Below are 57079 nucleotides of genomic sequence, written 5' to 3' on the forward strand. Positions count from 1 at the left end.
AGGTGTGGACGTCGGCCGCCAGTTCATCGAGCTCAAGGCCGGAAACGAAGCAGCCGAGATTATAAGCGTGCGTGCCGATGTCGCCGGTGGAGCCGCCCGCTCCCGACTGCTTCGGGTCGGTGCGCCAGGCGGCCTGCTTCTGGCCGGTCTGCTCGATCGGTTCGGCGAGCCAATCCTGCGGATACTCCATCTGCACGATGCGGATTTCGCCGAGTTCGCCGTTGAGCGCGAGTTCCCGCGCGTGGCGAACCATCGGATAGCCGGTGTAGTTGTGCGTGAGGATGAAGAGCGCCCTGCTCTTGTCCGCCACCGCCTTCAGCTTCCTGGCGTCCTCCAGATTGGAGGTGAGCGGCTTGTCGCAGATGACATGGATGCCCCGCTCGAGGAAAGCCTTGGCGGCCGGATAGTGCACATGGTTCGGCGTGACGATCGACACCGCCTCGATGCCGTCCGGCCTTGCCGCCTCCTTCTCCGCCATCTCTTCGAAGGAACCGTAGCAGCGCGCCGGGTCGAGGCCGAGTTCGCGGCCCGATGCCAGCGACTTCTCCGGCGTCGAGGAGAGCGCGCCTGCCACGAGATCGAAATGATCGTCGATGCGCGCGGCCATCCGGTGCACGCCGCCGATGAAGGCGCCCTGCCCGCCGCCGACCATGCCGAGCCTGATCTTCGCCGTCCGCTCGCCCGTCTTACCCGCTTCGATCGCCATCGTATTAGCTCCTTCTGGAAGTTGGTCTGGAATCCGGATTCCAGATTGGTTAGAATGGCATCCTGAAGAGAAGGATGCCCTGACAGTGAACAACTGAGATCCGCCTCCCGCGAGGCGAAGCACCAGAGCCGATGCCGACACTCGACGTGCATCGAAGCCCCGCTTTATCAAGGATCTTGGTCATGCCTTTTCTCGACAGCCAACTGGCTCATCCCATCACGCTCGCCGACGGCTCCCCCTACGAGGAAACCGTCTACCTCAACGTCGTCATCGACCATCCCCGTATGGAGATCGGCGACTTCAGTTACTTCACCCATTCAGGCCCCGTCACCGAAACAGCCACGATTCTGGCACCCTATCTCTATCCTTTCAGCCGGGAGAAACTGACAATCGGCAAGTTCGTGCAAATCGCACGTGGCAGCCGCTTCATCACCAGTTCCGCCAACCACCCAATGACGGGCATCAGCACCTATCCGTTCCGGGTCTTCGATCCGCAGACAATCGGCGGCTATCAGGAGCTTCCCTTCAAGAACACTGCCGTCGGCAACGACGTCTGGATCGGCGACAGCGCAACCATCATGCCGGGCGTCACCATCGGGTCCGGCGCCATCATCGCGGCGTCTTCCGTGGTGACACGCGACGTACCCCCCTACACGATCGTCGGCGGGAACCCGGCCAAAACGATCCGCCAGCGATTCCCGCCCGAGGATGTCGCCAACCTCCTCGCCCTTGCCTGGTGGGATTGGCCGCTGGACCGGATCGAGGCCGCCTTGCCTGCGCTCGAAAAGGGTGACATTCCAGCCCTCCTGCTGGCTTGACGACTCATAACCCCAGCATCCGGCGGTTGGCCGCCTCGTCGGTGCCGCCGGAAGCGAAGTCGTCGAAGGCCTTTTCCGTCACGCGGATGACATGATGCTTGACGAACTCGGCGCCTTCACGCGCGCCGTCCTCCGGGTGCTTCAGCGCGCACTCCCATTCGACGACGGCCCAGCCGTCGAAATCGTTGGCCGCCATCTTCGAGAAGATCGCACCGAAATCGACCTGGCCGTCGCCGAGCGAGCGGAAGCGTCCGGCGCGCTCGACCCAGCCCTGGTATCCGCCATAGACGCCCTGCCGGCCGGTCGGATTGAACTCCGCATCCTTGACGTGGAACATCTTGATCCGGTCCTTGTAGATGTCGATGTTGTCCAGATAATCGAGGCATTGCAGCACGTAGTGCGACGGGTCGTAGAGCATGTTGGCGCGCTTGTGGTTCTTCACCCGCTCGAGGAACATCTCGAAGGTGACGCCGTCATGCAAGTCCTCGCCGGGATGGATCTCGTAGCAGACATCAACGCCCTGTTCCTCGGCATAGTCGAGGATCGGCAGCCAGCGTTTCGCCAGCTCGTCGAAGGCGGTTTCGACGAGGCCTGCCGGACGCTGCGGCCAGGGATAGAAGAAGGGCCAGGCGAGCGCGCCGGAAAAGGTCGCGTGGGCCTTGATGCCGAGATTGCGGGACGCCTTCAGCGCGTATTTGACCTGCTGCACGGCCCATTCCTGGCGGGCCTTCGGATTGCCACGCACCTCCGGCGCCGCAAAGCCGTCGAAGGCCTCGTCATAGGCCGGATGGACGGCGACCAGCTGGCCCTGCAGATGGGTGGAAAGCTCGGTCACCTCGACACCGTTCTGCCGCGCGACACCGGCAAACTCGTCGCAATAGTCCTTCGATTCGGCAGCCTTTTTCAGATCGATCAACTGCCCGGCCCAGGTCGGAACCTGCACGCCGACATAGCCCTTCTCGGCGGCCCATTTGGTGATTCCGTCCCAGGAATTGAAAGGCGCCGCATCGCCGGCGAACTGCCCGAGAAAGATGCCGGGCCCCTTGATCGTCTTCATGAATGCTCCTCCACATCTGCAACGTTGCCGTTAACAATTACAGCATTATACACCGGAGACAACCGGCTAGATTTCATGACCGGGTAGAGGCTTGCAAGCACGGGTCCGACCGTGAACTGCGCCATCGACGCGACGTCGAGCTCAGTGATCAACGTGGTGAACGGGCCTGCGAGAAGGTGACGGGGGCAGGCGGGCGTGGGAGATAGCGGTCGCTCAACGCAGCCGGTGATTTGATGCAGGTCATTCCAGGCTGGCGCAGATAGGCTAGTGAAAATAAAGACCAAGCCTATTGTCGGAGAGACCAAGCGGGAATGCCGTGTCCAGTTGAAGCGCTGGATGATTTCGCCTTCATTCGCGAAATGCGTCCGGAGACGCGCAAGCGTCTCAGTTCCAAGGTTACGCTGACGGCCTTGCCACCGGCGGCCAGCGTTCTGCGACTTGGCGACGTCGTGGACGGGGTTTATCTCATCCGCTCCGGCGGTATTCGTGTTTACTATCTCGACGCCGATGGTCGCGAAGGAACGCTCTATTGGATCGAAGCCGGACAGAGCTGCATTTTGGCTTTGAACAGCCTGTTCACGGAGATCCCCTACCCGGCGTGGGCAGAGGCCGAGGCAGACGGCGTCGAGATCCTTACGGTTCCGGGGCCACTCTTTCGTGAACTGTTCGCCGGCGAGCCGGCCGCACAGCGTTTCCTGTTCGAGCAGCTGTCGGAACGGGTCTTCGAGCTGCAAAAACTGTTGGAGCGGACCATGCGCCTGCCGCAGGAACAGAGGCTCATCCTTCTGCTTCTGGCGCACGCCGATGCGGATGGAACAGTCCGTCTCTCTCAGGAGAAGCTGGCACGGCATCTGGGAACTATACGTGAAGTGGTGGCCCGCCTTCTGCGCCATCTCGCAAGTCAGGGGCTCGTCGCAACCGCGCCGCGCCGGATACTTCTGCTGGACAGGCGGAGGCTCATGAAAATCGCTGCGGCCGAAGACGAGACTGCCTTTCCTCTGTGGCCCGCGGGACCTCGATGCAGTACGGCGCCCGGACAGGTCCGAGCGCCGCTGAACGACTGATCCCGAATTATCTGCGCAGCGCGTCCACCGCGTCCTTGGTGGTAAGGACGCCGTTGGCGATCATGCCGTAGTTGACGAGCGCGGCGTTGTAGGCATCGGCGCCGGGAGCCGCGACGGCATCCTTGACGACATAGACCTTGAAGCCGTTCTCCATCAGCGCGCGCATGTGGGAGTCCACGCAAAGGTTGGCGACCATGCCGCCGAGGATGACGGTGTCGATGTCGCGGGCACGAAGCTGGTAGATCAGGTCATTGCTTTCCGGCCCGTACATCTTGTGCGGAGCAACCACGATGGTCTTGCCGTCGTAGATATAGGTCTTGTACGGCTCGTAGAAGTCAGCGCCGGATCCTTCGAAGCCCTCCGGATCGTTGAGCGACACGCGCTGCAACGCCTTCATGTCGAGAAGCTGGCGCTGCAAGGCCCCCGCCCGCGACCAGTCCACGTCGAGCGCGTTGTAGACCAGCGGATCGACGGCGAGCGCAACGCCGCTCGACTTGGCCGTCGCCATCAGCGTCTCGATGTTCTTGATCGTGCCGAGTTCCTTGAGATTATCGGCGAGAAGGCCGTAGAGCTTTCCGTTTTCGGCCAGGAAGTCGTTCTGGGGATCGGTGATGACGATGGCGGTGTGCGCCTTGTCGAAATGCGGGAGAGCCGGCTCGGCGGCCGAAGCAACAGCCGCCGAAAATGCGAGCGGAAGCCCGACTGCGAGCGAGAGGAGAAGATTTTTCATTGTCCTTGTCCTTGATAAGCGGATGATATCGGTCATCGTTCGTCCGCGGACGCTGCCGATGACGCCGAACGGTTACGCCTCTCGCCAAATCGCCGATGTAACAATTGTTGCGTCCCGAAAGCCGGTCGCTTATCCCGCGATTTGCCCGCGCAGGCCCGCCTGTCGTATAGAGGGTCTTCAGCCACGCTGGGCGCATCCGCCTCGGGCGCGGCGTTGTCCCCGCGAAAAACGGAACGGAGATCGAGTTTGAGTGTCGCTTTCGTCAAGGAAGAGAGTGCCGAGGCGGCCTCCGAAACCCTTTTGCCCGACCGGCCGATATCGCCGCATCCGAACCTCGTGACGGAGGCGGGCCTGAAGGCTCTGGAGGAGCAGTTGCGGCAGGCCCGCGAAGCCTATGAGACGGCAAACATAATCGAAGACGTGAACGAGCGGCGCCGGCAGTCGGCGAGCCCCTTGCGGGACCTTCGCTATTTTTCCGAGCGGGTGCGCACCGCCCAGCTCGTCCCGCCCCCGGCCTCGACGGAGACGGTCGCCTTCGGAAGCCTAGTCACCTTCGAGCGCGACGACGGGCGCGTCCAGACCTACCGGATCGTCGGCGAGGATGAGGCCGACCCGAAGGCCGGATCGATTTCCTATGTCTCTCCGGTGGCGGCGCTGCTTCTCGGCAAGGCGGTCGGCGACGTCGTCAGCGTCAACGGCCAGGAGCTGGAGATCACGGCGATCTCCTAAAGATTGCCGTCATGCCGGCCCGCGAGCCGGCATCCAGCGCGATCAAGTCCTTGATCGCCGAAAGACTCTTTCACGGCGCAGACGCGCCGTGGCTGGATGCCGGATCACGTCCGGCATGACGGAGGAGTGGAGCCGCACCGGCGGCAGCAATCTCTGTCAGATGTTCGGGGCCGGAGCGCATACACGCCCCGGCCCTTCGTTCGCTCTGGCCTTCCACATCAGACGTAGCGGTTGACCACGTTTTCCAGATATTCCTGACGGCCGGACTTCGGCTCGGGATTGGTGTTTTCCCGCTCCACCATGCCGGCGATCTCGTCGAGGGAATATTCGCCGCGCAGCATCTTCTGCGCTTCCGGGCTTTCCCACTTGGCGTAGCGCTCCTCGAGCGGCTTCGACAGCGCCCGGTCCTCGATCATCTTCGCCGCCGCCTTGACACCGCGGGCGCAGCAATCCATGCCGCCGATATGGCCGATCAGCAGGTCCTGCGGATCGAGCGACTGGCGCCGCAGCTTGGCATCGAAGTTCGTGCCGCCGGTCTTGAAACCGCCACCCGCAAGGATGTGGTAGTAGGCGAGCGCCATTTCCGGCACGTTGTTCGGGAACTGGTCGGTATCCCAGCCGGACTGGTAGTCGTTGCGGTTCATGTCGATCGAACCGAAGATGCCGAAGGCGTTTGCCATGGCGATTTCATGCTCGAAGGAATGGCCGGCGAGGATCGCGTGGCCCTGCTCGATATTGACCTTGACCTCGTTTTCCAGCCCGTTCTTCTGCAGGAAGGCGTAAACGGTGGCGACGTCGTAGTCGTACTGGTGCTTGGTCGGCTCCTGCGGCTTCGGCTCGATCAGGATCGTGCCCTTGAAGCCGATCTTGTACTTGTACTCGACGACGAGGTTGAGGAAGCGGCCGAGCTGGTGCAGCTCGCGCTTCAGGTCGGTGTTGAGCAGCGTCTCGTAGCCTTCGCGGCCGCCCCAGAGCACGTAGTTCTCGCCGCCGAGCCGCTGGGTCGCATCCATGCAGGTCTTCACGGTCGCTGCGGAGAAGGCGAAGACGTCCGGGTCGGGATTGGTGGCAGCACCCGACATGAAGCGGCGGTTGGAGAAGAGGTTCGCCGTGCCCCAGAGCAGCTTGACGCCGGTTTCGGCCTGCTTCTTCTCGAAATAGTCGACGATCTCGCCGAGGTTGCGGGTGTTCTCCGCAAAGTTCGTACCTTCCGGCCGGACGTCCGCGTCATGGAAGCAATAGTAAGGCACGCCGAGAAGCTGGAAGAACTCGAAGGCGACGTCCGCCTTGAGCTTTGCGGCCTCCATGGTGTCGGAGAACCACGGGCGCTGGAAGGTCTGGCCGCCGAAGGGATCGCCGCCCGGCCAGGTGAAGGTGTGCCAGTAGGCGATCGCAAAGCGCAGATGGTCTTCCATCCGCTTGCCGGCGACGATCTCGTCGGGATTGTAGTGGCGGAAGGCAAGCGGATTGATGCTCTCCGAACCTTCGTATTTCACTTTGGCGATATCGCCGAAAAAGCCTGTGCTCATGGGTAGTCCTCCTTTGGAAATGTTCACCCTCCCCTCGAGGGGGAGGGTCGGACCGCAGGTCCGGGGTGGGGTGACCGCGGTTTTTCACCCCCACCCGCCGCTTCGCGGCGACCTCCCCCCTCAAGGGGGAGGTGGAAAGATCAGATCGCCCGGATCGCCGGATAGAGCGCCCGGTAGCGCCCGTAGGCCTCCTCATAGGCACCGCGCAGCGCCGTGACCGGCTCGATCGTTTCTGCCGTCTTCGGCGCCGTGCAGACGGAAAGCGAAGCTGCCCCCGTCGCCGCGATCAGGCCGAGGCGGGCGGCGCCGAAGGCCGCGCCGAAATCTCCGTCGGCAGGAACGTCGACCGGAATCCCGAGCGCCGTCGCAATCGAGGCCAGCCAGTAGCGCGAGCGCGAGCCGCCGCCGATCGCCGTCACCCGTGCGATCGTAGTACCGGCCGATTTCAGCGCCTCGAGATTGTCGCGGATGGCAAAAGTAACGCCTTCGAGCACCGCCTGGGTCAGCACCGCACGCGCGCTCTCGTGGCCGAGGCCGATGAAGGCGCCGCGGATCTTCGCATCGTTGTGCGGTGTGCGCTCGCCGGAAAGGTAAGGCAGGAAAGTGACGCTGCCCGGCGCTTTCAGCGTGTCGCCGAGTTCGGCCGTCAGCTCGCCCGCCGACTTGCCGGTGACGCCCGAGTGCCAGTTCAGCGCATCGGTTGCGGAAAGAATGACACCCATCTGGTGCCAGGTTGCAGGCAGCGCGTGGCAGAAGGCGTGCACGGCGCTCTCGGGTTTCGGCAGGTAGCTGCCGTTGGCCGCAAAGAGCACGCCGGACGTGCCGAGCGAGACGAAAGCCTGGCCTTCCGCGACCGTACCCATGCCGCAGGCAGACGCCGCATTGTCGCCGGCCCCGCCGGCAACGACGACGCCCGCCGCCATGCCCCATTCGCCGGCAAGCTCGGCGCGCAGCCGCCCCGCCTCCTCGATTCCTTCGACCAGTCCCGGCATCTGGCTTTCCGAGAGGCCGGTAGCCGAGAGCAGCTCCGTCGACCACCGGCGCGCGCCGGTGTCGAGCCAGGACGTGCCGGCGGAGTCCGACATGTCGGAGAGGTATTCGCCGGTGAGCCAGAGCCGCAGATAATCCTTCGGCAGCAGCACCTTCGCCACCTTGGCGAAGACCTCCGGTTCGTTCTTCGCGACCCAGGCGAGCTTCGGCGCGGTGAAGCCGGGGAAGACAATGTTGCCGGTGATCGCGCGGAAGCGTGGATCGGCGTCGAGCGCCGCGGCCTCGGCATGGCTACGGGTATCGTTCCACAGGATGCACGGCCGCAGCACGCGGTCCGCGGCATCGATCAGCGTCGCTCCGTGCATGTGGCCGGAAAGCCCGATGCCCTTCACGGCCGAAAGTTCGTTCGGATGCTTCGCCTTGAGGCCGGCAACCGCTTCCCTGGTCGCCCGGATCCAATCGGCCGGATCCTGTTCCGACCAGCCGGGATGCGGCCGCGACACGTCGAGCGCGCCGTTCGCCGAGCCGATGACGCGCTGCTCGCCGTCGATCAGCATCGCCTTGACGCCCGAGGTTCCCAAATCCAGGCCGAGATACATGTGTCACTCCATTCTTTGGCCGTTACGGCAGATTGTCCCGCAGAAATATGTCGAGACGGATGCGCTCCTGCGCCTCGACGACCGATTGCCCGTCGGCACTGGCCTTCAGCACGCGGATCGCGCTTCTGACCTCGTGCCCGGCATCCTGGTTGAGCACAGCGTCGATCAGCCCGTCTGTCAGCGCGGCCCGCGTCGTCCCGGTGAGCTCGTGGGCGATGACCGCCGGCCGGCGATCGCGGCGCACCTCCTTCAGGAGACGCACGAGACCGCGGTTGCCGGCACCGAGGCTGTAGATGCCGGCGATGTCGGCGTGGGCGGCGAGCGCCTCACGCAGCACCCGCTCGGCGGTTGCCGGGTCGTCTCGACCTTCGAGAACCGGCAGCAGATGCAGATGGCCGAATTCCGCCGCCATCACGGCGCGGAATCCCTCGAACCGCTCCCGATGGTCACGCACCACCAGCGAACCCGCCAGAACCGCGACACTGCCCGGTTCCCGCCCGAGAAACCGCCCCATGAGGCTCGCCGCCGTGCGTCCGGCCGCGATGTTGTCGATCCCCGCATAGTGCTGCCGTTTCGACCCCGGCAAGTCGGAGACCAGCGTCACGACCGGGATGCCCGCCTCGACGAGCTCGTCGACGACCGCGCGCACCTCCGGCGCATCGACCGCCACCAGCGCGATGCCGGCGGGTTTCTCCCTCCCCGCTTCCCTCAACGCGGCGACGAGCGCCTGCGGATCGAAGGCGGGGACCTCGATGATGCGGATCGCCAGCCGTTCAACCGCGGCCCGGGCGATCGCGTCGCCGACGGCGGCCGCGAGCCCCCGCATGAAGGAGTTGTCGTTGGAAGGCAGGATGAAGGTGAGCGGATAGACGCGCCCCTTCGCGAGATTGGCCGCGGCCATGTCCCGCACGAAGCCCAGCGCCGCGACAGCGGCATCGACCTTCGCGCGCGTCTCGTGCCGCACGCCGGGCCGGTTGTTCAGCACCCGGTCGACGGTCGCGAGGCTCACGCCCGCATGGACGGCGATATCATGGACGGTCGGCTTCATGTTTCCTCCGGCGCGACTCTCTACCGGAGTTTTTGAGGTACGTAAATCACATTCTGAGATACGTACCTCATAGTCTCCGGAATGCCGTCCCGAAAAAGAAGGACCGTCGCTTTGTGGGCGACGGTCCAAGGCGCTGCGGTGGATCTGGGAGGTGGGAGGATCAGTGCCCGCTGCCGGCAGGTGCCGCGGCGGCCGGCCGCTTGATCAGCAGGGTCAGGAAGATCAGCGAGAAGAACAGGAGCGTGAGCCCCATGAAGACGTCGATGAAGGAGAGAAGCCACGATTGCTGGGTCACGAGGCCCGAGAGCTTCTTTACCGCCGCCGAGGCGCCGTCAAGGCCGTAGCTGTCGTAGTTACCGCCAACGCTGTTCAGCCAGTTGAGTGCCGCCGGATTGCTCCAGGTGATGTGCTCGGACAGGCGGGCATAGTGCTCGTCCGAACGCTGGGTCAGCATGGTGTTGATGATCGCCAGCCCGACCGCCCCGCCGAGGTTGCGCGTCAGGTTGAAGAGGCCCGAGGCGTTCTTGATGCGCTCCGGCGGAAGCGTTCCGAGCGCGATGTTGTTGATCGGCACCATGCAGAGCATCAGCGAGCAGCCGCGCAGGATCTGCGGCAGCAGAAGTTCGTAGAAGTCCCAGTCCGCGGTCATGCCGGTCATGAGCAGCGTGCCGGCGGAAAAGCCGCCAAAGCCGATCATCATCATCACGCGCGGATCGAGGCGGCTAGACAAGGCGCCCGCAACGGGTGCGGTCAGGAACATCGCCGCACCGGAGACGAACATGGTCTCGCCGATCATCAGCGAATCGTAGCCGCGGATACGCCCGAGATAGAGCGGGTAAAGGTAGGTGAGACCGTAAAGCCCGACGCCCATAACGAAGGAGAAGAGCGAGCCGAACGCGAAGTTGCGGTTGGCGAAGGCTTTCAAATCAACGACGGGGAAGTCCACCCTGAACACCCGGTAGAAGAACACGGCCGCGCCGATGAGCATCGCGATCGTGCCGAGGAGGATGTGTTCGTCATTGAACCAGTCCTTGGCATTGCCTTCTTCCAGCACGTATTCGAGCGTGCCGAGGAAGAGCGCCATGGACGCGAGTCCCCACCAGTCGAATTTCTTGAACAGGCTGAGCTCGGGCTCGTCGAAGTCGATGAGGCTCCAGGTTACGGCGGTGACCAGGATGCCCGGAATGACGTTGATCAGGAACAGCCAGTGCCAGGACATCGCATGGCTGATATAGCCGCCGATGGTCGGGCCGATCGTCGGCGCGAGCGTCGCGACGAGGCCGATGATGGGCGAGACGACATTGCGCTTGGAAGGCGGGAAGATCGTGAACGCCGCGGCGAACACCGACGGGATCATGCCGCCGCCGATGAAACCCTGGATCGCCCGGTAGACGATCATCTGCTCGATATTGGTGGCGGTCGCCGCGAGCGCACTGGCCATCGTGAAGCCGGCGGCCGACAGCGCGAACAGAACCCGCGTCGAGAGGATGCGCGCGAGCACACCCGAGAGCGGGATCATGATGACTTCGGCGATCAGGTAGGACGTCTGCACCCAGGCGATTTCGTCGGCACCTGCGCCGAGACCCGCCTGGATTTCAGCGAGCGACGCCGAGACGATCTGGATGTCCAGGATGGACATGAACATCCCGAACACCATCGCGAAGAACGCGACGACGCGCTTCGGGTCCATCGGCTGGTCCGCGGCGGGCAGTGCCGCGCCCGCATTCCTCATTGTTGCCGTCGCCGCCATGCTGTCACCTCGACATCCGTCACTTGGCCGCGAGTGCGTGTTCCGCCGGGGCGGTGCGCGTGTCGACGTCAACGACGACACTCAGGCCAGCCCTGAGCTTGCCGGTATCGAGAGCCTCCTTGGGAAGGGAGATACGTACCGGCACGCGCTGGACGACCTTGGTGAAGTTGCCGGTCGCGTTCTCGGCCGGCAGCATCGAGAAGACGGCACCGGAGGCCGGCGCGATCGAGGTGACTGTGCCGACGAGCGGTTCCGTGTCGAAGGCGTCGATGTGGATGTTGACCTTCGATCCGGGCGCGAGATGCGCGATCTGCGTCTCCTTGAAGTTCGCATCGATATAGAGGTCACTCACCGGAACCAGTGCTGCAAGTCGCTTGCCGGCCGAGACGAGGTCGCCCGTCTGGACGGCGAGATTGCCGACCACGCCGTCATAGGGAGCCTTGAGGATCGTGAAGCCCAGGTCGCGCCTGGCCTTTTCGAGCGCCAGTTCGGCGGAGCGGATCGCCGCCTCGGCCTCTGCACGCTGCGCCTTCAGGACGGCGATCTGCGCCTCGGCTGCGGCGATGTTCGCGTCGGCGGCGCTCACGTTAGCCTGCGCCTGCTCGAGCTGCATCTTCGCACTGTCGAGGTCCGCGATCGAGACGACCTTCTGCGCCTGCAGGCCGCTCGCCCGGTTGTAGGAGAGCTGCGCCAGGTCGAGGCTGGCGACGGTCGCCTGCTTCTGGGCTTTCGCCTGCAGCAGGCTCGCTTCAGCGCCCTTGATCTGTGCGTCGACCCGGTCGAGTGTGAGATGCTGGCTCTTCAACTGTGCCTCGGCCTGTTCGGCGGCGATGCGATAGTCACCGTTATCGAGGGTCACGAGCGGATCGCCCGCCTTGACGATCTGGTTGTTGGTGACGTTGACCTTCTCGACGTAGCCGCCGACCTTCGGCGAGATGATGGCGATATCGCCACCGATATAGGCGTCGTCGGTGGACACCATGAAGCGTCCCTCGGTCCACCAGTCGTAACCATACCAGGCGGCACCGGCGAGAAGCGCAAGCGCCACGACCGGCAGAATCGGGCTGCGGCGCTTCTTCGCCTTCGCGGGTGCCTGCACCTGCGACGGAGCGGCACTCTCGTCCTGACGGCCTTCGACGGTTTCCGGGGTTGTCGTCTCGAGGACCACCGGATCGCGCCCGGTGTCGACGGAACGGATTGCGTTGCTTCTCTGGGAGCCGGACATTGTCGTTTCCATCCAAACTGGCAGGTTTCGTTTCGGGTCAGCTATAGAAATTCGCATGCGGATTGAACTGAACCGTTCGGTTCGCTTGACTTAGAGCGTTTCATCGCACATATCAAGAGCGATCGAACCATCGAGTTCGATTTCGTTAATTTTGAGTACCCCGAAGAGACGTGTGAGCAAGAAAATGTCCGAAACGCCGAGTCCAACCCCGGATAACAGCCTCTGTTCCGTAGGGCGCTTCGCAGCAGGCGAAGACCCGGTGAAGCGCGAGCAGATCCTCGACGGCGCCCGCTCCGTCTTCATGCGGATGGGGTTCGATGCGGCGAGCATGAACGACGTAACGCGTGAGGCCGGCGTTTCCAAGGGAACGATCTATGTCTATTTCGACAGCAAGGAAGAGCTGTTCGGGGCGCTGATCGAACGGGAGAAGGGCCGCTTCACGGAGTTCCTGCGCGACATCCTGGCAGACAGCGACGACGTCCGCGACGGCCTGCGTCGCTTCGGCATCGCCTTCGCCCGGCACATCATCAAGTCCGACATGATCCCCGCGATGCGCATCCTGCTCGGCGTTGTCGACCGCATGCCGGGTCTCTGCAAGCGTTTCTTTGCCTCCGCTCCGGCCAACGCCCGCACCGTGTTGCGCGCCTACATCGAGCAGCAGGTCGAAGCTGGCGCGCTGAAGGTCGATGACACCGATCTCGCCGCCCGCCAGTACATCGAGCTTGCGACCGGCCAGTTTTTCCGCCAGCGTCTCTTCGGCGAAATGACCGTGCCGCCGGAAGAGACTGAGATCGAGTATGTCGTGGACAGCGGCCTCAAGGTCTTCATGGCAGCCTACGGTCCCGAGGCACGGGTAGACGGCTAAGCGCCGAAACTGTCGTAATTTTCCGGAATGGGCCCACGTCGGGGCCTTGTCGTTTGGCGGCACTTGGGCCATTTGTGCTTGCACCAGCCACCAACCGGAAGAAGTTCATGCAGGATCTCGCCCTTCTCGTTCAGAACCCCGCTGCCTGGGTCGCCCTGATCACGCTGATCGTCATGGAAGTCGTCCTCGGGATCGACAACCTGGTGTTCATTTCGATCCTCACCAACAAGCTTCCAGCCGTACAGCGTGTGCCGGCCCGCCGCATCGGCATCGGCCTTGCCCTCATCATGCGGCTGGTGCTGCTCGGCACAGTGGCCTGGATCGTCCAGCTCACAACCCCGGTCTTCGAACTGTTCAGCCACGGCTTCTCCTGGAAGGACCTGATCCTGGTCGCCGGTGGCCTGTTCCTCGTCTGGAAGGCCACCAAGGAAATCCACCACAACGTCGACCCGATCGATCAGGAGGAGGATTTCATCGCCTCGTCCGCGACGGGCACGCTCGCCGCCGCCATCGGCCAGATCCTCTTGCTCGACCTCGTCTTCTCCGTTGACAGCATCATCACCGCCGTCGGCATGACCGACCACCTGCCGGTGATGATCGTCGCGGTCATCGTCGCCGTCTCGATCATGCTGATTGCCTCGACCCCGCTCGCGAACTTCATCGAGAAGAACCCGACCATCGTGATGCTGGCGCTCGGCTTCCTGCTGATGATCGGCATGACGCTGATCGCCGACGGCATGGGCTTCCATGTCCCGAAAGGCTACGTCTACGCCGCGATGGCCTTCTCGGCTCTGGTCGAAGGTCTCAACATGCTCGCCCGGCGCAAACGACGCGCCGAGACCGGACAGAAGACGCTGCACTGACGAGCGAAACCGCTTCCTGCGGTCGGCGCGGATCGTTGCGCGGGCCGTTTTCACCGGCAGATTTGCCAATTGCGATCCAGCGGCGAGGGTTCGTAGCGGTCCGCTCTTGATGTGTTGCCCATGACGTCGCCCCCTGCCCTGCCGCAGTGTGTCTTGACGCCCGCGGCCGAATGTGGCCTAAGGCCACGGAATGAAAAATCGCGGGATTTCCCGCCTCCGGCGGTCTTCGGCGCGGTTTTTCGCTTTTCGACACCTCGTCCGTGACCACGCGGTTTTCCGCCCGGTCACTCGCACGTCACCAGAGCAAGAATCCGATGACCACTTCCGGCGTTCGCGTCCGTATTGCACCTTCCCCGACAGGCGAGCCCCATGTCGGCACCGCCTACATCGCGCTGTTCAACTATCTCTTCGCCAAGAAGAACGGCGGCGAGTTCATCCTCCGCATCGAGGACACCGACGCGACGCGCTCGACGGCGGAATTCGAGGAGAAGGTTCTCGACGCGCTGAAATGGACCGGCCTCAAGTGGTCGGAAGGCCCCGACGTCGGCGGCCCCTACGGCCCGTACCGCCAGTCGGAGCGCAAGGACATCTATCGCCCCTTCGTCGAGCAGCTCGTTCGCGACGGCCACGCCTTCCGCTGCTTCTGCACGCCGGAACGGCTCGAAATGATGCGCGACGCGCAGCGGGCCAAGAGCATGGCGCCGAAATATGACGGCCTCTGCCTCCACCTGACCGCCGAGGAAGTGACCGAGCGCATGGAGGCGGGCGAACCCTCCGTCGTCCGCATGAAGATCCCGACCGAAGGTTCGTGCAAGTTCCACGACGGCGTCTACGGCGACGTCGAGATCCCGTGGGACAGCGTCGACATGCAGGTGCTGCTGAAGGCCGACGGCATGCCGACCTACCACATGGCGAACGTCGTCGACGACCACCTGATGAAGATCACCCACGTCGCCCGCGGCGAGGAGTGGCTGGCATCGGTGCCGAAGCACATCCTGCTCTATCAATATCTCGGCCTCGAACCGCCGAAATTCATGCACCTGTCGCTGATGCGCAATGCCGACAAGTCGAAGCTGTCGAAGCGCAAGAACCCGACCTCGATCTCCTATTACTCGGCACTCGGCTACCTGCCGGAAGCGCTGATGAACTTCCTCGGCCTGTTCTTCGTCCAGATCGCCGAAGGCGAGGAACTGCTGACGATGGACGAGCTCGCCGAGAAGTTCGATCCGGAGAACCTGTCGAAGGCCGGCGCGATCTTCGACGTGCAGAAGCTCGACTGGCTGAACGGCCGCTGGATCCGCGAGAAGCTGACGCCGGAGGATTTCCTCTCCCGCATCTTCGACTGGGCGTCGGAAAACGATCGCCTGACGGAGGGCCTGAAGCTCGCCCAGAGCCGCATCTCGAAGCTCGGCGAACTGCCGCCGCTCGCCGGCTTCCTTCTGGCGAACGACGTCGGCCTCACGCCTGCCTCCTTCGCAGGTCTGAAGACCTCGCCCGCCGAAACGCTGGAGATCGTCAACACGGTCCAGTTCGATCTCGAAAAGATCGTCGAATGGAACGTCGCGACGATCGAAGAGGAACTCAGGGCGATCTCCGACCGCCTCGGCAAGAAGCTGCGCGTCGTCACGCCGCCGCTCTTCGTCGCCGTCTCGGGAAGCCAGCGCTCGCTGCCGCTCTTCGATTCCATGGCGCTGCTCGGCCGCTCGGTCGTGCGCCAGCGGCTGAAGGTGGCAAGCCAGGTGCTGGCCTCGATGGTGGGTAGCGGAAGCTGAAATTGAAGTAGGCCCCTCATCCGCCTGCCGGCACCTTCTCTCCCCGCAAGCAGGGAGAAGGGAGCAAGAGGCGCCGCAGCCAGTCCCCTCGCCCCGCTTGCGGGGAGAGGGTTAGGGTGAGGGGCAATTTACACGGCGCAAGGCCAAGAGCCGCCACAGGAATTGAACGATGAACGAACAGAAGACCGAAACCGCCCTTTCCTCCGACGCGACGGAAGTCCGTCGCCAGAAACTCGGGCTGCTGCGCGAGAAGGTGGGCGACGTCTATCCCGCACATTTCCACCGCACGATGACCAATGAGGAACTGGCGGAGAAATATGCCCACCTCGAGCCGGACACCGAGTCCGGCGACGTGGTGACGGTCGCCGGTCGTGTCTACTCCTCGCGCAATTCGGGCATGTTCATGGACATCCATGACGCCTCGGGCAAGATCCAGATCTTCTCGCACAAGGACACGACCCCGGAAGAGGCCCGCAGCCTCCTGCCTCTGATCGACCTTGGCGACATCATCGGCGTGACCGGCGCGGTACGCCGCACCAAGCGCGGCGAACTGACGATCAACGCGCAAGAGATCACCATGCTGACCAAGACTCTTCTTCCGATGCCGGAGAAGTATCACGGTCTCGCCGACATCGAGACGCGCTACCGCAAGCGCTATCTCGACATCATGGTGAACGAGGAATCCAAGCTCCGCTTCCAGCAGCGCAGCAAGATCCTCTCGGCGCTGCGCCGCTTCCTCGAGGACGACGGCTTCATGGAAGTCGAAACCCCGATGCTGCAGGCGATCTATGGCGGTGCAGCGGCCGAGCCCTTCAAGACGCACCACAACACGCTGAAGCTCGACATGTACCTGCGCATCGCGCCGGAGCTCTATCTGAAGCGCGTTCTCGTGTCGGGCCTCACCGACAAGGTCTTCGAGGTCAACCGCAACTTCCGCAACGAAGGCGTATCGACAAGGCACAATCCCGAATTCACCATGATGGAGTGCTACTGGGCCTATGCCGATTACGAGGACATGATGAGCCTCGTCGAGCGGCTGTTCGAGAGCCTGGCGCTCGCCGTCCACGGCAAGACCGAATTCGCCTTCACGGACAAGGAGCTCTCGTTCAAGGGTCCGTTCCGCCGCGTTTCCATGCCCGAAGCGGTCAAGGAAGCGACCGGGATCGACTTCCTGTCGATCAAGACCGACAAGGAGGCACGCGCTGCCGCTTATGGCGCAGGTTTCGAAGTCGAGAAGGACGCGACCTGGGGTGAATGCCTCGCCTATGTCTTCGAGGAGAAGGTCGAGGCGACGCTGATCCAGCCGACCCACGTCATCAACTTCCCGAAGGATATTTCGCCCTTTGCCAAGGAAGTACCGGGCGAACCGCGCCTGGTCGAGCGTTTCGAGAGCTATTGCAACGGCTGGGAGATCGGCAATGCGTTCTCCGAGCTCAACGACCCGGTCGAACAGCGCAACCGCATGGTGGAGCAGCTGAAGCAGGCGCATGAGCGCGGCGAGACCGAAAAGGAACTGGATGAGGACTTCCTCGAAGCGATGGACCAGGGCATGCCGCCGGCGGGCGGCCTCGGCATCGGCGTCGACCGCCTCATCATGCTTCTGACGGACTCGCCGTCGATCCGTGACATCATCCTCTTCCCGGCCCGCCGCCACAAGGGCGACTGAGCCGTTCGACCTGCCAACAAACGAAGCCCCGGGATAGCCCTATCCCGGGGCTTTCGTTTTCCGATGATGTCATGTGGCGTCAGCCGTGACCGCCGCCCTCCGCCGGCGCGGCATGCGCATCGCCGCCGTGGGCAGCTGCGGTTGTCTCGACAGCACCTTCCGGTTTCGAACAGTCGAACTTGTCGTCGATCGACGCGGCGATGCGTTCGGCGTCCTCGCTCGGCACCACGATCTTTTCGCCGTAGAAGAGGCCGGTCTCGTTGGCCGGGCGATCGATGTAGTGCGCGCTGAACACGGCCGCACCCTCGACCTCGGGCACGCGCGATGGATCGGGAATGTAGACGACATCCGCGCCGATCGCATGACCACGCATGTTCGCACGATCCTTGGGCCCGTTCACGTCGAGCACCACCACCTGAACGAGATCCGGTCTCTCCGCCTCGAACGTCTTCTCGGCGACACGCAGCGCCGTCTTCATGCGGGAAAGACCGTCTCCGCCATTGGTCGAGACGTATTTGCGGATCCACTGGCGATCCATCTTCTTGATCAGGACCGTCTTCACTTCGGTGCACTTCTGGCCGTTCGCTCCCCGAAAGGTCGGCCCGAGCAGCTTCTCGGCGCCGATGTAGACGGCGGCGGCACCCGTCGCACCGCAGAAAACCAGGACCCCGCCGAGAACGAGTGCCAGCTTTCGGGACGGGCGGAATATATTCAACAGCCCCTTCAAGCCCACGACACCACCATCTGACCACTCCCGGTTACGCAATACCAACGACCTTTGCTAGCACGCCGATCTTGAGGAAGTTTTAATCGCACGGCACGGATCACGCCAATATTGCGAATGATTTGCAAAAAGACTCGTCTGCGTGAGACGGAAGATCATCGACCTGCTTGCCGCCATCATATTCGTCGGCCTGCCCGCCGTGGCGGTCGCAGCGGAGAAGCCGAAAGTCATCACGACCTTCACCGTCATCGCCGACATCGCGCGCAATATCGCGGGCGACGCCGCCGAGGTCGACAGCGCCCCGGCCCCGACGATCGTGCTGCTGATGAGCAGCATATTCGTTCTGGCCTTCGTCCGAACGGTCTGGCAGGCGCATCGCAGGTCGGTTACGCGAGAATCCGTCTTGAGATAGATCGCCCTCCAGACTTGCTGGAGATCAAGCCCCGGATCGTCCATACTTGGTACTAAAGTACTATCGAGTCCCCTCTCCGGAAGGCGTTCATGTCCCCGTTCAGCGCACTGAAAGACCCGACCCGTTTCCTCTTCTTCACCGGCAAGGGCGGGGTCGGAAAGACTTCCCTGAGTTGTGCGAGCGCCATAGCGCTCGCCGATCGTGGTCTTCGTATCCTCCTCGTCAGTACCGACCCGGCCTCCAACCTCGACGAGATGCTCGGCGCCAACCTCTCGGACACCCCGACGCCCATCCCCGGGGTTCCGGGCCTGTCGGCCATGAACATCGACCCGGAGCAGGCCGCCGAGGACTACCGCACGCGCGTCATCGAACAGCTCGGACCGGAGGCCGACAGCAAGGAGGTGTCGACCGTGCGGGAGCAGCTTTCCGGCGCCTGCACAACCGAGATTGCGGCCTTCGACGAGTTCGTCGGCCTGCTCGCCGACGACGCCCCCGAATTCGACCACATCATCTTCGACACGGCGCCGACCGGCCACACGCTACGTCTCCTCAGCCTGCCGAAGGCGTGGACCGGCTTCCTGGAGACCAACGAGCGCGGTGCCTCGTGCCTCGGCCCGCATTCCGGGCTGAAGATGCAGGAGGACCGCTTCCGCAGCGCACTCCGTTGCCTCGGAGACCCGGCGCGCACCACGATCATCCTCGTGACGCGCCTGGACAAAGGTGCGATCCGCGAGGCCGCACGCACGTCGGACGAACTCGCCGAACTCGGGTTGTCGAACCAACTGCTCGCAATCAACGGCCGCTTCAGGCCGAGCGACCCCACCGACCCGGTGGCGCTCGCCCTCGTGCGGGAGCAGGACGAAGCGATTGCCGGCATGCCCGCGTCGCTCGCGGCCCGCCCACGCGACGAATTTCCGCTGCTCGGCTTCGACATGGTCGGCATTCCGGCCTTGCGAGCGCTGCTGTCTCCGCCTTCCGCAGCGCCGGCGCAGGTGGAGGACGTGCCGAATGCGGCGGGCGACTTGCCGGGGATCGGCAGGCTGGTCGATGAGATCGCCGCCGGCGAAAAGGGTCTGGTGATGGTGATGGGCAAGGGCGGCGTCGGCAAGACGACGGTCGCCGCGGCGATTGCTGTCGGGCTGGCGAAACGCGGCCATGCGGTGCACCTTACGACCACCGATCCGGCGGCGCATCTCTCCTTCGTCGTCGCAGGCGAGATGCCGGGGCTCACGGTCGACCGCATCGATCCCGTCGTCGAGACGGAGCGATACATCGAAAAGATCATGGCGACGCGCGGGCGTGATCTCGACGACGAGGGCAAGGCTCTCCTGCGCGAGGACCTCGCCTCTCCCTGCACCGAGGAAGTGGCCGTCTTTCACGCTTTCTCGCGCGTGGTTGCCGAAGCGCGAAGCGCCTTCGTCGTCATCGATACGGCGCCGACCGGGCACACGCTGCTGCTCCTTGACGCCACCGGCGCCTATCACAGGCAGATGACCCGCCATCTCGACCCCGACGCGCCCGGGCGAGTCGTCACGCCGCTGATGCGCCTGCAGGACGAGGGCTACACGCGGGTGGTCCTGGTGACGCTTCCGGAGACGACACCGGTGTCCGAAGCGGCGGCCTTGCAGGGCGACCTGAAGCGCGCCGGCATCGAACCGTATGGCTGGGTGATCAACAAGAGCATGGCCGCGAGCGGAACCCGCGACCCCCTGCTGCGCTCGCGCCTGAAGGGCGAGCACGAGCAGGTCGACCGCGTGCGGGAGAAGTATGCGAAGCGCATCTATGCCCTGGAATTCCGCCCGGAAACGCCGGTCGGACTGGACGAACTCCGCAGCCTGACTTGAGCCGCGCGGGGTTTCGAGGCCTCAAGCCGCCGGCGCATCCTGCGCGGCCTGTGCGGCCCTGCGGGCGAGCACATTCTCGCGCCAGACGGTGAAGAGGCCGGCGCCGACGACGATCAGCGACCCTATGATCATGTTCGGCCTCAGCGTCTCGCCGAAGACGCTGACCGCCAGGATCGAGCCGAGCACGAGCTGCAGATAGGAGATCGGCTGCACGGCGACGGCGGTGAGATTGTCGTAGGCCCTGATGAGCAGGAGATGCGCGGTGATGCCGGTGAGGCAGAGAAGCAGCATCCATTTCCAGTCGCTGGCGGAGATTTCCGTCCAGAAGAAGGGGCCGGCGATCGTCAGCGCCACCGCGCCGACGGCACCAATATAGAAGAAGCTCGTCGTCGGCCCGTCCACCCGGCTGACGAGCCGCGTGCAGAGCCCGTAGAGCGCCCCGATCAGGGCGACGAGGAGCGGCAGGACAACCAGCGCGTTGAAGCCCGACGCGCTGGGTCCGAGGATCAGGAGGACACCGCAAAGCCCGACGACGATCGCCGTCCAGCGCCGCCAGCCGACCTTTTCGCCGAGGATCGGCACCGAGAGCATTGCGACAATCAGCGGGCCTGAGGCGAAGATCGCCTGCGACTGAGCAAGACCGACCCGCGTGAAGGCGGTGATCGCGATCGGGATCTGCACGGCCAGCAGAAGGCCGCGCAGGATCTGCAGCCATGGCCGCTGCGTCCGGATCGCCGCTGAAAGTCCGCCGCGGCCGCGCATGGCGAGAAGCACGGCAAAGAGCGCGAAGGCCCAGTAGCGGATCATCGCGACGAGAACCGGCGGATAGGCGCTGCCGAGATGCTTGGAAACCCCGTCCTGCAGCGAGAAGATGGCAAAGGCGAGCAGCGCGAAGAGGTAGCCGAGAGGTGTGGATTTCATGAAGCGACTGACGGGACAGGCCCGCCGCGCGGTGCGAGGGCATAGAGAAATGGAAGCATCGATAGTATACGTCTCTTGACGTTTGCAAAGAGCATCTCTGCGCAGGCCTGCCGTGCAGGCCGCGCGGGTCACCGCCCCGCGGAGGCGCGCCGCGCTTGCTCTCCAGCCCGCTGTCGTGCTCTAAACGGCCATGGCCTTCACCCTCCGCCAGTTGCAGTATTTCGTCGCCGTCGCCGAGCAGGGCTCGGTGACGCGGGCGGCGCAGAACCTCTCGATTTCGCAATCCTCGGTAACCGAAGCGATCAAGGAACTGGAAGGCGACCTCGGCGTGGAGCTCTTCGATCGCCATCCGCGCGGACTTTCGATCACCCATAACGGCCACCAGTTCCTGCGCCACGCGACAAAGATTCTCGCGACCGTCTCGGACGCACGCAACGCCTTTTCCGAGACCAAGGAAAACAGCGGTGGCACACTCAACATCGGCGTCACCTCGCTGGTCGCCGGCTACGTGCTCTCCGACCTCCTGGCGCGCTACCGCCGCGCCTGCCCCAATGTCGAGGTGAGTGCGATCGAGGACAACGGCTCTTATCTTGAGCATCTGCTGGTCGGCGGCGAGCTCGACGTCGCCGTCATGGTCATCTCGAACCTGCGCGACCGCATGGCGCTGCAGGCGGAAATCCTCGAAACCTCGCCCTATCGCCTCTGGCTTCCGATGGGCCACCCGCTGGTTTCCGCCGATATCATCTCGGCCGCGGACATCGCCCGCGAACCCCTGATCATGCTGACGGTGGACGAAATCGAGGAGAATACCGGCAAGCTGCTTTCTGCCCTCGGCGCCCGGCCTCAGGTCGCCTTCCGCACCCGCTCGGTCGAGGCGGTGCGAAGCCTGGTCGCGACCGGCGCCGGCGTGGCGCTGCTGCCCGATCTCGTCTACCGGCCATGGTCGCTCGAAGGCGACCGCATCGAGAGCCGCGACGTCTCGGGTGCCCTGCCGGTCGTGCAGGTCGGCATGGTCTGGCGCAAGGGCTCCAGCCTGCCGCAATCGGCCCGCGATTTCGTCGGCATCGCCGAGACGCTCCGCAGCGGGCGCGGACGTTAATTCGGGATAAGCCCCTCATCCGCCTGCCGGCACCTTCTCCCCGTTCTGACGGGGAGAAGGGACAAACGGCGCCGCCGTGGCCATCCCCTCTCCCCGCGAGCGGGGAGAGGGTCAGGGTGAGGGGCAATTCTTGACTTACCATTCGGAAAAACCGATATCATCTTTCTGATAAATGAATTTGCGAATGCGGCCCTTTCGCGGCACGTTCTCAGGCGGGAACAAAGGCCGTGCGAAGCGGCCGCGAACCGGGAGAAATCAGATGAAGCAAGTCCTGAAGTCCTGCACTGCCATCACCGCCATTTTCAGTTTCGCCACCGCCACCCTCGCCCAGGAGCCGCTGAAGGAACTCGGCAAGGGCGAAGGCGCGCTTTCGATCGTCGCCTGGGCCGGCTACATCGAGCGTGGCGAGACTGACAAGAATTACGACTGGGTCACCAAGTTCGAGCAGGAGACGGGCTGCAAGGTCACGGTGAAGACCGCAGCTACCTCGGACGAAATGGTCGCGCTGATGAACGAGGGCGGCTTCGACCTCGTCACCGCCTCGGGCGACGCCTCGCTCCGCCTCGTCGCGGGAAAACGGGTACAGCCGATCAACACCGACCTCATCCCAAGCTGGAAGACTCTCGACGAGCGCCTGCAGAACGCACCCTGGCACACGGTCGGCGGCACCCATTACGGCACGCCCTATGTGTGGGGCCCGAACGTGCTGATGTACAACACGGAAGCCTTCAAGGACCAGCCGCCGAAGAGCTGGAACGTGGTCTTCGAGGAAATGACGCTTCCCGACGGCAAGTCCAACAAGGGCCGCGTCCAGGCCTATGACGGCCCGATCTACATCGCCGACGCCGCCCTTTACCTGATGGCTCACAAGCCGGAACTCGGCATCAAGGACCCCTATGAGCTGAACGAGGACCAGTACAAGGCTGCCCTCGACCTGCTTCGCGGACAGCGCCAGCTCGTCGGCCGCTACTGGCATGACGCAATGATCCAGATCGACGACTTCAAGAATGAAGGTGTCGTCGCGTCCGGTTCCTGGCCGTTCCAGGTGAACCTGATGAAGGCCGAGGGCGCCAAGATCGACTCGACCTTCCCCGAGGAAGGCACGACCGGCTGGGCCGATACCACCATGCTGCATGTCGACAGCGAGCATCCGAACTGTGCCTACATGTGGATGGAGCATTCGCTTTCCGCCAAGGTCCAGGGTGACGTCGCCGCCTGGTTCGGTGCCGTGCCCTCGGTTCCCGCCGCCTGCAAGGGCAACGAACTGCTGACCGACGAAGGCTGCGCCACCAACGGCTTCGACAACTTCGAAAAGATCAGCTTCTGGCGGACCCCGGTCAGCAAATGCGAGAGCCAGGGCGAATGCGTCCCCTATCACCGCTGGGTGTCCGACTATATCGGCGTCATCGGCGGTCGGTGACGATCCCACCTCCCCCTTGAGGGGGGAGGTCGTGCGGAACGCGCGGGTGGGGGTGGCTTAGCAGAAACGTACCCGGTTCCCTTGGTCACCCCACCCCGGACCTTCGGTCCGACCCTCCCCCCTCAAGGGGAGGGTAGGCCCCCGCCGGCTTTCGACCGGCAGATCTGAAATCTCTGGAGCCATTGATGACCGCAGCCGTTTCCTTCTCGCAGGTGTCGCGCCATTTCGGCCCGGTGAAAGCCGTCGACGCGGTCGACCTGAAGATCGCGCCGGGCGAGTTCTTCGCCATGCTCGGACCGTCGGGATCCGGCAAGACCACCTGCCTCAGGCTGATCGCCGGTTTCGAGCAGCCGACCTCCGGCCACATCGAGATCTTCGGCGAGACGGCCGAAGGCGTTCCGCCCTATCGCCGCCAGGTCAACACGGTCTTTCAGGACTATGCGCTCTTTCCGCATCTCAGCATTCTCGACAACGTGGCTTACGGCCTGATGGTCAAGGGCGTCGGCAAGGCGGAGCGCCTCCGCCTCGCCGAGCAGGCGCTGGAACTCGTGAAACTCCCCGGTTACGGCGCCCGCAAGCCCGGCCAGCTTTCCGGCGGCCAGCGCCAGCGCGTGGCCCTCGCCCGCGCGCTGGTCAACAAGCCGAAGGTGCTCCTGCTCGACGAGCCGCTCGGCGCGCTCGACCTGAAACTCCGGGAGCAGATGCAGGAGGAACTGAAGAGCCTGCAGCGCTCGCTCGGCATCACCTTCGTCTTCGTAACACACGATCAGGGCGAGGCCCTGTCAATGGCCGACCGCGTCGCCGTCTTCAACAATGGCGGCATCGTCCAGGCCGGAACGCCGCAGGAGATCTACAACCGTCCGCGGACCCGTTTCGTCGCCGATTTCGTCGGCTCCTCCAACGTCATCGCGCCGGCCGACATGCAACGCCTCGGCGGCGAGGCGCGCTGGGCGAGCCTGAGGCCCGAGGCGATCCGCCTCGTTTCCGAAGGCGGTATCGCCGCCGCCGTGATATCCGAGAGCTTCCTCGGCAGCGCCACCCGCCTCCATCTGCGCGTCGGAGAGATCGCCCTCAACGTCATGGTGCCGGCCGGCCAGGCGACGCCGAAACCGGGCGAAGAGGCGAAAATCTCGTGGCTCGCCTCCGATCTCCACTACATGGACGGCGAGGCATGAGCGACGTATCGACCGCCTCCATCCTGCCCGGCAGGTCCGGCGCCTTCGGCCGCCTCTCCGACGTCTTCTGGCGCCGCCCGGCGCTGCTGCTCGCCGTGATGCTCATCCCGCCGCTCCTCTGGCTCGGCATCATCTATGTCGGATCGCTGCTGGCGCTGCTCTTACAGAGCTTCTTTTCGATCGACGACTTCTCCGGCCTCATCAACTACGAACTGACGCTTTCCACCTATCGGCAACTGCTCATCCCGACCAATTTCGACATCATCCTGCGGACGGTCGTGATGGCCGCGGCGGTAACGCTCGCATCGGCTGTGCTCGCCTTTCCGATCGCCTACTACGCGGCGCGCTATGCGACCGGCCGGTGGAAGGCCTTCTTCTATCTCGGCGTCATGCTGCCCCTCTGGTCGAGCTACCTCGTCAAGGTCTATGCGTGGAAGCTGATCCTCGCCAAGGAGGGCATCCTCACCTGGGCCTTTGAGCGTCTCGACCTTTCCTGGCTTCTCGACGGCATCCTTTCCCTGCCGGTGATAGGCGGCAATTCGCTGTCGATCAGCTATATCGGGACCTTCCTGGTCTTCGTCTATGTGTGGCTGCCCTTCATGATCCTGCCGGTTCAGGCCGCACTCGAGCGTGTTCCCGGCAACCTCATCGAGGCCTCTTCCGACCTCGGCGCGCATCCCGGCCAGACCTTCCGCAACGTGCTGCTTCCGCTTGCCATGCCCGGCATCGTCGCAGGCTCGATCTTCACCTTCTCGCTCACGCTCGGCGACTACATCATTCCGCAGATCGTCGGCTCCTCGCGGCTTTTCATCGGCCAGGCCGTCTACGCCCAGCAGGGAACGGCCGGCAACGTGCCGCTCGCCGCGGCCTTCTCCGTCGTGCCGATCGCCATCATGGGCGTCTATCTGTGGGCTGCCAAACGCATGGGGGCCTTCGATGCGCTCTGATCGCTCCTCGGCCGGATGGCCGCTCAAGATCGCCGCGGCCGGCGGGCTGCTTTTCCTGCACCTGCCGATCCTCCTGATCTTCGTCTACGCCTTCACCACCGAGGAGAAGAGCTTCCAGTGGCCGCCGCCGGGCTTCACCACCCAGTGGTTTGCCGTCGCCTGGAACCGGCCGGACGTCTGGGAAGCGCTGACGCTCTCGGTCAGGGTGGCGAGCATCGCCACGCTGGTCGCCCTCGTGCTCGGCACGCTCGCCGCCGCCGCCGTCGCACGCTCGGCCTTCTTCGGCCGCGAGGCGATCTCGCTTCTCGTCATCCTGCCGATCGCGCTGCCGGGCATCGTCACCGGGATTGCGCTCCGCTCGGCCTTCTCGCTGGCCGAGATCCCATATTCGATGTGGACGATCATCCTCGGCCACGGCACCTTCTGCATCGTCGTCGTCTACAACAACGCCGTCGCCCGCTTCCGCCGCACCTCGGGATCGCTGATCGAGGCGTCGATGGACCTCGGCGCCGACGGCTTCCAGACCTTCCGCTACGTCGTGCTGCCGAACATCGCGACCGCGCTGCTTGCCGGCGGCATGCTCGCCTTCGCGCTCTCTTTCGACGAGGTCATCGTCACCACCTTCACCGGCGGACAGCAGGCGACATTGCCGATCTGGATGCTGGAGGAACTCATTCGCCCGCGCCAGCGGCCGGTCACCAACGTCGTCGCCATGCTGGTGGTGATCGTGACCTTCCTGCCGATCCTGGCGGCCTATTATCTCACCCGCGACACCGACCGGATTTCGGGAAGCGGCAAATAACCCGACAAACCAGATGAGGGAGAACGACATGGACACCCAGATGCTGATCGACGGCCGCTTCGAAAAGGGCACCGAGATCGAGGAGAAGATCCTCAATCCGAAGACCGGCGAAACCATTCTGGAGCTTCCGGAGGCTTCGCTCGCGCAGGTCGACGCCGCCGTCGATGCCGCGGAGAAAGCATTCGACAGCTGGTCGGCGACAACGCCCTCGCAGCGTGCCGCCTACCTGCTCGCGATCGCCGACGCCATCGAGAAGGATGCGGCCGGCTTCGCCACGCTGGAATCATTGAACTGCGGCAAGCCGATCAACGCCGTCATCAACGACGAGATCCCGGCGATCGTCGATTGCTGGCGCTTCTTCGCCGGCGCCGTCCGCTCGCTGCACGCGCCCGTCGCCGGGGAATACCTGCCCGGCCACACCTCCATGGTCCGACGCGATCCGATCGGGGTCATCGGCTCGATCGCGCCCTGGAACTATCCGCTGATGATGATGGCCTGGAAGTTGGCACCCGCCATCGCCGGCGGTAACACGGTCGTCTTCAAACCGTCGGAACAGACGCCGCTCACAGCCCTGAAGATGGCGAAACTGCTTGCCGACATCCTGCCGGCCGGCGTCGTCAATGTCGTGCTCGGCCGCGGCGAAAGCGTCGGCAATTGCCTCATCAACAATCCGAAGATCGGCATGGTGTCGATCACCGGCGACATCGCGACCGGCAAGAAGGTCCTGGCCGCCGCGGCAAAGACGGTGAAGCGCACCCATCTCGAACTCGGCGGCAAGGCACCGGTCATCGTCTATGACGACGCCGATCTCGAAGCGGTCGTCGCCGGCATCCGCACCTTCGGCTTCTACAATGCCGGCCAGGACTGCACCGCCGCCTGCCGCATCTATGCGAGCGACAAGGTCTACGACCGGTTCGTCGCCGACCTCGCCTCCGCCGTCTCGACGCTGAAGTTCAATCAGGCCGACGACACCGAGAACGAGATCGGCCCGCTGATCTCGAAGCGCCAGCGCGACCGCGTCGAAAGCTTCGTCACCCGCGCTTCCGAGCACAAGCACATGGAGATCGTCACCGGCGGCAAGGTCGCCGGCGAAAAGGGCTTTTTCTACACGCCGACCGTCGTTGCAGGCGCGCTGCAGGACGACGAGATCGTCCGCCGCGAGGTCTTCGGCCCCGTCGTCTCGGTCACGCGCTTCTCGGAAACCGACGACGCGATCGCCTGGGCGAACGACAGCGATTACGGGCTTGCCTCCTCCGTCTGGACGAAGGACATCTCGCGCGCCATGAAGACGGCCGCACGGCTGCGCTACGGCTGCACCTGGATCAACACCCACTTCATGCTCTGCAACGAGATGCCCCATGGCGGCCTGAAGCAGTCGGGCTACGGCAAGGACATGTCGGTCTACGCGCTCGAAGACTACACCGCGGTCCGCCACGTGATGATCGCACACTGAGGCTGAAGAGCGAGGCAGCGTTAACCACCCTGATCGGCGGCGACCTCTCTCGTCGCCAATCGGGAGGCCTGCTTCTGGCGGTCGTCGATCGGCTCGTATAACCTCCGGCATATTACCGGAGAGTCTTACATGCGCCCTGCCCTGCCGCCGCTCCTCGTCCTTGCCGCCTTTGCGGTCGGCGCGGCTGACACAACCCTCGCCCAGACATTGCCGCCGAACGGCGATCCACGTCTCTATCCCGCGCCGCAGCCCGGCTACAACGACCCGGACGATCCTTATGTCTGGCACGTCTACGGCCTGCCGCCGGGCGGTCTCCTCGCGATCCGTTCGGGTGCCGGCCTGAATTTCCGGGTGATCGGCGAGCTGGCGGAGGGCATGCCGGTGAAGAACCTCGGCTGCCTCGAACAGGACACCGGCTACTGGTGCCGCATCGCCACCACCGACCGGCCGCGTGTGAGCGGCTGGGTGAACGGCCGCTTTCTCGTCGAGGATTGGGGCTCCAACCCGCCGCCTTATCCGGATGACGGCTATCTGCTGCCGGGCCATCCCTACGACGCCACAGGGCGGATTCGCTGCCGACTGCCCGGCTTCGACGGCTTCACCTCCTGCGACTACGGCATCGTCCGCAACGGGCCCATGGCGACGATCGAGATCACCGCGCCCGATGGTTCGCGCCGTCGTCTCGACTATCGCGCCGGCCGCTTTACCGGCAGCGAGGGGTCGGAGGTCCGCAGCCGCAAGCAGGGCGGCGATGCCGTGGTCACGGTGGATGGCGCCGAGACCTACTACGTCCCCGACACGGTCGTGATGGGCGACGACTGATCACCCACGCGGGAAGTGGCGGGCGCAAGGTACCCCCTCTGGCCTGCCGGCCATCTCCCCCACAAGGGGGGAGATCAGGTATCCGCAGCCGCTCGTCCAAACATCCAGCCTGGAAGATAAGCACAGCACCTCCGGTCAAGTCGGCTTAGGACGCACCACGAGTCGGTCTCCCCCCTTGTGGGGGAGATGCCCGGCAGGGCAGAGGGGGTACCTTCACACCTGCCTATGCCTCTTCGATGAGCATGGACAGCCGGCTCGCCTTATTATTCGGCCAGCGCCTTGGCGACTTTCTCGCGCAGCGCGACGAGGTCCTTGTAGAAGGCGCGGATGCCCTCGGCGAGCTTTTCCGTCGCCATGGCGTCCTCGTTGAGCATCCAGCGGAAAGCCTTCTCGTCGAGCGATATCCGCGGCTCCGGAATGGTCGCCTCGGGGGCGAGCTTGCGTTCGAGGGTCCCCTTGTCGGCGTCGAGCTCGTCGAGCAGCGCGGGCGCGATCGTCAGCCGGTCGCAGCCGGCAAGCGCCTCGATTTCGCCTGCATTGCGGAAAGAGGCGCCCATGACCACCGTCTTGATGCCGTTCGCCTTGTAATAGTTGTAGATCGAGCGGACCGAGAGAACGCCGGGATCGGTTTCGGCCGTGTAGGTATCGCCGGTCGATTTCTTGTACCAGTCGAGGATACGGCCGACGAAGGGCGAGATGAGAAAGGCATTGGCCTCGGCGCAGGCGATCGCCTGGGCCTTGGAGAAGAGCAGCGTCAGGTTGCAGTCGATGCCTTCGCTCTGGAGGACTTCTGCGGCGCGGATACCTTCCCAGGTGGAAGCGAGCTTGATCAGCACGCGCTCGCGTTCGATCCCGCGCTCCTTGTAGCCGGAGATGATTTCGTGCGCTTTGGCGATCGAGCCCTGCATGTCGAAGGAAAGATCGGCGTCGACTTCGGTCGAAACCCGGCCCGGCACGATCTTCGCCAGCGCCGCACCGACTGCGACGGCCAGCCGGTCCGCGACGGCGGCGGCCACGGCTTCGCTGGTGCCGCCCTTCGACCGTCCCCAGGCGATCGCCTCCTTGAAGGTGTCGTCGAACATGTGCGTGCCGAGCGCCTTCAGGACGATGGTCGGGTTGGTCGTGCAGTCCACCGGTTTCAGACGGGCCACGGCCTCGATATCGCCGGTGTCGGCAACGACGGTGGTCATGGAACGAAGCTGTTCGAGTTTGGAAGTCATGATCCTATTCCCTGTTCTATCCGGCGTCCGGAAATGTGCCCGACTATCACCAGCCGAAGATGGCAAAGTCAAGAACGGGGCGGTCATGATTTCAATCGATTTACGGAATGAATTTCCGCCGGCCTCACCCGCTCAGTTGACCGGCCTCCCAGCCGAGCATGGCCCGCTTGCGCGTCAGGCCCCAGTGATAGCCGGTGAGCGCGCCGCCCTTCCCGAGCGCGCGGTGGCAGGGCACCACGAAAGAGATCGGATTGCGTCCGACCGCCGCCCCGACGGCGCGGCTCGCCGACGGCTGGCCGATGTCGCGGGCGATGTCGGAATAGGTCACGGCCTTGCCGAGCGGGATGCGCAACAGGCTCTGCCAGACGCGGAGCTGGAAATCCGAGCCGATCAGCACCACCCTCAGCGGCTGCTCGTCGCTCCAGCGACCTGGATCGAAGATCCGTGCGGCATAGGGCGCCGTCGCCGCCTGGTCGGGCACATAGCGCGCATTCGGCCAGCGCGATGCCATGTCCTCGAAACAGGCGGCCTCGTTGCCGCGCTCGGCAAAGGCGAGCCCGGAAAGACCTCTCTCCGTCGCCATCACCAGCGCCAACCCGAAGGGCGATGGGTGAAAGCCGTGGCGGATCGTCAGTCCCTCGCCCTTCTGCTTCCACTCGCCGGGCGACATCGCCTCGTGTGTGACGAAGAGATCGTGCAGCCGTCCGGGACCGGAAAGTCCGAGCTCGAGCGAGGTCTCGAGGATCGGCATTTCCTCTTCGCGTAACAGGCGCTTGGCGTGGTCGAGCGTGACCGCCTGCAGGAAGGCCTTCGGCGACAGCCCCGCCCAGCGGCTGAATGTCTTCTGCAACTGCGTCGGCGACTGGTTCAGTCGCGCGGCGATCGTCTCCAGCGACGGCTGCTCGCGATAGTCGAGCGTCAGCATCTCGATGACCCGGCGCACTGTCTCGTAGTCGCCGCCCTCGGGCGTGACATCGACGGGCGCAAGCTCACCGGCCGATCGGGAAATCATCTGTGCAATGGTCATGGCGAACTCCTTTTCGCATGACATCACCATATCGGACGGGTGCGAACCACCCGTTTCTTGCGCGATGGGTCAAAGCCTCTGCTTGACCGTCGCCAGCGCCGCATTGAACGCCTTGGCAAAGCTCTCCCGGTCCTCCGGGTTGAGGAAGGAACCGATGTCGGTCCGCCTGCCCTCTCCCGAGATCTGCATCGAAACGATGCCGATCTCGCTGTGCCGGCGGACGAAGAAACGCGCCCAGAACGGATTGAAACGGTGCTCGGTCATGCGGCCCGACGGCGTGAACTTTCGGATCGCAAGCGCCGTACGAGAGACGACGACCTCCTCGCGGGCGCGCCCCGAGCGATAGTTGAGCAGGAACGCGCCGTAAAGCAGCAGGAAGTCGAGACCGAAGAAAAGGCCGATGGGCCAGGCGCCGGTGGCGACGAAGAACACGGCGTGAACCGCGCAGACGGCACCGGTCAGCGCCAGAAGGACACGAAAGCCGCGCCGGCCCAGAGAACGGTACGGCGTCAGTTCCGCCGCGAAAACCGGGGGTTCCGTCATGCCCACATTGCCTTTCGTCATGGCGCCCGACTATAGATTGACAATGACCGATCCGAAGAAAAAATTCAGCACCCAAACTTCGCAAAAGTCAAACCACAGCGGCGCGCGGCGCAAGGTCGCGCCGAGGTCTGCCTATACCAAGACGGAGCTTCAGGAGATGTTCCGTCGTTTCTCGGTTCAGCGGCCCGAACCAAGAGGCGAGCTCGAACACGTCAACGCCTTCACCCTTGTCGTCGCCGTCGCGCTCTCGGCGCAGGCGACGGATGTCGGCGTCAACAAGGCGACGCGGGCGCTGTTCAAGGTCGCCGACACGCCGCAGAAGATGCTCGATCTCGGCGAGGAGCGGCTGCGCGATTACATCAAGACGATCGGCCTCTATCGCAACAAGGCGAAGAACGTCATCGCCCTTTCCCGGAAGCTGATCGAGGATTTCGGCGGAGAGGTGCCGCGCACGCGCGAGGAACTGGTCACCTTGCCCGGCGTCGGGCGCAAGACCGCCAACGTCGTCATGTCGATGGCCTTCGGCATCCCGACCATCGCCGTCGACACCCACATCTTCCGCATCGCCAACCGGATCAGGCTGGCACCCGGCAAGACTCCGGACGAGGTCGAGGAGAAGCTGCTGCGGGTCATCCCGCCGGAATACCTCTACCACGCCCATCACTGGCTGATCCTGCACGGCCGTTATGTCTGCAAGGCGCGCCGGCCCGAATGCGAGCGCTGCGTCATCGCCGACCTCTGCAAGTCGCCGGAAAAGAGCTGCGACGTGCCCGCCCCGCTCGTCGAACTGCCGCCGCAGGTCATCGGGGCGGCCGAATAGCCATCGCTACGCGATATCCGCGTAACCAGCCCATGTCTGCCCGAGGCCGTCAGGCGCCGAACGCCGGATCGCGGGCGCTCAGCATCTTGTGCAGGTGGACCATCATACCGGCCGCAAACAGCGGCGTCAGCAGGTTCACGATCGGGACCGCCAGGAAGGCCGCGATCACCAGCCCGCCCATGAACACGGTCCCGCCATGGCGCGAGCGGAACGCCCGTGCCTCGCTCGCGCTGCGGAAACGCATGGCCGCAAACTCGAAGAATTCGCGCCCGAGCAGATAGCCGTTGACGAGGAAGAAGGCGGCGATATTGACGCCCGGCACGAAGAGCAGCACCAGCGCCACGAGGTTACCGAGGACGACGACGCCGAAGAACTTCAACGAGGCGACCAGTGCTTCGCCGAGCGGCATGGGCGAGCCGGGCGTATCCGTCGGATAGTCGCGCCGTTCGACGACTTCGGCGACGTCATCGAGGAAGAGACCGGCGATGACCGCCGTCACGGAGGACAACAGAAGTGCGAGTGCGAGTGCAAGGCCGATGCTGGCAAGCACGCCGAGCACGAATGTCAGCCAGCCGGCCCAATCCGGCATTCCGGGAAAGAGTGCATCGAACCACGGCAGCACATAGGCGATGAAGGCGCCGCGAAGCGCGAGCCACAGGGCGACGAGGACGAGCATAGTCAGCCCCAGCACCTTCCAGAACACCGAGCGGGTTTCGGGGGCGAAAAGGTTGCGAAGAGCAAGTCGCGCGGCGTCGAAGATCATCCGGGTCTCCATCAATATCGGAGCGGATGTAAGATGCCAGAGCCCGACGGACAAGATCGCCCGCGCGGCACTTCAGCCTAATCCAGCCGGTAGAGCCCCGGCCGCCGGTCGGCGAGATACGGATTTTGACGGCGGCAGTCGTCGTAGGCGGTCGGATCGAGTTTTGCGACCAGCAGCGCCTCGTGCATACCCGCACGGGCGATCTCATCGCCGTCGGGACTGATGATCGCCGAGCGACCACCATAGGAAAACTTGCCCTCCTCGCCGCAGAGATCGGCATAGACCAGGAAGACGCCGTTCTCGAAGGCGCGGGTCGGCACCACCAGATCGGCGACCCGCCGGCTGATCTCGCCGCGCGGAAGCGCCGTCGGCACCAGCACCAGTTCGGCGCCGGCGAGCGCCAGCGTGCGCACATACTCGGGGAACTCGACATCGTAGCAGATCAGCATGCCGGTACGGATGCCGAAGAGATCGAAGACATGCGGCACATCTGCGCCGGGCGTGAACGATGCGCGTTCGCCGTCGCCGTAGAGATGGCCTTTACGGTAGAATTCGCAACTTCCGTCCGGCCGTGCCAGGACGGCCGAGTTGTAGACCACGGGACCGTCGCGTTCGGGAAACCCGGCGCAAACCGCCAGCTCGAATTCGGCCGCGATATCGCAGAGCGCACCGATGATCTCGCCGTCCCGCCCCTCGGCGATCTCGGAAAAGCGCTCCGGCGTCAGGCCGTAGCCGCTCACTCCGAGTTCCGGCGTAACGAGGAGTTCGGCGCCCATGCCGGATGCGGCTTCGGCGGCCTCCGCGATCTTCGCGAGATTGGCCGCGGCATCGCCCGAAACCGGCTGCATCTGGTAAAGCGAAATCAGCATGGCATGTCCTGCGCTAACGATGAGGTGCGTGGACGATAGGACGACGCATGGGGCTTTGCAAAGCGCTTCGCGCGCTGGAAACAACTTTCGAACGTCAGAAGAGTGTCGCCTGGAGGAGCAGGAGGAAACCCTTGATCAGCGCGTAAACCACGCCCGCCACCACGACGCCGGCGATCCCCGCGACCGCCGTCCCGATCAGCACGCAGATGCCGTCGCGCTCGAGAATACCGAAGGAAAAGAAGCAGATGGCGATCGCCGGCAGGATATTGCCGAGCGGAACCGGAAGCGCGAGGATGACCGCAAGGACGAGACAGACGAAACCGATCAGATATTCCGCCGGGGGATAGATGAGGAAGCCCAGCCGCGGCCGCAGCATCCGCTCGGCCTTGGCGAGCCAGGGGGTGACGCGGGTCACGATGCTCGCGAAATCCTGTCGCGTCATCGAACGGTCGGCGATGATCCTCGGCAACCACGGTTTCTGCCCGAGCATCAGTTGCGCCGCGAGAAAGACGAGCGGCGTGCCGGTGAGCGCCGACGTGCCGGGCGGTGTCGGTACGATGTTCGGCAGCGCGAAGATGAGGATCAGGGCGCCGAAGGCACGGTCGCCCATCGCCTGGAAGATATCGGCGACGGAAATCCGCGGTCGTCCTTCGTCCGTGGCAAGCCCGGAAAGTATCTCGGACAGCCTGCCGCCGTGCCGATGACGCCTCCCGGCTCCGTGCCGATCCCGCTCGGCCTCCGCTTCGCCTGTCATCGCTACTCCTCGATTGATCGCGGCCCTGATGTAATGCCGATCGACCGCGGGACAATGACACGCCTTTGATTAAGTCGGCGTGACCGCCGGTGGCGGCCACGTGGATCTGTCGACAGTCTCACACCTGTACGAGGTGGCCGGCGGAAATCTCCCTGTACTGGCGGCGGGGCGGCTCGTAGCCGACCGGCCGGATCGGGCTCTTGATCTCGTCGGTCGAGATCGCGCGCTTGACACTGCGGCGTGCCGGGTCCGGGATCGGCACCGCAGCCATCAGCTTCTTCGTATAGGGATGCTGGGGATTTTCGAACACCGCCTGGCGCGGGCCGATTTCGACGATCTCGCCGAGATACATGACCGCGACACGATGGCTGACGCGCTCCACCACCGCCATGTCATGGGAGATGAAGAGATAGGCGAGATTGAAGCTCTGCTGCAGTTCCAGCAGGAGGTTGCAGACCTGCGCCTTGATCGAGACGTCGAGGGCCGACACCGCCTCATCGGCGACGATCACCCTCGGATCCAGCATCAGCGTGCGGGCAATGGCGATGCGCTGCCGCTGTCCGCCGGAAAACTCGTGCGGATAGCGCCGCATCATGTCAGCATCGAGCCCGACCCGCTTGAGAATATCTGCCGCCTTCTCGCGCGCCTGCGCCTTGGTGCCGAGCCCGTGTTCGATGAACGGCTCCATGACGGCATCGCCGATCTTCATGCGCGGATCGAGGCTGGCGAAGGGATCCTGGAAGACCATCTGGATGGTGCGTCGCATGTTGCGCAGCGCGCCGCGGTCGAGCCGGATCACGTCGCGCCCGTCGAGCGCGATTGAACCCGCTGTCGGCTCCACGAGACGGGTGATCGACCGCCCGGTGGTCGACTTGCCGCAACCCGACTCACCGACCAGCGACAGGGTCTCTCCCTCGCAGAGGTCGAAGGAAACGTTTTCGACCGCATGCACGGCCCCCGACTTGCGTCCGAGGAGACCGCTGCGGATGTCGAAGCGGGTCGTCAGGTTCTTCACCTCGAGAATCGGAGGCCGCCGGGTCTCGATTGCACGGCCGACCTCCGTTTCGGGTGTCGTCATGACGCCGGACGCGATGTCGATGATCGGAAAGCGCATCGGCCGCCCATGCCCCGCCATCGAGCCGAGACGCGGCACCGCGGAAAGAAGCGCTCGCGTATAGGGGTGGCGGCCGCGATGGAAGATGTCGTCGGTCGGGCCGGTCTCGACGGCATCGCCGCGGAACATGACGATGGTGCGGTCGGAGACCTCGGCGACCACCCCCATGTCGTGGGTGATGAAGAGGACGGACATCCCCTCCTCTTCCTGCAGCACCTTGATGAGATCGAGGATCTGACCCTGGATCGTGACGTCGAGCGCAGTCGTCGGTTCGTCGGCGATCAGCAGCCGCGGCTTCGAGGCGAGCGCCATGGCAATCATCACGCGCTGGCGCATACCGCCGGAAAACTGGTGCGGATAGTCGTTGAACCGGCCCTTGGCGTTCGGGATACGCACCTTTTCGAGAAGCTGGATCACCTCGGCTTTGGCTTCGGCCGCCGATACCTGCCTGTGGCAGGTGATCGCTTCGGCAATCTGCTTGCCGATCGGGAAGATCGGATTGAGGCTCGTCATCGGCTCCTGAAAGATCATCGAGATCTCGTTGCCGCGGACCTTGCGCATCTCCTCGCTGCCGAGCGTCAGCAGTTCGCGCCCGCCGAGCCTGATGCTGCCCTCGATCCTGCTCGTGAATTTCGGCAGGAGACGCATGATCGAAAGCGACGTCACACTCTTGCCCGACCCCGACTCGCCGACGATCGCCACAGTCTCCCGAGGCGCGATGTCGAAGCTCACATTCCTGACGACCGGTCGCCAGTCGTCGCTGATCCGGAAAGAGGTCGTGAGCCCCTGGACGGAGAGGACCGGACCGTCTCCCATATTCTTGCTCGCCGCGTTCGGCAGTGTCATCTCAGGATTCCTTCCCACGCAAACTCTGGACAAACGGATGTCTCGGGAGCCCTCAGGCCGCGAGCGCCGTTTCGGCGAGCGTCACCCAGTAGCTGACGCCGTAGGGGATCGCCTCATCGTTGAAATCATAGGAGGAATGGTGAAGATTGGCGCTGTCGCCATTGCCGATGAAGACGAACGAACCCGGCCGGCTCTCCAGCATGTAGGAAAAATCCTCGGCCCCCATCAGCGGCGCGAGATCGGTCTCGACAGCCTTTGCCCCGGCCACCTTGCGCATGACGTCGATTGCAAAGTCCGTCTCGCCTTCGTGGTTGAAGGTGACGGGATAGCCGCGGCGGTAGTTGACCTCCGCCCGCGCGCCGAAGGTGAGCGCAATGCCGTTGACGACTTCCGAAAGGCGCCGCTCGGCGTAGTCGCGGGTCTCCGGCAGCAGCGTGCGGATCGTGCCGGTGAGCTTCACCGTGTTCGGGATCACGTTCGACGCGTCGCCGCCGTGAATCGTGGCGACCGTCACGACCACCGACTTCAGCGGATCGGTCTCGCGCGAGGCGATCGCCTGCAGCGCAATGATGGCATGCGCCGAGACCAGCACCGGGTCGATCGTCTTGTGCGGCTGGGCGGCGTGCCCGCCGCGCCCGTGGATCAGCACCTCGTATTCGTCCGCCGCCGCCATGATCGAACCCCTGCGGGTCGCGAAATGGCCGAGCGGCAGGCCGGGGGAGTTGTGCATGCCGTAGACCTGGCTGATGCCGAAGCGCTCCATCATGCCGTCTTTGACCATCGCGAGGCCACCGCCGCCGCCTTCCTCCGCGGGCTGAAAGATCACCGCAACCGATCCCTTGAAATTACGGGTCTCGGCAAGGTGCTTTGCCGCACCGAGCAGCATGGCGGTGTGGCCGTCATGGCCGCAGGCATGCATCTTTCCGGGCGTCGTCGATGCCCATTCCTTGCCGCTGGTCTCCACAATCGGAAGTGCATCCATGTCGGCGCGAAGGCCGACCACGGGCCCCTCGCCGGCCCGACCCTTGATGATGCCGACGACACCCGTCCGGCCGATCCCGGTTTCGACGACGTCACAGCCGAAGGACATCAGTTTGTCGGCCACGAAAGCGGCCGTCTCGTGGACGTCGTAGAGGATCTCCGGATGCTGGTGAAGATGGCGGCGCCACGCTGCGACCTCCGCCTGCATTTCGCTTGCGCTGTTCAGGACGGGCATATTGCGACCTCTGTTTTTCTTGTCGGTTCCCACTCGTTGGCGGCCATACTGCGACGGCTAAAAGCGCTTTTGCAAGCCGCAATTTTCCGCCTTGAACACAAAATAGCCCTATGCTTAGATAGCTCAAATTTTGATCAGGCTCGCACTTCCAGCACCGGATTTGCAGGCGGGCCGATTGTACTCGCGAGGGCCTATAAGTCAAAATTATCGAACAAGGCCAATCACATAAATCTGATGGCTTTGCATCCGGGGCGCCGCTTGTTTCGCCCGTCGGATATCTTGCTCAGCAAAACTCAACGAAAATAAATAGGGGAACATTGCAATGCATGAAGCGCGTATTCTATTGGCAGCGTCAGTGGCCGCGATCGCCTTGTCCGGCACGCCTGCACTGGCGGAACGCGGCACCGACGGCGACCTGAAAATCATTTTCTGGCAAGCCGTATCCACGATGAATCCTTACCTCTCGGGCGGCACCAAGGAAGTGTACGGCTCCTCGATGGTAATCGAGCCGCTCGCCCGCTACGACGAAACCGGCAATCTCGTGCCGATGCTTGCCGCCGAAATACCGACCGTCGAAAACGGCGGCGTCGCCGCCGACCTCAAGAGCATCACGTGGAAGCTGAAGCCCGACCTCAAGTGGTCCGACGGCACACCGGTCACGGCCGACGACGCAATCTTTACCTGGAAATATTGCACGGCTCCGGACGGTGGTTGCGCCCAGGCGGCGTATTACGAAGGCGTCAGCAATGTCGAGGCCGTCGACGCCTCCACGATCAAGGTTTCCTTCGCTGAACCGAAGCCCTATCCCTACAGCGCCTTCGTAGGCGCCCAGTCGCCGATCATCCAGGCAGCGCAGTTCAAGGATTGCCTTGGTATCAAGGCTCCGGAATGCACCTCGGCCAACTTCGGCCCGATCGGCACCGGCCCGTTCGTCGTGAAAGAATTCAAGCCGAACGATGTCGTCACCTTTGTCGCCAATCCGAACTATCGCGACCCGGCGAAGCCGGCTTTCGCCTCGGTCACGCTGAAGGGTGGCGGCGACGCGGCATCTGCAGCCCGTTCGGTTCTGGAAACCGGCGAATTCGACTATGCGTGGAACATGCAGGTCGAACCGGAAGTGCTCGCCGCCATGATGCAGGCCGGCAAGGGCAAGATCGAGGTTGCCTTCGGCACGCAGGTCGAACGTATCGACCTCAACCCCTATGCCGTCGATCCCTCTCTCGGCGACAAGCGCTCCACCAAGGAGGCAGGTCCGCATCCGGCTCTCTCCGACCCGGCAGTGCGCAAGGCTCTCTCGCTCGCCATCGATCGCGACATCATCGATGAAGCCGGCTACGGCGACAACGGCAAGCCGACCTGCAACATTCTGCCGGCCCCGGATATCTACGTTTCGACGGCCGTCGACTGGTGCCTGAAGCAGGACCTCGACGCAGCCAACAAGCTGCTCGAAGACGCCGGCTGGAAGATGGGCCCGGACGGTATCCGTGAGAAGGACGGCGTCAAACTCTCCTTCCTCTACCAGACCTCGACCAACTCCGTCCGCCAGGGCACGCAGGCGCTGGTCAAGGACATGTGGGCCCAGATCGGCGTCTCCGTCGAACTGCGCAACATCTCCGCCAACGTCTTCTTCGGCGGCGACCCGGCCTCCCCGGACACCTTCCAGAAGTTCTATGCCGACATTCAGATGTACACCAACAACTTCGACGGCACCGACCCCGAGAAGTACATGGCCGGCTGGATGTGCGACAAGATCCCGAGCCCGGCGAATGGCTGGCAGGGCGAAAACATCGTCCGCTACTGCAATCCGGAATATGACACCCTCGTCAAGGAACTGGGCAAGACCGGCAAGCTCGAGGACCGTGCGGCCATCGCCAAGAAGCTCAACGACATGCTCTCCAACGACGTCGCCCAGATCCCGCTCATCCATCGCGGCCAGCCCTCGGCTGTTTCCGCCACGCTCGAAGGCGTCAAGATGAACGCCTGGGACAGCGAACTCTGGAACGTCGCAGACTGGTCCCGCAAGAAGTAAGTGCCGTTGCACCGGGTCCGCGCTACCCGCGCGGACCCGGTCGTCGCATTTCGCTTCGTGACAGTCTGGAGAGCCTCCGATGTTCACCTTCACGCTGCGGCGATTGCTCTTCGCAATCCCGACACTGTTGGCTATTAGCTTCATCATCTTCGCCCTGCTCGACCTCGCGCCGAGCGACCCCTTGAGCGACCTGCCGCTGACCATTCCTCCCGAGGTTCGCGAACAGATCCGCGCCGCCATGGGCGCCGACCAGCCCTTCATCATCCGCTACCTGCGCTGGCTGCAGCAATTCTTCGTCAATGAACCGCTCAATATCTTCGAACAGATGACCGGCCTCACCGTGGGCACGGGCGAGCGCATGCGCGTGCTGTCCTGGGCGACCCGCAGTCCGGTCGTCGATCTCATCGTGCAGAGATTGCCCCAGACCCTCTGGGTCGTCGGCCTGTCCTATCTCTTCGGCGTGCTGCTGGCGATCCCGATCGGGGTGATCTCGGCCTACAAGCAGTATTCGATCTTCGACCAGATCGGCACCTTCATCTCGATGGTCGGTTATTCCGTGCCGACCTTCTTCACCGGCGTGCTGCTGATTGTGATCTTCAGCTCCTACCTGCAGTGGTTTCCGTCGATCTACGACACCAATCTGAGCATCACCGACTGGTCGAGCTTCGTCGCGCAGGTGAAGCAGATGGTGCTGCCCGTCACCGTTCTTACCCTCTACAACACCTCGCAGATCAGCCGCTTCGTGCGCGCCTCTATGCTCGACAACCTGCACCAGGACTATGTCCGCACCGCCCGCGCGAAAGGGGTGAAGGAGAAGGTCGTGCTGCTCGTCCACGTGCTGCGCAACAGCCTGATCCCGGTGGTGACCGTCATCGCCCTCGGCGTGCCGACGATCTTCTCCGGCGCCATCATCACCGAACAGATCTTCCGGGTGAACGGGCTCGGGCAATTGCTGATCACCGCGATCCAGGGCGCCGACATGCCGCTCGTGCAGACGCTGACTTTCATCTTCGCCTTTCTCATCGTGCTGTTCAACCTGATCGCCGATGTGCTCTACGGCCTCCTTGATCCGAGGATCCGCTATGACTGATGTTACCGCCGCCGCACCGGCAGTCTCCTCCGACGTCCAGAAAGGTGGCCTCTGGCGCCAGTTCAAGGCCCATCCCGGCGGCGTCGCCGGGCTGGCGGTCTTCCTGTTCATCGTGCTTGCCGTCTATGCCGGCCCGCTCATCCACACCGTCGAGCCGAACAAGATCGACATCCGGGCGAAGAACCAGGGACCTTCGCTCGCCCACCCCTTCGGCACCGACAACCTCGGCCACGACATGCTGGCCCAGGTCCTCGCCGGCGGGCAGATCTCGCTTGCCGTCGGCATCACGGCCATGCTGCTCGCCCTCTTTCTCGGCACGCTCGTCGGCGTTCTTTCGGGCTATATCCGGCGGATCGACGGCTTGTTGATGCGCCTGACCGATCTCTTCCTCGCGCTGCCGCTGCTGCCGCTGCTGCTCGTCATCATCATGCTGTTCCGCGATACGCTCCGCACCGTGTTCGGTCCGGAGACGGGTATCTTCATCCTGATCGTCTTCGTGATCGGCATAACAAGCTGGATGCACACCGCCCGCATCGTCCGCGGCGACGTGCTGGCGGTCAAAAGCCAGGAATTCATCCTGGCGGCCAAGTCGAGCGGCATGCGCGAGCACAGGGTGATCCTGAAGCACATCCTCCCGAACGTGATGAGCTCGATCATGGTGTCCGCGACGCTCGGCATCGCCTCGGCGATCATCACGGAATCGGCGCTCTCCTTCCTGGGTCTCGGCTTCCCGTCGGATTTCCCGACCTGGGGACGCCTGCTCTACGACGGCGCCAATTTCCTGCAGATCACGCCCTCGCGCGTGCTCTGGCCGGGGCTCGCGATCTCGCTCACGGTCCTCAGCGTCAATTTCATAGGCGATGCGATCCGCGATGCACTCGACCCTCGGACACTCAAGCGCTGACGCATAAACCTGATGGCAAAAGGCGCTCCGGCGCCCTTTGCCTTTCTCAGACCCCGCTGATGATTTCGATCTTCGATCCGTCGAAGAAGCGCGAAAGCCTGAAGGCCGTCGGATCGACGCAAGGCGTATGACCGGTGACGAGATCGGCCATCAACCGGCCGGCGCCGGGGCCGATGCCGAAACCGTGGCCGGAAAAGCCGGTCGCGATGAAGAAGCCGGGAACCTTCTCGACCGGCGAGATGATCGGCACGGCGTCCGGCGACACGTCGATATAGCCGGCCCAGCGCTGCGCGATCTCGGCCTTGGCGAAGACCGGATAGTCCTTCTTCAGCTGTGCCAGCGCGTGGTTGGTCCACTTGTCCGACGGTTTCGGGTCGAGCACGCGGCAGCGTTCGAACGGCGTCTCCTCGTCCATCCGCCAGCGTTGCGCCATGCGACCCTCCTCGAGGAAGCGGCCGGAAACGCGGAAACGCAGCGAACGCCACTCGCTCTTCAGTGCAGGGAGGAATTTCAGCATGAAGCGGAAGCTGTCGGGCACGATCTCGACGATGTTGTCGTAGCGCGAAGCGATCGTATAGCCGCCGTCCTGACGCTTGCGGAAAGCAAAGTCGCGACCGTAGAGCGTCTGTTCCGGCCCACCCTCGATCGGCTTGGTGCGGATGACGGTGTTCATCACCTTCAGTTGTGGCAAGTCGACCCCGGCATTGCGGGCAAAGAGGCTCGACCAGGCGCCGCCGGCAAGCACGACCGAGGAGCAGGCGATCGTGCCGCGTTCGGTGACCACGCCGGAAATCTTCCCTCCCGAGGTCTCGATCCCACGCACCGCGCACTTCGTCAGTATATGCGCGCCCTTGTCGCGCGCCGCCTCGGCAATCGCCGGTGCCGCCTTCTGCGGCTCGGCGCGGCCGTCTGCGGGCGTGTAGAGCGCGCTCCTGAAATCATGCTTCATGCCCGGATAAAGCCCGCTGAACTCCGGTCCGTCGATCATCCGTGACTTCATCTGGTACTTGGTCAGGATATCGGGCCATTCGGCGTTCTTGGCTTCGTACTTTTCATCGAACGAGGCGAAGACGATGCCGCATTGTTTGTAGCCGGTGTCGCGGCCGGTCCGGGCGTCGAGCCCCTGCCAGATGCGGATGGCCTCGGCCATCAGCGGAACTTCACGCGGATCGCGCCAGGAGATGCGCACCCATCCCCAGTTTCGGCTCGACTGTTCCTCGCCGATGCCGCCCTTCTCGCAAAGCGCCACCGACACGCCGCGTTCGGCAAGTTCGAGCGCCGTCGAGGCGCCGATGATCCCGCCGCCAATGACGACTACGTCAACGTGTTTCGGCAGTTGCAGATCCCCCTCGACGGGGACCACCTGAGGACCGGGCATGCGAATAACTCCGGGCTTGAGAGAACGTATCGCCCGCGCGAACGGCAGGCAGGAAAGGAAGCATCCCGCTCTTATCAGATCGCGGCCGCACCGTCATCGCAGATGTCGGATTGCATCGGCACGAGAGCGTCCCGCTACCCCTGCTGTGCCGCGATGAAGCTGCGGAACCGCGCCATGCTGAACAGGAAGAAGAACAGACCGATCACCGCGGTCGCGAGGAACTGCGGCCAGACCACAGCAAAACCCGCGCCGCGGAAAAGGATTGCCTGCGCGAAGGAGACAAAGTGTGTCGTCGGCGAAACCTGCACGCCGATCTGCAGCCAGTCCGGCATGCTTTCGAGCGGCGTCATGCCACCCGAGAGGATCGTCATCGGCAGGACCGTCAGGATGAAGAGCAGCGCCATCTGCGGCATCGACCGGGAGATTGTCCCGAGGAACAGGCCGAAGGAGGTGGCGAAGAAGAGATAGAGCAAGACGCCTGCGGCAAACAGCCAGAGCGAGCCCGAAATACGCATACCGATCCAGAGGTCGAGCACGAAGACGACCGACAGCAGTGTCAGCACCAGCGTCACCAGGCCGTTCGCGAGGAGCTTGCTCAGCATGATCTCCGTCGCCCGCACCGGCATGACGAGGAGATGTTCGAGCGTGCCGTGCTCGCGTTCCCGCACCAGCGCCGCCCCGGCGAGCAGGACGGCGAGCATGGTGACGTTGTTGATGAGCCCGGACGTTCCGGTGAACCAGGCCGTGGTCAGCGTCTGGTTGAAGGCCATGCGCACCTCGATCGCCACCGGCAGGCTGGTCGTCTTTTCGGTCCGGGTCACGAAGCGTGAGACCTCCTGGTTGACGACCGACTGGATGTGACCCGCACCGATACCCGCCTGCATCAGCGCCGTCGCGTCGATCAGCAGCTGGACCGACGGGCTGCGGCCGGCAAGCACGTCGGCCTCAAAATTCGGCGGGATGTCGAGCACGAAGGTGAAGCGCGCCTGGTCCATGAGGCGATCGACCTCGCCCGGCGAGAGCGACACGGGCGCCTGGAACTGCGGGGGACGCAGGGCGTCCAGGATCGCCGAGGAGAGTTGTGAGACATCCTGGTCGACGACCCCGACGGTCGCGCGGTTGAGCTCGTGCGTGATGCCCGTCGCCTGCATGTAGATCGCAAGCGTGAAGGCATAGATCACAAAGCCCATCAGCACCGTGTCCCGGCGGATACCGATCAGTTCCTTGACGAAGAGCGCGGCGATGTTACGGAAATCGAGCATGGTCATACCTCCTGCTTGCGCAAGAGCAGCCAGGCCATGGCGATCAGGACCGGCCAGAACAGCACGAGCGGCAAGATGAAGGGCACGAGATCGGAAAAGCCGAGCGCCTTCGTGAACGCGCCGACGCTCGCACGCAGGAAATAGGTGGTCGGGAACAGCGTTCCGATGATCCTGCCTGCCCCTTCGAGGGTCGCGACCGGCTGCAACAGTCCGGCAAACTGCGTCGCCGGCATCATCGTGCCGATCGCCGTCGCGAACATCGCGGCGACCTGGGTCCGGGTCATGGTCGAGCTCAGGATGCCGATCGCCGTGGTGGCGAGGAGATAGAGAAAGGCCGCAAGCGAAAGACCAAGGAAACTGCCCCTGATCGGCACGCCGAAGAGGGCGACCGCCATCACGACGAGAACGACGTAGTTGACGCAGCCGACAATGACATAGGGAGCCTGCTTGCCGAGCAGGAATTCGAGCTTGGTCACCGGCGTCACATAGAGATTGCTGATCGAGCCGAGCTCCTTTTCGGAAACCACGCCGAGCGCGGTCAGGATAGACGGGATGAAGAGCAGCAGGATGGCGACCACCGCCGGCACCATCGCATCGAGACTGCGGAACGCCTGATTGTAGCGATAGCGCATTTCGACACTTGCCGCCGTGCTCGCCGAGATGCCGGCCGCCTGTGCCGCTTCGGTGAGGAAATGCGCATGCGCACCCGAAACGTAGCCGAGCATCGTCTCCGCACGGAAGGGCATCGCCCCGTCCAGTGTCGCAAGGACCGTGGTCGTGTGCCCGGATCGCAGATCCGCACCGAAGCGCTCGGGGATTTCCAGCGCGATCGCAATGTCGTTGGCCTTGAGCTTCTGCTCGAGTTCCTCATGATCGGCCAGGGGACCTTCGTAACGGAACGCCGTCGAGGCCGCGAAGCTGTCGATATAGGCCCTGCTTTCGGCCGTCTGGTCGCGGTCGAGCACGCCGAGCCGGAGATCGTCGACATCGAGGGTGATTCCGTAGCCGAGGATCAGCATCAGGATGGCCGTCCCGAGAAGCGAGAAGGCGAGACGGATCGGGTCCCGCACGAGCTCCATCATCTCGCGCCGGGCATAAGCCACGGCCCGCCGCAGCGAGAAGGTCTGTTTCACGGAGGTCGTCGCCCCGGTTGCGGCCGGCAGGGCCGCGTCGAAGGATGCCATCTCCTCGCGCCCACCCTGCTTCATGTAGGCGATGAAGGCCTCGTCGAGCGTGGCTGATTGCGTCTCGGCCTTGAGTTTCTCCGGGGCACCGCTCGCAATCACCTTGCCCGCATGCATGAAGGCAATGCGGTCGCACCGCTCCGCCTCGGACATGAAGTGGGTGGAGATGAAGATCGTCACGCCGTCCTCGCGCGAGACGCGCTGCAGGTCGTCCCAGAAGGCGTCGCGGGCGATCGGATCGACGCCGGAGGTCGGCTCGTCGAGAATGAGGACTTCCGGCCGGTGCAGAAGCGCGACCGCGAGCTGGAGACGCTGGCGCACGCCGAGCGGCAGGCGTTCCGACACCGTGTCGTGATACTCCGACAGTCCGAACGTCTCCGAAAGCTCGTTCACTCTCGCCGACGCGGCTGCGCCCTTGTAGTCGAAGATCGCCGCATGCAGCCGGAGATTCTGGAGCACGGTGAGCTCCCCGTAGAGCGAAAAGCCCTGCGACATGTAACCGACCCGCCGGCGAGCAGGAATGTCGGAGGCATCCACCGGCTCGCCGAACAGGAAAGCTTCCCCTTCGCTTGCCGGCAGAAGCCCGGTCAGCATCTTCATCGTCGTCGACTTGCCGCAGCCGTTCGAGCCGAGGAAGCCGAAGATCTCCCCGCGCGGGATACGGAAGCTGACATGATCGACGGCAGTGAACGAACCGAAGCGCCGTGTCAGCCCCTTGGCCTCGATCGCGATGCTCTCGCTCTCGACCGGCCGCGTCGCCGGGACCTTGCCGTTGTCCACCGCGGCACCGTGCCCGTTCTCGTTGAGCAGGCTCACGAAGGCCCGCTCCAGCGTGCTCGCACCGGTGCGGGCAAGGAGTTCCGCCGGTGTCCCATCGGCCAGGATGCGGCCGTCGTTCAGCATCGCAACCCGGTCGAAGCGCATCGCCTCGTCGATGTCGGAGGTGGCCGTGAGGATCGTGAGGCGCGGACGCGCCCTGCGGATGCTCTCCACGAGGTCCCAGAACTGTTGCCGCGACAAGGGATCGACCCCCGTCGTCGGTTCGTCGAGCAGCAGGAGATCCGGGTCGTGCACGAGCGCGCAGCAGAGCCCGAGCTTTTGTTTCATCCCGCCGGAGAGCTTGCCCATCAGGCGGTCGCCGAACGGATCGAGGCCGGTCGCCTTCAGGAGCTCGGCGATGCGTCGCCGGCGCTCGGCCTCGCCGTGGCCGAAGAGCCGGGCGAAGAAATCGACGTTCTCGCTGACGGAAAGGCTCGGATAGAGGTTACGCCCGAGGCCCTGCGGCATATAGGCGATCCGCGGCAGCACGCCGGCCCGGGAGCGTTGCCCGCCCATGTCGCTTCCGAGCGAACGGACGCTGCCGGTCTGGATGCGCTTGGCGCCGGCGACGAGCCCGAGCAGGGTCGACTTGCCGACACCGTCGGGGCCGACGATCGCCATCTTCGACCCAGCGGCGACGGTGAGGTCGATGCCGTCGAGCGCGACGACACGGCCGTAGCGATGGGAGACACCACGCAGCTTGACGCCCGGCTCCTGACGATCGGCCTCAGGGTTTGGCATCGGTCGCGGCACCTGTGGTCAGGTCGGACTCCAGCCAGCTCGGCCAGACGACCGCGGGATCGAGCTTCACGTATCCGACGCCGGTGACGCCCGTCTTCACCTGCTGCAGATACTGCGCCACCAGCGGCTTGGGCGCGCTGATCTTGACGCGGAACATCAGGCGGTCGCGCTCGCTGCGGGTCTCGACCTGCTTCGGCGTGTACTGGGCCTGCGGCGATACGAAGGACACTGTGCCCGGCACCGCCCGATCCGGGAGGACGTCGAGCAGGATGCGCCCCTCGGCCCCGATCGCCGTACGAGCGGCGTCCGCGGACGGCAGGAAGATCGTCATGTAGACGTCGGAGAGATCGAGCAGCGTCAGCACCTTGCCGCCTGCGCCGAGAACCTCGCCGGGCTCGGCGAGCCGATAGAGAACGCGGCCGTCCTTCGGCGCGACGAGGGTCGCGTTGCTCAGCATGTCGGTGATCTGGTCACGCGCGGCGGTAGCGCTCTCGATCGCCGCCTCGGCGCTGCGCAGGCCGCTTTCGGCCGCCGAAAGGGCGGCCCGGGCGCTGTCCCTGACGAGGCGTTGCGAATCCACCCGCTGGTCGGAGACGAATCCCTTGCCGAGCAGCACGAGCTGGCGTTCGAGGTCTTTCTCGGCAAGGCTAAGCTCGCTCTGGCGCTGCGACAGGCTGAACTTGGCGGAATCGCGTGCCTGTTCGGCCTCCTTGATCTGCGCCTCGGCGGCGCGCAGCTGCGCCTCGACCTGGGCGGTGTCGATGCGGGCGAGCACCTGGCCCTTCGTGACGTAGTCGCCTTCCGCCACCTCGACCGAGGCCAGTTTTCCGGCGAACTTCGTTGCAATGTCAATTTCCGTCGCCTCGATTCGGCCGTTGCCCGCGGCAATTCCCGCCGGCAGGGCATCGCGCTGAACCCACTGGAGATAGGCATAACCCGCGGCACCGGCGACGACCAGCAGAGCGGCGAGAGCCGCGACAAACTTTGCAGTCTTCTTCATTGGACGCTCTTCTGCAGAAAAACGGAAAGACGAGAGATCGAAACCTGTCGAGATGCTCGGCCGGAGGCGGAACGCTCCGGAAGCCATGTCGGCCAATCTGGAGTTGAAATTCACGCCCGCCCTTGATCCATGTCAAGAACGCCGGCACATTCCGGCGGCAGATTTGACGCTGGATCAGGCCGTTGCACGAAGGCCACGGCGACCGAACAGGAGAGACGCATGGCAGGCGCCCTCGAAAACCTGCTCACCGACATCGAAGGTGTTTCCGTCGGCCATTCGACCGACCTCGAGCTCGGCTCCGGCGTCACCGTAATCGTCTTCGACGAGCCGGCAGTGGCCTCCGGCAGCGTACTCGGCGGTGCGCCAGGCGGACGCGAGACGGGCCTCCTCGACCCATCGATGACGGTGGAGGTGGTGGACGCCCTCGTGCTCTCCGGCGGCTCGGCCTTCGGTCTCGACGCGGCAGGCGGCGTGCAGGCGGGCCTGCGCGAGATCGGTCGCGGTTTTCCCGTCGGCGACGTGCGCGTGCCGATCGTGCCGCAGGCGATCCTCATGGATCTCCTGAACGGCGGCAACAAGGACTGGGGCATCCAGTCGCCCTATCGCGACATGGGCTATACCGCCTTCAAGACGGCCGCCAAGGGCGCCTTCGCGCTCGGCAGCGTCGGCGCCGGCACCGGCGCGACGACGGCGACCGTCAAGGGAGGGCTGGGCTCGGCGAGCGCCATGACCACCGGCGGCCACAAGGTGGCGGCGATCGTCGCCGTCAACGCCATGGGGTCCGCCACCATCGGCGACGGCCCCTTTTTCTGGTCGGCTCCCTTCGAACTCGATGACGAATTCGGCGGCATCGGATTGCCGGCCAATTTCTCCGCGCCCGACACCATCCTGCGGGCGAAGGGGATCAATCTCACCGCCACGACGATCGGCGCGGTCGTCACCGATGCGGCGCTCACCAAGGCGCAGGCGCACCGGCTGTCTATCATGGGCCAGAACGGCATCGGCCGGGCTGTGCTGCCGGCGCATCTGCCGGCCGACGGCGATACCGTCTTTGCGGCGGCGACCAATGCGCGGCGGCTCGCAAGCTCGGCGGACTTCATGGAACTCTGCCATCTCGCGGCGCTGGTGATGGCCCGGGCGGTCGCCCGCGGCGTCTATGAAGCGACCACCCTGCCGGTCGAAGGGGCACAGCTCTGCTGGCGCGATCGCTTCGGCTGAGGGAGTGCGGGATTTTGGATTGCGGGCATTGGGCCATACTGCCGATGCGATATCAGGCCCGGCTTCCCGCAAAGGAGCGACAATGACTGCCGTGCAGAGCGAGGAGCTTCGCGTGCCGAAAGAAAGCATGATCAAGACGCCCGAGCCTTTCCCGGTCGATCTCGATACGACGCTCTCGGCGCTCGGCGCGGACGAGGCCTCGGAAGCCGAAGCCTTTGCCGCGCTCAACCGGATGACCGAGGCGCTGATGGCGCCGATGACCGGCGGACTTTCGCCGGCGGCGCTCTCGCTCGCCGTTTTCGACTGGGCGACGCATCTCGCCATGGCACCGGGAAAGCGGCTGGAGCTTCTGGACAAGGCGCTGCGCAAGTCGAATCGGCTCGCCGTCCATCTCGCCGCCTGCGCCACCGACCCGCAGACGCCTCCCTGCATTGAGCCACTGCCCGGCGACGACCGTTTCGCCAGCGAAGGCTGGAAACACTTCCCCTTCAATATCCTCTCCCAGACCTTCCTGCTGAACCAGCAATGGTGGCACAACGTCACCAACGACGTCCCCGGTGTGACGCCCCACCATGAGGATGTGATCTCCTTCGCCGCCCGCCAGATGCTCGACGTCTTCTCTCCCTCGAACTTCGCCTGGAGCAATCCCGACGTCCTGAAGAGAACCGCCGAGACGGGAGGGATGAACGTCGTCGACGGTCTCAGCAATCTTGTCGATGACACCAACCGGCGGCTTACCGGCCGACCGACCGCCGGCACGGAGGAGTTCGTACCGGGCGAGACGGTGGCGGTCACGCCGGGCCGCGTGGTCTACCGCAACCGCCTGATCGAACTCATCCAGTACGCGCCCACGACGGAGACGGTCCATGCCGAGCCGATCCTCATCGTGCCGGCCTGGATCATGAAATACTACATCCTCGATCTTTCGCCGCAGAACTCGCTCATCCGCTACCTGGTCGACCGCGGCCACACCGTCTTCTGCATCTCCTGGCACAATCCGACCGCCGCCGACCGGGATCTCGGGCTCGACGACTATCGCGAGCATGGCGTAATGGCGGCCCTCGACGCGATCGAGGCGATCCTCCCCGACCGCAAGATCCATGCGACCGGCTATTGTCTCGGCGGCACGCTGCTCTCGATTGCGGCATCCGCCATGGCGCGCGCGGGCGATGACCGCCTCGCCTCCGTGACCCTGCTCGCCGCCCAGATCGATTTCACCGAACCCGGAGAGCTCGCGCTCTTCATCGACCACAGCCAGTTGCACTTTCTCGAAAGCATGATGTGGAACCGCGGCTATCTTTCCGCCGACCAGATGGCCGGCGCCTTCCAGCTCTTGAAGTCGAACGACCTCGTCTGGTCGCGGGTCGTGCGCGACTACATGATGGGCGAACGCCAGCCGCTGAACGACCTCATGGCGTGGAACGCCGATTCAACGCGCATGCCCTTCCGCATGCATTCGGAATACCTGCAGCGCCTCTACCTCGACAACGACTTCGCCGCCGGGCGCTACATGGTCGGCGATCATCCGGCCGCTCCACAGAACATTCGCGTGCCGATCTTCGCGGTCGGAACCGAGCGCGACCACGTGGCGCCATGGCGATCGGTCTACAAGATCCATGCGCTCGCCGACACCGAAGTCACCTTCGTCCTGACGAGCGGCGGCCACAATGCCGGGATCGTCAGCGAGCCAGGTCACCCGCACCGCCACTTCCGCATGACGACGAAAGCCGCAGCAGACCCCTGCATCGGGACGGAGGAATGGTTGCGCGACACGGCGTCCGAGGACGGATCATGGTGGCCGCGCTGGTCGGACTGGCTTGCCGCCCGCTCTTCCCCGTCCAGGGTCGCGCCACCGACGATCGGAGCGCCGGAGCGCGGTTATCCGCCGCTCGAGGCGGCCCCCGGAACCTTTATCTTCGAACGATGAGGCCGCGATGAACAGCCCGCTCCTGACGAACCGGACCTTCGACGAAATCGCGGTCGGTGACAGCGCCATCGTCGAGCGTACGGTCGAATCCGACGTTACATCAGAAGGCGACCACGCCTTTTCGGCGAGGGATTTCGTCCGCGAGGTCATCGCCCGGGCGATCTGGTCCGCGGCCTCTGCGGCGGATGGCGGCCGCCCGCCGGCCGGCGCCACCATCTATCTCGGACAGGAACTGAAATTCCACAAACCCGTCGCACCCGGCGACACGATCACCGCAACGGTAAGCGTGATCGAGAAGCGGACGGACAAGCAGATCGTCGTCCTCGACACCCGTTGCATGAACCAGAGGGGCGAGGAGGTGCTTTCCGGGCTCGCGACCGTCATCACCCGATTCGAGCGGGTCGAGTGGCCGCACGCCGTGCTGCCCTCGCTGATCGCTGCAGCGGCCCAGCATCAGGACCAGTTCGACACGATCGTCGCCGATGCGAAGCGATCGCCACCGTTGAAGGTCGCGGTCATCCATCCCTGCTCGCCGGAAACGATCCGCGCCGCCGCCGAAATCCGCGACGAAGGGCTGCTCGATCCGGTGCTGGTCGGACCGGAGGCGAAAATCCGCGCCGCCGCGGCGGAAGCCGGCGTCGCGCTCGACGGCTTCGAGATCGTCTGCGCCGAGCACAGCCATGCGGCGGCCGAACTGGGCGTCGGGCTGGCGGTCGCGGGCAAGGTCGCCATCCTGATGAAGGGGAGCCTTCACAGCGACGAACTCATGGGCGCCGTCGTCGCGCCCTCGTCCGGGCTTCGCACCGAGCGGAGGATCAGCCATGCCTATGTGATGGACGTGCCGGCCTATCCGAAGCTGCTCGTCGTCACGGATGCGGCGATCAACATCGCGCCGACGCTCGAACAAAAGCGCGACATCTGCCAGAACGCCGTCGATCTCCTGCACCTCCTCGGCAATCTCGAACCGAGGGTGGCCGTGCTCGCCGCGGTCGAGACCGTCAACGGCAAGATGCCGGCGACATTGGATGCAGCCGCCCTGACGGTGATGGCGGCGCGCGGCCAGATCACCGGCGCCCGCGTCGACGGGCCGCTCGCCTTCGACAACGCGATCAGCCTCGACGCTGCCCGCACCAAGGGCATCGTCTCCCCCGTCGCCGGGCAGGCCGACATCCTGCTGGTGCCGGATCTCGAAGCCGGCAATATGCTCGCCAAGCAGCTCCTCTATTTCGCCGGCGCGGATGCCGCCGGCCTCGTCCTCGGCGCCCGCGTGCCGATCATCCTGACCAGCCGCTCAGACAGCTTAAAGGTGCGGATCGCCTCGGCGGCTCTCGCCAAGCTGATGGCGGCCCGCCGGTCGGCGCAGGGGCTGCCCTGCCAATGACGGGCAAGCTGCTGCTCACCTTCAACGCCGGCTCATCGACGGTGAAGATCGGCCTCTTCCTGCGCGAGGACGGCAAGGCCCGCCGCATCGGCAAGGGCATGATCGACTTCCGCCACAAGCCGCTGACCTTCCATCTCGTCGAAGGACCGGAGACCTTCGACGTTCCGCTGGAGGCCGAAGGTGGCGATGTCCTGCACGAGGTGCTCGACGAAACCTTCGGCTGGCTCGCAAACCATTTCGACATGGATGCGGTGACGGCGGTCGGTCATCGCGTCGTCCACGGCGGCGACACGTTCCACGGACCCGTCCTGCTCGATGATGCCACGATCGAGGCAATCGATGCGCTCTCTCCGCTCGCCCCCCTGCACCAGCCGCAGAACGTAAGGCTGATCCGCGCGGTGGCAGACCTCAGACCGGGCCTTCCGCAGACGGCCTCCTTCGATACCGCCTTCCATGCCGGCCAGGAACCGGTGGTCCGTCGCTTCGCCATTCCCCGGCGCTTCTACGACGACGGAATCAAGCGCTACGGTTTCCACGGCCTCTCCTACGCCTTCATCTCCGCCGAGCTTGCCCGCCGCCGGCCCGACCTCGCCGGTGCCCGCACGGTGATTGCCCATCTCGGCAGCGGCGCGAGCCTCTGCGCCGTCAGCGGGGGCAAGAGCCGCGACAGCTCGATGAGCTTCTCGACGATCGACGGCATCCCGATGGCGACCCGCAGCGGCGCGATCGATCCCGGTGTCCTCTTCCACCTGATGCGGACGAAGGGCATGAACCGCGAAGAGGTCGAAGACTTGCTCTACCACAAGTCCGGCCTGCTCGGCCTTTCCGGGATCAGCGCCGACAGCCGGGTCTTGCTCGAAAGCGACCGGCCGGAAGCCCGCGAGGCACTCGACGTCTTCACCTTCCGCATCGCCGGCGAAGTCGCTAGGCTCTCGGCCTCGATCGGCGGCCTCGACGCGCTCGTCTTTACCGCCGGGATCGGCGAGCACCAGCCGGCGATCCGGCATGCGGTCTGCGACCGGCTCGCCTTCCTCGGTATCGCGCTCGATGACGGGGCCAACGCCATCAATACGGAAATGGTCAGCGCGCCGGAGAGCCGCACGAAGGTCTTCGTCATCGCGACCGACGAGGAACAGGTGATCGCCGATGAGGCGCTTGCGGTTCTCGCGGGTCGGCAGACAAGTCCGGAACTGTCGTAAGGGGCACTACGCCTCGCGCCGAAAGCCCTCGCTCGCCGTCAAGAGCTGGCGGGTGTAATCCGCGCCGATAGCGCGCTGCCTCAGGTCTTCGACCGAAAGCTCTTCGACCACGCCGCCGTCGCGCATCACGGCCAGCCGCTCGCACATGTGGCTGATGACGGCAAGGTCGTGGCTCACCATCACGAAGGTCAGGTTCCGGTCCCGTCGGGTCTGTTCGAGCAGGTTGAGAATTTCCGCCTGGATCGAGGCGTCGAGCGCCGAGGTCGGCTCGTCGAGCAATAGCACCTTCGGCTCGACGATTAGCGCGCGGGCGATCGCGACACGCTGCCGCTGGCCGCCGGAAAGCTGGTGCGAGAAACGGAAGCGAAAGCCGGAACCGAGACCGACCTCGTCGAGCGCCCGGGCGATCCGCGCTTCCGTGTCGGCAAAGTCGTGGATCGCTAGCGGCTCGAGCAGCAGCCGGTCGACCGTCTGGCGCGGATGCAGCGAGCCGTAAGGATCCTGGAAGACCATCTGGACGGTGCGGTAGAATTCCGGGTCGCGGCGTTGGCCGGTATAGCGACGACCGTCGACGTCGAGCGAGCCGCCGTCGAAATGGTTGAGGCCGGCGATCGCCCGCAGAAGCGTCGATTTCCCCGAGCCGGACTCGCCGACGATGCCGAAGGCCTCGCCCGGAGCGACATCAATGCTGACGCCGGCGAGCGCCCGATAGCCGTCGAAGGTGACGGTCATGTCCTTGATCGACAGTGCAGCGGTCATAGCGCCCACTCCGCCTTGCGCTCGAGGATCGGCAGCGGATGCCGGTCGCGGTCGAGCTGCGGCAGGCAGTTGAGCAACCCCCGCGTATAGGGATGCTGCGCCTCGGAGAGCCGCGAGGCCTGCAGCTCCTCGACCACCCGCCCCGCATACATGACGACCACGCGGTCGCAGAAAGACGAAACCAACCGCAGGTCGTGCGAGATGAAGATCAGCCCCATGCCGCGCTCGGAGACCAGCTTGTCGAGGATTTCCAGCACGTCGAGCTGGACCGTCACGTCGAGCGCCGAGGTGGGCTCGTCGGCGATCAAGAGTTCCGGGCCACAGACGAGCATCATGGCGATCATCGCCCGCTGACCCATGCCGCCGGAAATCTCGTGCGGGTAGAGATCGAAGACGCGGCTCGGATCGTGGATCTGCACAGCCTCCAGCATCGCGAGCGCCCGATCGCGTGCCTCGGCCTTCGAAACCGGTTCGTGTGTCCGCAAGGTCTCGACGATCTGACGGCCGATCGTCATCACGGGGTTCAGCGAATATTTCGGATCCTGCAGGATCATCGCGATCTTCTTGCCGCGAAGCGCCCGCCGTTGCCGCGACGGCACCGAAAGAAGGTCCATGTCGCCGAAGCGCAGCCGCTCGGCCGAGAGCCGAGCGTGCCGGGGCGTCAGCCCCATGATCGCGCGACCGGTCTGCGATTTGCCCGACCCGGATTCGCCGACGATGCCGAGACGCTCCTTGCCGAGCGAGAAGCTCACCCCGCGCACCGCCTCCACGAGACCATTGCGCGTCGGATAGCCGACCTTCAGGTCGCGGATTTCGAGAAGCGGCGTCATTGGCCGGCCTCTCTCGGGTCGAGCGCATCGCGCAGCCCGTCACCGAGCAGGTTGAAGCCTAGGCTGACGATGAGGATCGCGGCACCCGGCATGGCCGCGACCCACCACTGGTCGAGGATGAAGCGCCGCCCGGAGGCGATCATCGCCCCCCATTCGGGGAGCGGTGGTTGCGCTCCGAGGCCGAGGAAGCCGAGGCCCGCGGCCGTCAGGATGATCCCGGCCATGTCGAGCGTCACGCGCACGATGAGCGAGGAGAGACAGAGCGGCATGATGTGCAGGGTGACGATGCGCGCCGGGGAGGCCCCCATCAGCCGCACTGCGGAAATATAGTCGGAATTCCGGAACGTCATGGTCTCCGCCCGCGCGATGCGGGCATAGGGCGGCCAGGAGGTGATGGCGATCGCCAGAACCGCATTCTCGATCCCCGGCCCGAGAGCCGAAACCAGCGCCAGCGCCAGGACGAGCTTCGGGAAGGCGAGGAAGATGTCGGTGATCCGCATCAGCACCCCATCGACGAAGCCGCCCGCATAGCCGGAAATCGTGCCGACGAGAAGGCCGACCGGCGCGGCGATGACCGCCACGAGCACGACGACGAAGAGCGTGAGCCGCGAGCCGTAGATGAGACGCGAGAGAATGTCCCGCCCCTGGTCGTCGGTACCGAGCAGATAGCCGGCCGAGCCCGGCGGCAGAAGACGCGCACCGCGCAAATCGCCCTGCACCGGCGAATGCGGCGCAAGCACGTCCGCAAAGGCCGCGACGAACAAGAGGCCGAAGAGGATCAGGAGACCCGCCACCGCAAGCCGGTTCTCGGCGAAGCGGCTCCAGATCACGTAAAGGCGGCCGAGCCGTGCCTGCCGGCGCGATTGCGGCCTGTCGGAAAGCAGCCATTCGCGGAGCGTCGGCTTGATGATCGCGTCGTTCGTATTCATCGGCTGCGGGTCCTCGGATCGAGCACGTGGTAGAGAACGTCTGACAGGACGTTGATCCCGATGAAGACGGAGCCGATGACGATCGTGCCGCCCAGCACCGCGTTCATGTCGGCGTTCTGCAGCGAGTTGGTGATGTAGAGGCCGAGCCCGGGCCAGGAGAAGATCGTCTCCGTGAGCACGGAGCCTTCGAGCAGCCCCGCATAGGAAAGCGCGATCACGGTGATCAG

At 64.5% G+C, this 57079-nt stretch carries 49 protein-coding genes and 1 pseudogene (2 of these 50 only partly in view); 24 read left to right on the forward strand and 26 right to left on the reverse strand.

All coding sequences use genetic code 11. The annotated features are described in order from the left end of the window. A protein-coding gene (locus DFR48_RS16530) for a Gfo/Idh/MocA family protein (protein ID WP_114364310.1) crosses the window boundary here: on the reverse strand, positions 1-706 show its 5' portion. It extends 467 nt beyond the left edge of the window; only the first 706 of its 1173 coding nucleotides appear in the window; it begins with the start codon at positions 704-706; the stop codon falls past the left edge of the window. Positions 707-888: 182 nt separating this feature from the next. On the opposite strand from DFR48_RS16530, the gene DFR48_RS16535 reads away from it, so the two are divergent. Further along, complete coding sequence (locus DFR48_RS16535) at positions 889-1524, forward strand: CatB-related O-acetyltransferase (protein ID WP_114364311.1); 636 nt, start codon at positions 889-891, stop codon at positions 1522-1524. A 4-nt stretch (positions 1525-1528) separates the two neighbouring features. Here the strand turns inward: DFR48_RS16535 and DFR48_RS16540 are convergent, their stop codons facing one another. Then, positions 1529-2581: a sugar phosphate isomerase/epimerase family protein gene (locus DFR48_RS16540; RefSeq protein ID WP_114364312.1), complete on the reverse strand. Its 1053-nt coding sequence runs from the start codon at positions 2579-2581 to the stop codon at positions 1529-1531. A 359-nt stretch (positions 2582-2940) separates the two neighbouring features. Between DFR48_RS16540 and DFR48_RS16545 the strand changes: the two genes are divergently transcribed. Then, positions 2941-3645 carry a Crp/Fnr family transcriptional regulator gene (locus DFR48_RS16545; RefSeq protein ID WP_170141910.1) on the forward strand — a complete coding sequence of 235 codons (705 nt, stop codon included), beginning with the start codon at positions 2941-2943 and terminating at the stop codon, positions 3643-3645. Positions 3646-3652: 7 nt separating this feature from the next. Here the strand turns inward: DFR48_RS16545 and DFR48_RS16550 are convergent, their stop codons facing one another. Further along, the gene (locus DFR48_RS16550) at positions 3653-4375 is read right to left on the reverse strand and encodes a cysteine hydrolase family protein (RefSeq protein WP_114364314.1); all 723 of its coding nucleotides are present in this window, start codon (positions 4373-4375) and stop codon (positions 3653-3655) included. Positions 4376-4621: 246 nt separating this feature from the next. On the opposite strand from DFR48_RS16550, the gene greA reads away from it, so the two are divergent. Then, positions 4622-5104, forward strand: a complete 483-nt coding sequence (gene greA / locus DFR48_RS16555; RefSeq protein WP_114364315.1) for a transcription elongation factor GreA — start codon at positions 4622-4624, stop codon at positions 5102-5104. Positions 5105-5322: 218 nt separating this feature from the next. On the opposite strand, the gene xylA is transcribed toward greA, so the two are convergent. From xylA to DFR48_RS16580, 5 genes are all read right to left on the reverse strand, one after another. Beyond that, positions 5323-6633, reverse strand: a complete 1311-nt coding sequence (xylA, locus tag DFR48_RS16560) for a xylose isomerase (protein ID WP_114364316.1) — start codon at positions 6631-6633, stop codon at positions 5323-5325. A gap of 140 nt (positions 6634-6773) precedes the next feature. Beyond that, entirely contained in the window at positions 6774-8222 is a 1449-nt protein-coding gene (xylB, locus tag DFR48_RS16565; protein WP_114364317.1) for a xylulokinase, read from the reverse strand. Between the two features lie 22 nt (positions 8223-8244). Further along, on the reverse strand, positions 8245-9270 hold the full coding sequence (locus DFR48_RS16570; RefSeq protein WP_114364318.1) for a LacI family DNA-binding transcriptional regulator: 1026 nt from the start codon (positions 9268-9270) through the stop codon (positions 8245-8247). A 160-nt stretch (positions 9271-9430) separates the two neighbouring features. Continuing rightward, a complete protein-coding gene (locus DFR48_RS16575) occupies positions 9431-11020 on the reverse strand; it encodes a DHA2 family efflux MFS transporter permease subunit (RefSeq protein WP_114364319.1) in 1590 nt (529 codons plus the stop codon). A 19-nt stretch (positions 11021-11039) separates the two neighbouring features. Next, entirely contained in the window at positions 11040-12245 is a 1206-nt protein-coding gene (locus DFR48_RS16580) for an HlyD family secretion protein (protein WP_114364320.1), read from the reverse strand. Positions 12246-12429: 184 nt separating this feature from the next. On the opposite strand from DFR48_RS16580, the gene DFR48_RS16585 reads away from it, so the two are divergent. From DFR48_RS16585 to lysS, 4 genes are all read left to right on the forward strand, one after another. Continuing rightward, positions 12430-13110 (forward strand): TetR/AcrR family transcriptional regulator, encoded by a 681-nt coding sequence (locus DFR48_RS16585; RefSeq protein WP_114364371.1) that lies wholly within the window; start codon positions 12430-12432, stop codon positions 13108-13110. Positions 13111-13217: 107 nt separating this feature from the next. Next, entirely contained in the window at positions 13218-13973 is a 756-nt protein-coding gene (locus DFR48_RS16590) for a TerC family protein (RefSeq protein WP_114364321.1), read from the forward strand. A gap of 314 nt (positions 13974-14287) precedes the next feature. Then, positions 14288-15745 carry a glutamate--tRNA ligase gene (gene gltX, locus DFR48_RS16595; RefSeq protein WP_114364322.1) on the forward strand — a complete coding sequence of 486 codons (1458 nt, stop codon included), beginning with the start codon at positions 14288-14290 and terminating at the stop codon, positions 15743-15745. Positions 15746-15914: 169 nt separating this feature from the next. After that, the gene (lysS, locus tag DFR48_RS16600; protein ID WP_114364323.1) at positions 15915-17411 is read left to right on the forward strand and encodes a lysine--tRNA ligase; all 1497 of its coding nucleotides are present in this window, start codon (positions 15915-15917) and stop codon (positions 17409-17411) included. A gap of 79 nt (positions 17412-17490) precedes the next feature. Here lysS and DFR48_RS16605 read toward each other — a convergent pair whose 3' ends face one another. After that, entirely contained in the window at positions 17491-18126 is a 636-nt protein-coding gene (locus tag DFR48_RS16605; protein ID WP_114364324.1) for a hypothetical protein, read from the reverse strand. A 163-nt stretch (positions 18127-18289) separates the two neighbouring features. Here DFR48_RS16605 and DFR48_RS22105 point away from each other — a divergent pair. Both DFR48_RS22105 and arsA read left to right on the forward strand, forming a co-directional pair. Continuing rightward, a pseudogene (locus tag DFR48_RS22105) lies at positions 18290-18445 on the forward strand (metal ABC transporter substrate-binding protein); the annotation flags it as partial. Positions 18446-18636: 191 nt separating this feature from the next. Further along, positions 18637-20391: an arsenical pump-driving ATPase gene (arsA, locus tag DFR48_RS16615; RefSeq protein WP_114364326.1), complete on the forward strand. Its 1755-nt coding sequence runs from the start codon at positions 18637-18639 to the stop codon at positions 20389-20391. Between the two features lie 21 nt (positions 20392-20412). Here arsA and DFR48_RS16620 read toward each other — a convergent pair whose 3' ends face one another. Continuing rightward, the gene (locus DFR48_RS16620; protein WP_114364327.1) at positions 20413-21312 is read right to left on the reverse strand and encodes a DMT family transporter; all 900 of its coding nucleotides are present in this window, start codon (positions 21310-21312) and stop codon (positions 20413-20415) included. Between the two features lie 190 nt (positions 21313-21502). On the opposite strand from DFR48_RS16620, the gene DFR48_RS16625 reads away from it, so the two are divergent. The 7 genes from DFR48_RS16625 to DFR48_RS16655 all read left to right on the forward strand — a co-directional run bounded on the left by DFR48_RS16625 (position 21503) and on the right by DFR48_RS16655 (position 29030). Continuing rightward, positions 21503-22411 (forward strand): LysR family transcriptional regulator, encoded by a 909-nt coding sequence (locus DFR48_RS16625; protein ID WP_114364328.1) that lies wholly within the window; start codon positions 21503-21505, stop codon positions 22409-22411. A gap of 259 nt (positions 22412-22670) precedes the next feature. Continuing rightward, a complete protein-coding gene (locus tag DFR48_RS16630) occupies positions 22671-23831 on the forward strand; it encodes an ABC transporter substrate-binding protein (RefSeq protein WP_114364329.1) in 1161 nt (386 codons plus the stop codon). 185 nt (positions 23832-24016) lie between these two features. Continuing rightward, positions 24017-25006 (forward strand): ABC transporter ATP-binding protein, encoded by a 990-nt coding sequence (locus DFR48_RS16635; protein WP_114364330.1) that lies wholly within the window; start codon positions 24017-24019, stop codon positions 25004-25006. Next, the gene (locus tag DFR48_RS16640) at positions 25003-25953 is read left to right on the forward strand and encodes an ABC transporter permease (RefSeq protein ID WP_114364331.1); all 951 of its coding nucleotides are present in this window, start codon (positions 25003-25005) and stop codon (positions 25951-25953) included. The genes DFR48_RS16635 and DFR48_RS16640 overlap by 4 nt, the downstream gene beginning before the upstream one ends. Next, positions 25943-26755, forward strand: coding sequence for an ABC transporter permease (locus DFR48_RS16645; RefSeq protein WP_114364332.1), 813 nt, complete (start codon positions 25943-25945; stop codon positions 26753-26755). Before DFR48_RS16640 ends, DFR48_RS16645 begins: the two co-directional genes overlap by 11 nt. Before the next feature lie 28 nt (positions 26756-26783). Further along, on the forward strand, positions 26784-28208 hold the full coding sequence (locus DFR48_RS16650) for a gamma-aminobutyraldehyde dehydrogenase (protein WP_114364333.1): 1425 nt from the start codon (positions 26784-26786) through the stop codon (positions 28206-28208). A gap of 129 nt (positions 28209-28337) precedes the next feature. Next, positions 28338-29030: an SH3 domain-containing protein gene (locus tag DFR48_RS16655; protein WP_114364334.1), complete on the forward strand. Its 693-nt coding sequence runs from the start codon at positions 28338-28340 to the stop codon at positions 29028-29030. 263 nt (positions 29031-29293) lie between these two features. Here the strand turns inward: DFR48_RS16655 and tal are convergent, their stop codons facing one another. From tal to DFR48_RS16675, 3 genes are all read right to left on the reverse strand, one after another. Then, on the reverse strand, positions 29294-30250 hold the full coding sequence (gene tal / locus DFR48_RS16665) for a transaldolase (RefSeq protein WP_114364335.1): 957 nt from the start codon (positions 30248-30250) through the stop codon (positions 29294-29296). 124 nt (positions 30251-30374) lie between these two features. Continuing rightward, positions 30375-31277, reverse strand: a complete 903-nt coding sequence (locus DFR48_RS16670) for a methylated-DNA--[protein]-cysteine S-methyltransferase (RefSeq protein ID WP_210206006.1) — start codon at positions 31275-31277, stop codon at positions 30375-30377. Between the two features lie 69 nt (positions 31278-31346). Further along, entirely contained in the window at positions 31347-31820 is a 474-nt protein-coding gene (locus DFR48_RS16675; RefSeq protein WP_245415636.1) for a DUF2244 domain-containing protein, read from the reverse strand. Positions 31821-31839: 19 nt separating this feature from the next. On the opposite strand from DFR48_RS16675, the gene nth reads away from it, so the two are divergent. Next, positions 31840-32640 carry an endonuclease III gene (nth, locus tag DFR48_RS16680; RefSeq protein ID WP_114364337.1) on the forward strand — a complete coding sequence of 267 codons (801 nt, stop codon included), beginning with the start codon at positions 31840-31842 and terminating at the stop codon, positions 32638-32640. A gap of 49 nt (positions 32641-32689) precedes the next feature. On the opposite strand, the gene DFR48_RS16685 is transcribed toward nth, so the two are convergent. The 5 genes from DFR48_RS16685 to DFR48_RS16705 all read right to left on the reverse strand — a co-directional run bounded on the left by DFR48_RS16685 (position 32690) and on the right by DFR48_RS16705 (position 38202). Then, entirely contained in the window at positions 32690-33403 is a 714-nt protein-coding gene (locus tag DFR48_RS16685; protein ID WP_114364338.1) for a sulfate transporter family protein, read from the reverse strand. A gap of 77 nt (positions 33404-33480) precedes the next feature. Then, complete coding sequence (locus tag DFR48_RS16690; RefSeq protein WP_114364339.1) at positions 33481-34272, reverse strand: carbon-nitrogen hydrolase family protein; 792 nt, start codon at positions 34270-34272, stop codon at positions 33481-33483. Positions 34273-34366: 94 nt separating this feature from the next. After that, positions 34367-35026 (reverse strand): exopolysaccharide biosynthesis protein, encoded by a 660-nt coding sequence (locus DFR48_RS16695; protein WP_114364340.1) that lies wholly within the window; start codon positions 35024-35026, stop codon positions 34367-34369. A 118-nt stretch (positions 35027-35144) separates the two neighbouring features. Then, complete coding sequence (locus DFR48_RS16700; protein ID WP_114364341.1) at positions 35145-36986, reverse strand: ABC transporter ATP-binding protein; 1842 nt, start codon at positions 36984-36986, stop codon at positions 35145-35147. 52 nt (positions 36987-37038) lie between these two features. After that, the gene (locus DFR48_RS16705) at positions 37039-38202 is read right to left on the reverse strand and encodes a M20 aminoacylase family protein (protein WP_114364342.1); all 1164 of its coding nucleotides are present in this window, start codon (positions 38200-38202) and stop codon (positions 37039-37041) included. A 322-nt stretch (positions 38203-38524) separates the two neighbouring features. On the opposite strand from DFR48_RS16705, the gene DFR48_RS16710 reads away from it, so the two are divergent. The 3 genes from DFR48_RS16710 (at position 38525) to DFR48_RS16720 (ending at position 42225) form a co-directional block, all read left to right on the forward strand. Further along, a complete protein-coding gene (locus DFR48_RS16710; RefSeq protein WP_114364343.1) occupies positions 38525-40231 on the forward strand; it encodes a peptide ABC transporter substrate-binding protein in 1707 nt (568 codons plus the stop codon). Between the two features lie 79 nt (positions 40232-40310). Next, positions 40311-41321, forward strand: coding sequence for an ABC transporter permease (locus DFR48_RS16715; protein WP_114364344.1), 1011 nt, complete (start codon positions 40311-40313; stop codon positions 41319-41321). Continuing rightward, positions 41314-42225, forward strand: coding sequence for an ABC transporter permease (locus DFR48_RS16720; protein WP_114364345.1), 912 nt, complete (start codon positions 41314-41316; stop codon positions 42223-42225). Before DFR48_RS16715 ends, DFR48_RS16720 begins: the two co-directional genes overlap by 8 nt. A 46-nt stretch (positions 42226-42271) precedes the next feature. On the opposite strand, the gene DFR48_RS16725 is transcribed toward DFR48_RS16720, so the two are convergent. The 4 genes from DFR48_RS16725 to DFR48_RS16740 form a co-directional block, all read right to left on the reverse strand. Then, positions 42272-43603, reverse strand: coding sequence for an NAD(P)/FAD-dependent oxidoreductase (locus DFR48_RS16725; RefSeq protein WP_114364346.1), 1332 nt, complete (start codon positions 43601-43603; stop codon positions 42272-42274). Between the two features lie 134 nt (positions 43604-43737). After that, positions 43738-44865, reverse strand: coding sequence for an ABC transporter permease (locus DFR48_RS16730; RefSeq protein WP_210206007.1), 1128 nt, complete (start codon positions 44863-44865; stop codon positions 43738-43740). Positions 44866-44867: 2 nt separating this feature from the next. Further along, on the reverse strand, positions 44868-47609 hold the full coding sequence (rbbA, locus tag DFR48_RS16735) for a ribosome-associated ATPase/putative transporter RbbA (RefSeq protein ID WP_114364348.1): 2742 nt from the start codon (positions 47607-47609) through the stop codon (positions 44868-44870). Beyond that, positions 47596-48609, reverse strand: a complete 1014-nt coding sequence (locus DFR48_RS16740; RefSeq protein WP_114364349.1) for an HlyD family secretion protein — start codon at positions 48607-48609, stop codon at positions 47596-47598. Before DFR48_RS16740 ends, rbbA begins: the two co-directional genes overlap by 14 nt. Before the next feature lie 219 nt (positions 48610-48828). Between DFR48_RS16740 and DFR48_RS16745 the strand changes: the two genes are divergently transcribed. The 4 genes from DFR48_RS16745 (at position 48829) to DFR48_RS16760 (ending at position 54334) form a co-directional block, all read left to right on the forward strand. Beyond that, positions 48829-49827: a P1 family peptidase gene (locus DFR48_RS16745; RefSeq protein ID WP_114364350.1), complete on the forward strand. Its 999-nt coding sequence runs from the start codon at positions 48829-48831 to the stop codon at positions 49825-49827. Positions 49828-49909: 82 nt separating this feature from the next. After that, positions 49910-51754 carry a PHA/PHB synthase family protein gene (locus DFR48_RS16750; RefSeq protein ID WP_280956436.1) on the forward strand — a complete coding sequence of 615 codons (1845 nt, stop codon included), beginning with the start codon at positions 49910-49912 and terminating at the stop codon, positions 51752-51754. Between the two features lie 7 nt (positions 51755-51761). Continuing rightward, a complete protein-coding gene (locus DFR48_RS16755) occupies positions 51762-53135 on the forward strand; it encodes a bifunctional enoyl-CoA hydratase/phosphate acetyltransferase (protein WP_114364351.1) in 1374 nt (457 codons plus the stop codon). Then, the gene (locus DFR48_RS16760; RefSeq protein WP_114364352.1) at positions 53132-54334 is read left to right on the forward strand and encodes an acetate/propionate family kinase; all 1203 of its coding nucleotides are present in this window, start codon (positions 53132-53134) and stop codon (positions 54332-54334) included. The genes DFR48_RS16755 and DFR48_RS16760 overlap by 4 nt, the downstream gene beginning before the upstream one ends. A 6-nt stretch (positions 54335-54340) precedes the next feature. Here the strand turns inward: DFR48_RS16760 and DFR48_RS16765 are convergent, their stop codons facing one another. The 4 genes in view from DFR48_RS16765 to DFR48_RS16780 are tightly spaced (each overlapping or abutting the next) and all read right to left on the reverse strand, a layout consistent with a single transcriptional unit that may run on beyond the window. After that, on the reverse strand, positions 54341-55093 hold the full coding sequence (locus DFR48_RS16765) for an ABC transporter ATP-binding protein (protein ID WP_114364353.1): 753 nt from the start codon (positions 55091-55093) through the stop codon (positions 54341-54343). Next, entirely contained in the window at positions 55090-55923 is an 834-nt protein-coding gene (locus DFR48_RS16770; RefSeq protein ID WP_114364354.1) for an ABC transporter ATP-binding protein, read from the reverse strand. The genes DFR48_RS16765 and DFR48_RS16770 overlap by 4 nt, the downstream gene beginning before the upstream one ends. Then, positions 55920-56852, reverse strand: coding sequence for an ABC transporter permease (locus DFR48_RS16775; RefSeq protein ID WP_114364355.1), 933 nt, complete (start codon positions 56850-56852; stop codon positions 55920-55922). The genes DFR48_RS16770 and DFR48_RS16775 overlap by 4 nt, the downstream gene beginning before the upstream one ends. Continuing rightward, a protein-coding gene (locus DFR48_RS16780; RefSeq protein WP_425359264.1) for an ABC transporter permease crosses the window boundary here: on the reverse strand, positions 56849-57079 show its end. The gene runs 765 nt beyond the window's last position; 231 of the gene's 996 nt are visible here — the last part of the coding sequence; the start codon falls outside the window, past its right edge; it ends in the stop codon at positions 56849-56851. The genes DFR48_RS16775 and DFR48_RS16780 overlap by 4 nt, the downstream gene beginning before the upstream one ends.

This window comes from Ciceribacter lividus (assembly GCF_003337715.1).
Taxonomy (GTDB): domain Bacteria; phylum Pseudomonadota; class Alphaproteobacteria; order Rhizobiales; family Rhizobiaceae; genus Allorhizobium; species Allorhizobium lividum.

What these genes read in the sequence shown, in the direction of transcription:
- DFR48_RS16535 (WP_114364311.1), top strand. Translation starts at nt 889, where the DNA reads ATGCCTTTTCTCGACAGCCAACTGGCTCATCCCATCACGCTCGCCGAC.
- DFR48_RS16540 (WP_114364312.1), bottom strand. Translation starts at nt 2,581, where the DNA reads ATGAAGACGATCAAGGGGCCCGGCATCTTTCTCGGGCAGTTCGCCGGC.
- DFR48_RS16545 (WP_170141910.1), top strand. Translation starts at nt 2,941, where the DNA reads ATGCGTCCGGAGACGCGCAAGCGTCTCAGTTCCAAGGTTACGCTGACG.
- DFR48_RS16550 (WP_114364314.1), bottom strand. Translation starts at nt 4,375, where the DNA reads ATGAAAAATCTTCTCCTCTCGCTCGCAGTCGGGCTTCCGCTCGCATTT.
- xylA (WP_114364316.1), bottom strand. Translation starts at nt 6,633, where the DNA reads ATGAGCACAGGCTTTTTCGGCGATATCGCCAAAGTGAAATACGAAGGT.
- xylB (WP_114364317.1), bottom strand. Translation starts at nt 8,222, where the DNA reads ATGTATCTCGGCCTGGATTTGGGAACCTCGGGCGTCAAGGCGATGCTG.
- DFR48_RS16570 (WP_114364318.1), bottom strand. Translation starts at nt 9,270, where the DNA reads ATGAAGCCGACCGTCCATGATATCGCCGTCCATGCGGGCGTGAGCCTC.
- DFR48_RS16575 (WP_114364319.1), bottom strand. Translation starts at nt 11,020, where the DNA reads ATGGCGGCGACGGCAACAATGAGGAATGCGGGCGCGGCACTGCCCGCC.
- DFR48_RS16580 (WP_114364320.1), bottom strand. Translation starts at nt 12,245, where the DNA reads ATGTCCGGCTCCCAGAGAAGCAACGCAATCCGTTCCGTCGACACCGGG.
- DFR48_RS16585 (WP_114364371.1), top strand. Translation starts at nt 12,430, where the DNA reads ATGTCCGAAACGCCGAGTCCAACCCCGGATAACAGCCTCTGTTCCGTA.
- DFR48_RS16590 (WP_114364321.1), top strand. Translation starts at nt 13,218, where the DNA reads ATGCAGGATCTCGCCCTTCTCGTTCAGAACCCCGCTGCCTGGGTCGCC.
- gltX (WP_114364322.1), top strand. Translation starts at nt 14,288, where the DNA reads ATGACCACTTCCGGCGTTCGCGTCCGTATTGCACCTTCCCCGACAGGC.
- lysS (WP_114364323.1), top strand. Translation starts at nt 15,915, where the DNA reads ATGAACGAACAGAAGACCGAAACCGCCCTTTCCTCCGACGCGACGGAA.
- arsA (WP_114364326.1), top strand. Translation starts at nt 18,637, where the DNA reads ATGTCCCCGTTCAGCGCACTGAAAGACCCGACCCGTTTCCTCTTCTTC.
- DFR48_RS16620 (WP_114364327.1), bottom strand. Translation starts at nt 21,312, where the DNA reads ATGAAATCCACACCTCTCGGCTACCTCTTCGCGCTGCTCGCCTTTGCC.
- DFR48_RS16625 (WP_114364328.1), top strand. Translation starts at nt 21,503, where the DNA reads ATGGCCTTCACCCTCCGCCAGTTGCAGTATTTCGTCGCCGTCGCCGAG.
- DFR48_RS16630 (WP_114364329.1), top strand. Translation starts at nt 22,671, where the DNA reads ATGAAGCAAGTCCTGAAGTCCTGCACTGCCATCACCGCCATTTTCAGT.
- DFR48_RS16635 (WP_114364330.1), top strand. Translation starts at nt 24,017, where the DNA reads ATGACCGCAGCCGTTTCCTTCTCGCAGGTGTCGCGCCATTTCGGCCCG.
- DFR48_RS16640 (WP_114364331.1), top strand. Translation starts at nt 25,003, where the DNA reads ATGAGCGACGTATCGACCGCCTCCATCCTGCCCGGCAGGTCCGGCGCC.
- DFR48_RS16645 (WP_114364332.1), top strand. Translation starts at nt 25,943, where the DNA reads ATGCGCTCTGATCGCTCCTCGGCCGGATGGCCGCTCAAGATCGCCGCG.
- DFR48_RS16650 (WP_114364333.1), top strand. Translation starts at nt 26,784, where the DNA reads ATGGACACCCAGATGCTGATCGACGGCCGCTTCGAAAAGGGCACCGAG.
- DFR48_RS16655 (WP_114364334.1), top strand. Translation starts at nt 28,338, where the DNA reads ATGCGCCCTGCCCTGCCGCCGCTCCTCGTCCTTGCCGCCTTTGCGGTC.
- tal (WP_114364335.1), bottom strand. Translation starts at nt 30,250, where the DNA reads ATGACTTCCAAACTCGAACAGCTTCGTTCCATGACCACCGTCGTTGCC.
- DFR48_RS16670 (WP_210206006.1), bottom strand. Translation starts at nt 31,277, where the DNA reads ATGACCATTGCACAGATGATTTCCCGATCGGCCGGTGAGCTTGCGCCC.
- DFR48_RS16675 (WP_245415636.1), bottom strand. Translation starts at nt 31,820, where the DNA reads ATGACGGAACCCCCGGTTTTCGCGGCGGAACTGACGCCGTACCGTTCT.
- nth (WP_114364337.1), top strand. Translation starts at nt 31,840, where the DNA reads ATGGCGCCCGACTATAGATTGACAATGACCGATCCGAAGAAAAAATTC.
- DFR48_RS16685 (WP_114364338.1), bottom strand. Translation starts at nt 33,403, where the DNA reads ATGATCTTCGACGCCGCGCGACTTGCTCTTCGCAACCTTTTCGCCCCC.
- DFR48_RS16690 (WP_114364339.1), bottom strand. Translation starts at nt 34,272, where the DNA reads ATGCTGATTTCGCTTTACCAGATGCAGCCGGTTTCGGGCGATGCCGCG.
- DFR48_RS16695 (WP_114364340.1), bottom strand. Translation starts at nt 35,026, where the DNA reads ATGACAGGCGAAGCGGAGGCCGAGCGGGATCGGCACGGAGCCGGGAGG.
- DFR48_RS16700 (WP_114364341.1), bottom strand. Translation starts at nt 36,986, where the DNA reads ATGACACTGCCGAACGCGGCGAGCAAGAATATGGGAGACGGTCCGGTC.
- DFR48_RS16705 (WP_114364342.1), bottom strand. Translation starts at nt 38,202, where the DNA reads ATGCCCGTCCTGAACAGCGCAAGCGAAATGCAGGCGGAGGTCGCAGCG.
- DFR48_RS16710 (WP_114364343.1), top strand. Translation starts at nt 38,525, where the DNA reads ATGCATGAAGCGCGTATTCTATTGGCAGCGTCAGTGGCCGCGATCGCC.
- DFR48_RS16715 (WP_114364344.1), top strand. Translation starts at nt 40,311, where the DNA reads ATGTTCACCTTCACGCTGCGGCGATTGCTCTTCGCAATCCCGACACTG.
- DFR48_RS16720 (WP_114364345.1), top strand. Translation starts at nt 41,314, where the DNA reads ATGACTGATGTTACCGCCGCCGCACCGGCAGTCTCCTCCGACGTCCAG.
- DFR48_RS16725 (WP_114364346.1), bottom strand. Translation starts at nt 43,603, where the DNA reads ATGCCCGGTCCTCAGGTGGTCCCCGTCGAGGGGGATCTGCAACTGCCG.
- DFR48_RS16730 (WP_210206007.1), bottom strand. Translation starts at nt 44,865, where the DNA reads ATGCTCGATTTCCGTAACATCGCCGCGCTCTTCGTCAAGGAACTGATC.
- rbbA (WP_114364348.1), bottom strand. Translation starts at nt 47,609, where the DNA reads ATGCCAAACCCTGAGGCCGATCGTCAGGAGCCGGGCGTCAAGCTGCGT.
- DFR48_RS16740 (WP_114364349.1), bottom strand. Translation starts at nt 48,609, where the DNA reads ATGAAGAAGACTGCAAAGTTTGTCGCGGCTCTCGCCGCTCTGCTGGTC.
- DFR48_RS16745 (WP_114364350.1), top strand. Translation starts at nt 48,829, where the DNA reads ATGGCAGGCGCCCTCGAAAACCTGCTCACCGACATCGAAGGTGTTTCC.
- DFR48_RS16750 (WP_280956436.1), top strand. Translation starts at nt 49,910, where the DNA reads ATGACTGCCGTGCAGAGCGAGGAGCTTCGCGTGCCGAAAGAAAGCATG.
- DFR48_RS16755 (WP_114364351.1), top strand. Translation starts at nt 51,762, where the DNA reads ATGAACAGCCCGCTCCTGACGAACCGGACCTTCGACGAAATCGCGGTC.
- DFR48_RS16760 (WP_114364352.1), top strand. Translation starts at nt 53,132, where the DNA reads ATGACGGGCAAGCTGCTGCTCACCTTCAACGCCGGCTCATCGACGGTG.
- DFR48_RS16765 (WP_114364353.1), bottom strand. Translation starts at nt 55,093, where the DNA reads ATGACCGCTGCACTGTCGATCAAGGACATGACCGTCACCTTCGACGGC.
- DFR48_RS16770 (WP_114364354.1), bottom strand. Translation starts at nt 55,923, where the DNA reads ATGACGCCGCTTCTCGAAATCCGCGACCTGAAGGTCGGCTATCCGACG.
- DFR48_RS16775 (WP_114364355.1), bottom strand. Translation starts at nt 56,852, where the DNA reads ATGAATACGAACGACGCGATCATCAAGCCGACGCTCCGCGAATGGCTG.